This is a genomic window from Neoroseomonas terrae, from assembly GCF_018129025.1.
In the GTDB taxonomy this organism is placed as follows: domain Bacteria; phylum Pseudomonadota; class Alphaproteobacteria; order Acetobacterales; family Acetobacteraceae; genus Neoroseomonas; species Neoroseomonas terrae.
Genome location: NZ_JAAEDI010000001.1, coordinates 166268 through 223156 on the forward strand (window position 1 = coordinate 166268; position 56889 = coordinate 223156).

The 56889-nt window shown below is 69.0% G+C and carries 53 protein-coding genes (1 of these 53 running past the window's edge); 30 read left to right on the forward strand and 23 right to left on the reverse strand.

Features of this window, described 5'->3' with window-relative positions; translation table 11 throughout:
* Positions 1-4: 4 nt before the first annotated feature.
* The 5 genes from GXW78_RS00820 to corA all read left to right on the forward strand — a co-directional run bounded on the left by GXW78_RS00820 (position 5) and on the right by corA (position 3493).
* On the forward strand, positions 5-271 hold the full coding sequence (locus tag GXW78_RS00820) for a twin-arginine translocase TatA/TatE family subunit (RefSeq protein WP_211865178.1): 267 nt from the start codon (positions 5-7) through the stop codon (positions 269-271).
* Positions 272-405: 134 nt separating this feature from the next.
* Positions 406-1017: a methylthioribulose 1-phosphate dehydratase gene (locus GXW78_RS00825; protein ID WP_211865180.1), complete on the forward strand. Its 612-nt coding sequence runs from the start codon at positions 406-408 to the stop codon at positions 1015-1017.
* Positions 1014-1553, forward strand: coding sequence for a 1,2-dihydroxy-3-keto-5-methylthiopentene dioxygenase (locus tag GXW78_RS00830; RefSeq protein WP_211865182.1), 540 nt, complete (start codon positions 1014-1016; stop codon positions 1551-1553). Before GXW78_RS00825 ends, GXW78_RS00830 begins: the two co-directional genes overlap by 4 nt.
* A gap of 6 nt (positions 1554-1559) precedes the next feature.
* Positions 1560-2252 carry an acireductone synthase gene (mtnC, locus tag GXW78_RS00835; RefSeq protein ID WP_211865185.1) on the forward strand — a complete coding sequence of 231 codons (693 nt, stop codon included), beginning with the start codon at positions 1560-1562 and terminating at the stop codon, positions 2250-2252.
* 194 nt (positions 2253-2446) lie between these two features.
* On the forward strand, positions 2447-3493 hold the full coding sequence (gene corA / locus GXW78_RS00840) for a magnesium/cobalt transporter CorA (RefSeq protein WP_211865187.1): 1047 nt from the start codon (positions 2447-2449) through the stop codon (positions 3491-3493).
* Between the two features lie 148 nt (positions 3494-3641).
* On the opposite strand, the gene GXW78_RS00845 is transcribed toward corA, so the two are convergent.
* Both GXW78_RS00845 and GXW78_RS00850 read right to left on the reverse strand, forming a co-directional pair.
* Positions 3642-4700 carry an LLM class flavin-dependent oxidoreductase gene (locus GXW78_RS00845; protein ID WP_211865189.1) on the reverse strand — a complete coding sequence of 353 codons (1059 nt, stop codon included), beginning with the start codon at positions 4698-4700 and terminating at the stop codon, positions 3642-3644.
* Positions 4701-4726: 26 nt separating this feature from the next.
* The gene (locus GXW78_RS00850; RefSeq protein ID WP_211865191.1) at positions 4727-5524 is read right to left on the reverse strand and encodes an enoyl-CoA hydratase/isomerase family protein; all 798 of its coding nucleotides are present in this window, start codon (positions 5522-5524) and stop codon (positions 4727-4729) included.
* 140 nt (positions 5525-5664) lie between these two features.
* Here GXW78_RS00850 and GXW78_RS00855 point away from each other — a divergent pair, with 140 nt between their 5' ends.
* The 7 genes from GXW78_RS00855 to GXW78_RS00885 all read left to right on the forward strand — a co-directional run bounded on the left by GXW78_RS00855 (position 5665) and on the right by GXW78_RS00885 (position 12085).
* The gene (locus GXW78_RS00855; RefSeq protein ID WP_211865193.1) at positions 5665-6147 is read left to right on the forward strand and encodes a MarR family transcriptional regulator; all 483 of its coding nucleotides are present in this window, start codon (positions 5665-5667) and stop codon (positions 6145-6147) included.
* The gene (locus GXW78_RS00860) at positions 6128-7276 is read left to right on the forward strand and encodes an HlyD family secretion protein (protein WP_211865195.1); all 1149 of its coding nucleotides are present in this window, start codon (positions 6128-6130) and stop codon (positions 7274-7276) included. The genes GXW78_RS00855 and GXW78_RS00860 overlap by 20 nt, the downstream gene beginning before the upstream one ends.
* Complete coding sequence (locus tag GXW78_RS00865) at positions 7269-8858, forward strand: DHA2 family efflux MFS transporter permease subunit (RefSeq protein ID WP_338147646.1); 1590 nt, start codon at positions 7269-7271, stop codon at positions 8856-8858. The genes GXW78_RS00860 and GXW78_RS00865 overlap by 8 nt, the downstream gene beginning before the upstream one ends.
* A 31-nt stretch (positions 8859-8889) precedes the next feature.
* Complete coding sequence (locus GXW78_RS00870) at positions 8890-9390, forward strand: GAF domain-containing protein (RefSeq protein WP_211865197.1); 501 nt, start codon at positions 8890-8892, stop codon at positions 9388-9390.
* A gap of 11 nt (positions 9391-9401) precedes the next feature.
* The gene (locus GXW78_RS00875) at positions 9402-10373 is read left to right on the forward strand and encodes a Bug family tripartite tricarboxylate transporter substrate binding protein (protein WP_246521731.1); all 972 of its coding nucleotides are present in this window, start codon (positions 9402-9404) and stop codon (positions 10371-10373) included.
* Positions 10374-10437: 64 nt separating this feature from the next.
* Positions 10438-11238: a crotonase/enoyl-CoA hydratase family protein gene (locus GXW78_RS00880; protein ID WP_211865202.1), complete on the forward strand. Its 801-nt coding sequence runs from the start codon at positions 10438-10440 to the stop codon at positions 11236-11238.
* Between the two features lies 1 nt (position 11239).
* Positions 11240-12085, forward strand: coding sequence for an SDR family oxidoreductase (locus tag GXW78_RS00885; protein WP_211865204.1), 846 nt, complete (start codon positions 11240-11242; stop codon positions 12083-12085).
* A gap of 1 nt (position 12086) precedes the next feature.
* Here the strand turns inward: GXW78_RS00885 and GXW78_RS00890 are convergent, their stop codons facing one another.
* The 8 genes from GXW78_RS00890 to GXW78_RS00925 all read right to left on the reverse strand — a co-directional run bounded on the left by GXW78_RS00890 (position 12087) and on the right by GXW78_RS00925 (position 22366).
* Entirely contained in the window at positions 12087-13310 is a 1224-nt protein-coding gene (locus tag GXW78_RS00890; RefSeq protein WP_211865206.1) for a CaiB/BaiF CoA transferase family protein, read from the reverse strand.
* Between the two features lie 4 nt (positions 13311-13314).
* The gene (locus GXW78_RS00895; protein ID WP_211865208.1) at positions 13315-14490 is read right to left on the reverse strand and encodes an acyl-CoA dehydrogenase family protein; all 1176 of its coding nucleotides are present in this window, start codon (positions 14488-14490) and stop codon (positions 13315-13317) included.
* 67 nt (positions 14491-14557) lie between these two features.
* Entirely contained in the window at positions 14558-15442 is an 885-nt protein-coding gene (locus GXW78_RS00900) for an MBL fold metallo-hydrolase (protein ID WP_211865210.1), read from the reverse strand.
* Positions 15443-15467: 25 nt separating this feature from the next.
* Positions 15468-16469, reverse strand: coding sequence for a Bug family tripartite tricarboxylate transporter substrate binding protein (locus tag GXW78_RS00905; protein ID WP_211865212.1), 1002 nt, complete (start codon positions 16467-16469; stop codon positions 15468-15470).
* A gap of 75 nt (positions 16470-16544) precedes the next feature.
* Positions 16545-17432, reverse strand: coding sequence for a DMT family transporter (locus tag GXW78_RS00910; RefSeq protein WP_338147647.1), 888 nt, complete (start codon positions 17430-17432; stop codon positions 16545-16547).
* Positions 17429-18307 carry an alpha/beta fold hydrolase gene (locus GXW78_RS00915; protein ID WP_211865214.1) on the reverse strand — a complete coding sequence of 293 codons (879 nt, stop codon included), beginning with the start codon at positions 18305-18307 and terminating at the stop codon, positions 17429-17431. The genes GXW78_RS00910 and GXW78_RS00915 overlap by 4 nt, the downstream gene beginning before the upstream one ends.
* Before the next feature lie 69 nt (positions 18308-18376).
* Positions 18377-21286: an ATP-binding protein gene (locus GXW78_RS00920; RefSeq protein ID WP_211865216.1), complete on the reverse strand. Its 2910-nt coding sequence runs from the start codon at positions 21284-21286 to the stop codon at positions 18377-18379.
* 3 nt (positions 21287-21289) lie between these two features.
* Entirely contained in the window at positions 21290-22366 is a 1077-nt protein-coding gene (locus GXW78_RS00925) for a TRAP transporter substrate-binding protein (protein WP_246521732.1), read from the reverse strand.
* Positions 22367-22502: 136 nt separating this feature from the next.
* Here GXW78_RS00925 and GXW78_RS00930 point away from each other — a divergent pair, with 136 nt between their 5' ends.
* The 11 genes from GXW78_RS00930 (at position 22503) to GXW78_RS00980 (ending at position 36562) form a co-directional block, all read left to right on the forward strand.
* Positions 22503-23243: a glycerophosphodiester phosphodiesterase family protein gene (locus GXW78_RS00930; protein ID WP_211865218.1), complete on the forward strand. Its 741-nt coding sequence runs from the start codon at positions 22503-22505 to the stop codon at positions 23241-23243.
* Between the two features lie 86 nt (positions 23244-23329).
* A complete protein-coding gene (locus GXW78_RS00935; protein ID WP_211865220.1) occupies positions 23330-24145 on the forward strand; it encodes an ABC transporter ATP-binding protein in 816 nt (271 codons plus the stop codon).
* Positions 24142-26043, forward strand: a complete 1902-nt coding sequence (locus GXW78_RS00940) for an AMP-binding protein (RefSeq protein WP_211865222.1) — start codon at positions 24142-24144, stop codon at positions 26041-26043. Before GXW78_RS00935 ends, GXW78_RS00940 begins: the two co-directional genes overlap by 4 nt.
* A complete protein-coding gene (locus GXW78_RS00945) occupies positions 26044-26937 on the forward strand; it encodes a branched-chain amino acid ABC transporter permease (RefSeq protein WP_211865224.1) in 894 nt (297 codons plus the stop codon).
* A 7-nt stretch (positions 26938-26944) separates the two neighbouring features.
* Entirely contained in the window at positions 26945-28009 is a 1065-nt protein-coding gene (locus GXW78_RS00950) for a branched-chain amino acid ABC transporter permease (RefSeq protein WP_211865226.1), read from the forward strand.
* Between the two features lie 41 nt (positions 28010-28050).
* The gene (locus GXW78_RS00955; RefSeq protein WP_211865228.1) at positions 28051-29337 is read left to right on the forward strand and encodes an ABC transporter substrate-binding protein; all 1287 of its coding nucleotides are present in this window, start codon (positions 28051-28053) and stop codon (positions 29335-29337) included.
* Complete coding sequence (locus tag GXW78_RS00960) at positions 29337-30134, forward strand: ABC transporter ATP-binding protein (RefSeq protein WP_211865230.1); 798 nt, start codon at positions 29337-29339, stop codon at positions 30132-30134. Before GXW78_RS00955 ends, GXW78_RS00960 begins: the two co-directional genes overlap by 1 nt.
* Positions 30131-31783 (forward strand): acyl-CoA synthetase, encoded by a 1653-nt coding sequence (locus GXW78_RS00965; RefSeq protein WP_338147650.1) that lies wholly within the window; start codon positions 30131-30133, stop codon positions 31781-31783. Before GXW78_RS00960 ends, GXW78_RS00965 begins: the two co-directional genes overlap by 4 nt.
* A 14-nt stretch (positions 31784-31797) precedes the next feature.
* Positions 31798-32970, forward strand: a complete 1173-nt coding sequence (locus tag GXW78_RS00970; protein ID WP_211865232.1) for an isovaleryl-CoA dehydrogenase — start codon at positions 31798-31800, stop codon at positions 32968-32970.
* 62 nt (positions 32971-33032) lie between these two features.
* Positions 33033-34577 carry a carboxyl transferase domain-containing protein gene (locus GXW78_RS00975; protein WP_211865389.1) on the forward strand — a complete coding sequence of 515 codons (1545 nt, stop codon included), beginning with the start codon at positions 33033-33035 and terminating at the stop codon, positions 34575-34577.
* Positions 34577-36562, forward strand: a complete 1986-nt coding sequence (locus tag GXW78_RS00980; protein ID WP_211865234.1) for an acetyl/propionyl/methylcrotonyl-CoA carboxylase subunit alpha — start codon at positions 34577-34579, stop codon at positions 36560-36562. The genes GXW78_RS00975 and GXW78_RS00980 overlap by 1 nt, the downstream gene beginning before the upstream one ends.
* Here GXW78_RS00980 and GXW78_RS00985 read toward each other — a convergent pair.
* The 4 genes from GXW78_RS00985 to GXW78_RS00995 all read right to left on the reverse strand — a co-directional run bounded on the left by GXW78_RS00985 (position 36522) and on the right by GXW78_RS00995 (position 42653).
* A complete protein-coding gene (locus tag GXW78_RS00985; protein WP_211865236.1) occupies positions 36522-36986 on the reverse strand; it encodes a hypothetical protein in 465 nt (154 codons plus the stop codon). The two genes, GXW78_RS00980 and GXW78_RS00985, sit on opposite strands and share 41 nt — an antisense overlap.
* Before the next feature lie 107 nt (positions 36987-37093).
* Entirely contained in the window at positions 37094-40330 is a 3237-nt protein-coding gene (locus GXW78_RS00990) for an error-prone DNA polymerase (protein ID WP_338147652.1), read from the reverse strand.
* Entirely contained in the window at positions 40327-41916 is a 1590-nt protein-coding gene (locus GXW78_RS27710) for a Y-family DNA polymerase (RefSeq protein ID WP_246521733.1), read from the reverse strand. The genes GXW78_RS00990 and GXW78_RS27710 overlap by 4 nt, the downstream gene beginning before the upstream one ends.
* Positions 41913-42653, reverse strand: coding sequence for an ImuA family protein (locus GXW78_RS00995; RefSeq protein WP_211865240.1), 741 nt, complete (start codon positions 42651-42653; stop codon positions 41913-41915). Before GXW78_RS00995 ends, GXW78_RS27710 begins: the two co-directional genes overlap by 4 nt.
* A gap of 208 nt (positions 42654-42861) precedes the next feature.
* Here GXW78_RS00995 and GXW78_RS01000 point away from each other — a divergent pair, with 208 nt between their 5' ends.
* The 3 genes from GXW78_RS01000 (at position 42862) to GXW78_RS01010 (ending at position 45431) form a co-directional block, all read left to right on the forward strand.
* On the forward strand, positions 42862-43884 hold the full coding sequence (locus GXW78_RS01000; RefSeq protein WP_211865242.1) for a cysteine synthase A: 1023 nt from the start codon (positions 42862-42864) through the stop codon (positions 43882-43884).
* Between the two features lie 23 nt (positions 43885-43907).
* Entirely contained in the window at positions 43908-44561 is a 654-nt protein-coding gene (cysE, locus tag GXW78_RS01005) for a serine O-acetyltransferase (RefSeq protein ID WP_211865244.1), read from the forward strand.
* A gap of 147 nt (positions 44562-44708) precedes the next feature.
* Positions 44709-45431: a DUF1194 domain-containing protein gene (locus tag GXW78_RS01010; RefSeq protein WP_211865246.1), complete on the forward strand. Its 723-nt coding sequence runs from the start codon at positions 44709-44711 to the stop codon at positions 45429-45431.
* On the opposite strand, the gene GXW78_RS01015 is transcribed toward GXW78_RS01010, so the two are convergent.
* The 7 genes from GXW78_RS01015 to GXW78_RS01045 form a co-directional block, all read right to left on the reverse strand.
* Positions 45418-45840 (reverse strand): hypothetical protein, encoded by a 423-nt coding sequence (locus tag GXW78_RS01015; RefSeq protein ID WP_211865248.1) that lies wholly within the window; start codon positions 45838-45840, stop codon positions 45418-45420. The two genes, GXW78_RS01010 and GXW78_RS01015, sit on opposite strands and share 14 nt — an antisense overlap.
* 103 nt (positions 45841-45943) lie before the next feature.
* Positions 45944-46354, reverse strand: a complete 411-nt coding sequence (locus GXW78_RS01020) for a DUF3775 domain-containing protein (protein ID WP_211865250.1) — start codon at positions 46352-46354, stop codon at positions 45944-45946.
* A 100-nt stretch (positions 46355-46454) separates the two neighbouring features.
* Positions 46455-47279, reverse strand: coding sequence for an aldo/keto reductase (locus GXW78_RS01025; protein WP_211865251.1), 825 nt, complete (start codon positions 47277-47279; stop codon positions 46455-46457).
* Positions 47280-47290: 11 nt separating this feature from the next.
* On the reverse strand, positions 47291-48298 hold the full coding sequence (locus GXW78_RS01030; RefSeq protein ID WP_211865254.1) for a WD40 repeat domain-containing protein: 1008 nt from the start codon (positions 48296-48298) through the stop codon (positions 47291-47293).
* A 289-nt stretch (positions 48299-48587) separates the two neighbouring features.
* A complete protein-coding gene (locus tag GXW78_RS01035; protein ID WP_338147654.1) occupies positions 48588-49616 on the reverse strand; it encodes a CobW family GTP-binding protein in 1029 nt (342 codons plus the stop codon).
* Positions 49613-50422, reverse strand: coding sequence for a response regulator (locus GXW78_RS01040; RefSeq protein ID WP_211865258.1), 810 nt, complete (start codon positions 50420-50422; stop codon positions 49613-49615). The genes GXW78_RS01035 and GXW78_RS01040 overlap by 4 nt, the downstream gene beginning before the upstream one ends.
* Positions 50423-50431: 9 nt before the next feature.
* Positions 50432-51766, reverse strand: a complete 1335-nt coding sequence (locus tag GXW78_RS01045) for an aspartate aminotransferase family protein (RefSeq protein ID WP_211865260.1) — start codon at positions 51764-51766, stop codon at positions 50432-50434.
* 130 nt (positions 51767-51896) lie between these two features.
* On the opposite strand from GXW78_RS01045, the gene GXW78_RS01050 reads away from it, so the two are divergent.
* From GXW78_RS01050 to GXW78_RS01065, 4 genes are read left to right on the forward strand one after another with little or no spacing between them, the layout of a single operon-like run.
* A complete protein-coding gene (locus tag GXW78_RS01050) occupies positions 51897-53060 on the forward strand; it encodes a cation:proton antiporter (RefSeq protein ID WP_211865262.1) in 1164 nt (387 codons plus the stop codon).
* Positions 53061-53092: 32 nt separating this feature from the next.
* Complete coding sequence (locus tag GXW78_RS01055; protein WP_211865264.1) at positions 53093-53746, forward strand: glutathione S-transferase family protein; 654 nt, start codon at positions 53093-53095, stop codon at positions 53744-53746.
* Positions 53743-54630 (forward strand): VOC family protein, encoded by an 888-nt coding sequence (locus GXW78_RS01060; protein ID WP_211865266.1) that lies wholly within the window; start codon positions 53743-53745, stop codon positions 54628-54630. The genes GXW78_RS01055 and GXW78_RS01060 overlap by 4 nt, the downstream gene beginning before the upstream one ends.
* A gap of 46 nt (positions 54631-54676) precedes the next feature.
* A complete protein-coding gene (locus GXW78_RS01065) occupies positions 54677-55516 on the forward strand; it encodes an FkbM family methyltransferase (protein ID WP_211865270.1) in 840 nt (279 codons plus the stop codon).
* A gap of 1 nt (position 55517) precedes the next feature.
* Here GXW78_RS01065 and GXW78_RS01070 read toward each other — a convergent pair whose 3' ends face one another.
* Both GXW78_RS01070 and GXW78_RS01075 read right to left on the reverse strand, forming a co-directional pair.
* Entirely contained in the window at positions 55518-56156 is a 639-nt protein-coding gene (locus tag GXW78_RS01070) for a TetR/AcrR family transcriptional regulator (protein WP_211865273.1), read from the reverse strand.
* Positions 56157-56889, reverse strand: the 3' portion of a protein-coding gene (locus GXW78_RS01075) for an NAD-dependent epimerase/dehydratase family protein (RefSeq protein ID WP_338147655.1). Its footprint extends 287 nt past the window's final position; 733 of the gene's 1020 nt are visible here — the last part of the coding sequence; its start codon lies off the right edge, out of view — the gene reads right to left on this strand; its stop codon occupies positions 56157-56159.

The window sequence follows — 56889 nt, forward strand, 5'->3', positions numbered from 1 at the left end:
CACAATGGGTTCCTTCAGCATCTGGCATTGGCTGGTCGTGCTGCTCGTCGTGCTGCTGCTGTTCGGCAGCGGCAAGATCAGCGGCCTGATGGGCGACCTGGCCAAGGGCATCAAATCGTTCAAGCAGAACATCAAGGAAGACGAGAAGGACGCCTCGATGGAGGCGCAGGCCCCGGCACAGCCGCCGGCGGGCAACATTCCCGGCCCGCAGCAGGGCACGGCTTCCGCAACCCAGGCGCAGCCGCAGCCGGGCAACCGCCCGGCCGCCTGACCGGGCAGGCTACACCTCCGACAAAACCGGCCTGCCGTCCCTGCCCCAGCTGCCCTTACCGGCGCGGGCGGGGAGGTGGGCCGGCCTCGTCTCGGGATCACGCTGAGCGGGCGGGCCTGCGGGAAGTTGTCGCGATGACCTTCGATGACGCCGCCCTGACCATTGCGGCTTCCGGGCGCCACATGGACGCGAAGGGCTGGGTGCCGGCCACGGCGGGCAACATTTCCATCCGGCTCGGGCCGGAGGACATCGCCATTACCCGGTCGGGCCGGCACAAGGGCCAGATGGTGCCGGCCGACGTGATGCTGGTGGACGGGGACGGTGCGTCACGGGAAGCAGGCGCGCGGCCGTCCTATGAGACGCTGTTGCATTGCGGCATCTACCGCCGCTTCGTCGAGGCCGGTGCGGTGCTGCATGGCCATTCCATCGCCAACACGGTGCTATCCCGCCGGGCGGGTGCCAGCATCCGCCTCGCCGGCTATGAATTGCTCAAGGCGTTCCCGGGCGGGCCGACGCACGACACGGTGGTCGACCTGCCGGTGCTGGACAACGACCAGGACATTCCGCGCCTGCAGCGTGCCGTGGATGCGCTGTGGGATGATGCGCCGGATGCCCCGCCGGGCTATGTGATCCGCGGCCACGGCGTCTATGTGTGGGGCGCCGACATGCATGCCGCCATGACACGGCTGGAGGCGCTGGAATTCATGCTCCTCTGCCACCTGGAAGAAGGGAGGCATTCCCGATGAGCCTGTTGACCATCCGCGACGCCGCCACCGGCGCCGAGACGCTGAAGACCGATGACCCCAAGCTGATGGCCGAGGCGCTCGGCGCCATCGGCGTGCGCTTCGAACGCTGGCCCGTCGCCGCGCTGCCCGAGGGTGCGGATGCCGATGCCGTGCTCGCCGCCTATCGGCCGCAGCTCGACGCCTTCCTGCGGGAGAGCGCCGCCGGCACGGCCGACGTCATCCGGCTGACCGCCGACCATCCGCAGAAGGACGCGATCCGCGCGAAGTTCCTGTCCGAGCACATCCACACCGAGGATGAGGTCCGCTTCTTTCACGAGGGCGCGGGCAATTTCGTCATGCATGTGGACGGCAAGATCTACGACGCCCATTGCACGGTTGGCGACCTGATCTCGGTGCCTGCCAACACCAAGCACTGGTTCGATGCCGGCGCGGTTCCGCATGTGACGGCGCTGCGCGTCTTCACCGACACGACCGGCTGGACGCCGCATTACACCGGCAGTGACATCGCCGGGCGTATTCCGGTCTCGGTGGGCTAAAGGTTCATGGCGCTGTCCTGCGTCCTGACCGACATCGAGGGCACGACCAGCGCCATCGCCTTCGTGAAGGAGACGCTGTTTCCCTTCGCCGAGGCCGAGCTCGACGCCTTCCTCGACGCGCATGAGGAAGAACCCGAGGTCGCCGCCGTGATGGCCGAGGTCCGCGAGATCGCGAGCCAGCAGGAGCCGCGTTCGACGCTGCGGATGTGGATGGCGGAGGACGCCAAGGTCACGCCCCTCAAGACGCTTCAGGGCCTGATCTGGCGCGCGGGCTATCTCGACGGGCGGCTTACGAGCCATCTCTATCCCGATGTGCCACCCTGCCTGCGCGCCTGGTCCAAGGCCGGGCTGCGGCTCGCGGTTTATTCCTCGGGCTCGGTCGCGGCGCAGAAGCTTCTGTTCGGCCACACCGGAGCGGGCGACCTGACGCCGCTGTTCGCGGGTTTCTTCGACACCAAGGTCGGCGGGAAGCGGGAGGCCGCGTCCTATGCCACCATCGCCGCGGGCCTGTACCTGCCGGCCACCACCATCCTGTTCCTGTCGGATATCGCGGAGGAACTGGATGCAGCGGCGGCAGTCGGGCTCCAGACCTGCCAGTTGGTGCGCGAGGCGGACGGCACGCAAGCCACCGACCGTCACGCCTGGGAACCGGATTTTCCTGGTGTCGCACGACGGTTCGGACTGCCGGTTCCCGGCTGAGGAACGCTCGCCCATCGACGCCGTCCTGCCGCATGCCCATATGGCAAGGGCGTAGCCAGGGGCCATTGCCGCAGCCGCGCGGATGTGGCGACCGGAGGGTGCGCCTTATCTTGACCTGTAATGCCCTTCGGCTTGGCGCCTACCGCGATCAGCGTCTAGAAGCCGGTTGAGGCCCACAGCGGAGGTTTACCGTCATGCTCACGACCTGGACGGTCGAGGACGGCCGTTGTCGTGTCCGCGAGGGCGCCGTTTCAGACGTCACCGCCGCGCTGCCTGCGCCCGAGCTTCGGGCCGCGGCCTCGGCCGTTGCCGAGCCCGAAAGCCTGCGCCACGCCGTTTGGATCGACCTGCTCAATCCGACGCCGCAGGAAGAACATGCGGTCCAGGACGCGCTGGGCATCGAGATCCCGACGCGGGAGGAGATGCAGGAGATCGAGAGCTCTTCGCGCCTCTATCGCGAAGAGGATGCGCTGTTCCTGACCGCGAGCTTCCTCTACGGCGTCGAGGTCGGCGAGTACGCCTCGACCCCCATCACCTTCGTACTGACCAATACGGCGCTGATCACGGTGCGGTACGCGACGCCCAAGGCGTTCAGCACCTTCGGTCTGCGGGCGCAGCGCCAGCCGGGGGCGGTGCTGACCTCGCCCGACGGGGTGATGCTGCACCTGTTCGAGCAGATCGTGGACCGGCTGGCCGATGTGCTCGAGCGGATCGGTGGGGACATGGACCGCTCCAGCCAGCGTTCCTTCCACGCCGCCCGCGCCAATATCAAGGCGAACCGGCGGGACGAGCAGCTCAAGTCGACGATCATCGTGCTCGGCCAGGTCGGCGAGGTCACGAGCCGCATCATCGAGACGCTGATCGGCCTGACGCGCATCCTGACCTTCGTCGGTGCCGAAAAGGGCGCGGCGGTGCGCAAGGAGAACCAGGTCATCCTGAAGACGCTGGTGCGCGACGTGCGGTCGCTGGTCGATCATGCGAACTCGCTCAACGGCAAGGCGCAGTTCCTGCTGGATGCGGTGCTCGGCCTGATCAACATCGAGCAGACCGGCATCATCAAGACCTTTACCGTGGCCTCGGTGGCGCTGATGCCGCCGACCCTGATCGCGTCGATCTACGGCATGAATTTCGAGACGATGCCGGAACTGAAATGGGCGGAGGGGTATCCGATCGCGCTGCTGATGATGATCGTCAGCGCGATCCTGCCGGTCCTGTACTTCCGCCGTAAGGGCTGGCTCTAGTCCGCTTCGCGCACAAGGGCGGGTTTCGGCACGCTTCCCGCCCGTACTGCCCCGCCACCAAGTTGAGGTTTGCAAAGGCCCTTCGGCCTTTGCTGGGGTGGCTTGGAGGGGCAAAGCCCCTCCAATTCCGTCAGCGAAGTATCCGCGGTCAGCCGCTGCCGAGGCGCGACCGCACGCGGGGCATGACCTCGGCGGCGAAGCGGCGCATCTCAGCCTCGAAGGGCTGGAACTGCAGCATGAAGGTCTCGATGCCGGTCTGGTGGAAGGCGGCGATGCGCTCGGCCACCTGGTCGTAGGTGCCGACGAGGCCGGCGGCGGTGCCGCCATTCGTGCCGAGGCGCGGCGACTTCGCCATGGTCCGGTGCATCACCGTCGCGGGGTCGATGTGGATGGCCTGGCGGGCCAGCACCGGCTTGTCGAGCTCGGCGAGGGTCGCGAGCCGTTCATAGGCGGCCAGCGCCTCGTCTTCCGTGGCGCGGGCGATGACGAAGGCGGACAGGCCGTAGCGAAGCGGCGCGCCGCTGCGCGGCCGGCGCGCGACGTCGGCGATGAGTGCTGCGACATCCTCGATCGGCTGACCGTTGATGAACCAGACATCGCCGCGCGCCGCGGCAAGCGCGCGGGCCGGTTCGGATTCGCCGCCGATGTAGATGCGGGGCCGCGCGCGTGTTGATGCGCGCGGCACGATGACCGCCTCCTGCACCTGGAAGTGCGGGCCGCGGTGGTCGACGCGCTCGCCGCGCAGCAGGGGCTCGACGACCGACAGCCATTCATCACCGAGCGTGTAGCGGTCGTCATGCTCGGGGAAGGGCAGGCCGGACTTGTCCATCTCGGCCCGGTTCCAGGCGTTCACCAGGTTGATGGCGAAGCGCCCGCCGCTGATCTCCTCGATCTGCAGCGCCATCTTGGCGAGCACGACCGGGTTGTAGAGCAGCGGCTTGATCGCCGTGATGATCTCGATGCGGCTGGTGATCCCGGCGAGGGCGGCCGAAGCCGTCCACGCTTCGAGCTGGCCCTTGGTGGGATCATAGGGATTGAAGGTGTGTTGCGCGACCAGCGTGCTGTCGAAGCCGAGCGCTTCGGCTTCGAGGATCAGGGCGCGGTTGCGCGACCAGGAGGCATCGAAGGGCTCCTCAGGGTCCTGCCGCGCGGCCCGGCTGCCATGGACCAGGGCCCAGATTCCGAAGCGCGGCGGGGCATCCGTCATGTTCGGTTCCTTCGATGCCGCGCCGCTCAGTCTTCTCCCAACTGGGGCATGCGATAGCGATCCTGCGGGTCGTTCCAGCCCTTGAAGTTCGGTGCGCGCTTCTCGGCGAAGGCGGCGCGGCTCTCGAGCAAGTCGTTCTTGTCGCCATGCTCGTGCAGGGCGGCCGCGAGGTCGCGCTGGGCCTTGGTCGGCTGCGGCCGCATCCGGCGCATCATGTGCACGGTGTTGACGCGCGACGCCGGCGGCAGGGTGAGCAGGTGGTTCGCCATCTCGATCGCCGTCGGCACGACCTGGTCGGGTTCCACCAGGCGGTTGACGAAGCCAAGCTGGTGGAAGCGTTCGGCGGTGAAGCGGAAGCCGAGCGCCATTTCCATCGCGACCGGATAGGACAGGTTGGCGAGGTGGCCGTGATTGTAGCCGCCGAGCAGCCAGCGCTTCGCTTCCGACACTTCGAAGATCGCGGTGTTCGCGGCCACGCGCAGATCGGTGCGTTCCACCAGCATGAAGCCGCCGCCCATGGCGAAGCCGTTGACCGCGGCGATGACCGGCTTCTCCAGAGCGCCGGTGGCGAAGGGATCCTCGATGTCGAGCTTCTTGCCGCCCGGCGTCTTGTTCGCCAGCGTCTCCTTCATGTCCTCACCGGCGCAGAAGGCGCGGCCGGTGCCGGTCAGGATCGCGACCTCGAGCGTGTCGTCCCGGCGGAAGTCGATCCACGTCTCCGCAAGGGCGACGCGCAGTTCCTGGTTCAGGGCATTCAGCCGTTCGGGGCGGTTCATCCGCACCACGAGCACCTGGCCGTGGCGTTCGGTCTCAACAACGGGCATCGGTCGTCTTCTCCTCCGGCGGCCCCGTCGGGGGCATTGCGGCCAGCATGAAGGCTTTACGCGGCTTGTCGAGCGCTGGCCGGTCATTTCCTTAGCAATCTATCTATTCGCCGCCTATCGGACGGGTCTAGCATGGCCCGATGCCCGACGGGTCGAGCCTCGCCCAGGTGCGATGGGAACTCGGCGTCGCGATCGCCCAGATCGCGCGACGGTGGCGGGCGACGCTCGATCAGCGCATCGCGCCGTTTGGGCTGACCGAGGCACGCTGGCTGGTGCTGTTGAGCCTTGCGCGGCGCGGCGACGGCATTCCGCAGAAGACGCTTGCCGCAAGGCTGCGGATCGAGGCGCCGACGCTGGTCCGCACGCTCGATTGGCTGGAGCAGGAAGGCTTCGTGGAGCGGCGCGCGATCGCCGAGGACCGCCGCGCCAAGACGATCCACCTGACCGGCACCGCGCGCCCGGTGGTGCGGCGCATCGAGGCGGAGGCGGCGACCGTGCGCGGCGAGATACTGGCGGGAATCCCGGAAGAGGAACTCGCCCTGTGCCTGGCGGTGCTGAAGCGCGTCGCTGCCGGACTGGAAACGGCCGAGGAGGGTCCGAAGGATGGACGTCGGGCCGGGTAGTACGCAGTCGCCGACGGCCTTGTCGGTTCCCGCAGCGCGCGGCGCGGCGCGGCGGCGGCTGCGGATGGCGGCGGCGGCCGTGGTGCTTCTGGCCGTGCTCGGTGGCGCTGGGGTGTGGATCCATCGGCAGGTCACGACGGTCTTCGTGGATGACGCGCGCATTGCCGCGGACATGGTCACGCTCGCGAGCCGCCTGCCGGGATGGGTGACGGAGATTCGCGTCATCGCCGGCGATACCGGCCGCGTCGGCGAAGTGCTGCTCCGCATCGACAGCCGTGAGGCGGAGCTGGCCCTGGCCGAGGTCGATGCGCGCCTGGCCGGGCTGGTGGCGCGGCACGCGGAACTCGAAGCCCGGCTGGCCATGGTCGATCGCCAGACCGGCACGCAGGAGGATGCGCAGCGCGCCCGGCTGGAAGCGGCGCGTTCGCAATTGCCGGCCGCCGAGGCGGAGCGCGTCTTCGCCGAGGGCGAGTTTGCCCGGGCGGTGCAGCTGATGGGAACAGGTAGCGGGACGCGGCAGCGCCACGAACAGACGCGCGCCTTGCTGGAGACCGCGACGCATCGTGTCGCGGCCGTCGCGGCCGAGATCCGCAACGTGGAAGCGCAACTCGCCAATGCCGGCGCGGCGCGGGAGGAGCTGACGGTACTCCGCCGCCAGCTCGACGCCATCGAGCCGCTGCAGCGCGAGCTCGCGGCGCAGCATGAGCGCATCCGGCTGGAGATTCGCGACCGCACCATCGCGATGCCGTTCGACGGCGTGGTGGATCGCGTCTTCGTCGATGCGGGTGAATATGTGACGCCGGGGCAGCGCCTGCTGATGGTGCACGACCCTGCGCGGGTGCGCGTCGAGGCGAATGTGAAGGAAACAGAGATCCGCTACTTCCGCCCGGGTGCGCCGGTGCGGCTGCGCGTGGATGCCTATCCCGGCCGCCGCTTCGACGGCGTGGTCGAGCGTGTCGGCGGAGCGGCGACGAGCGAGTTTGCGCTGCTGCCGAGCCCGAACCCATCCGGCAACTTCACCAAGATCACACAGCGCCTTCCGTTGCGGATCGCGCTGGCTCCCGGTGTCGCGGACGGCCTGCTGCGCCCCGGCATGATGGTGGAGGTCGAGGCGCCGGCGCGTGAGTGACGCCGTCCTCGGGCCGTCGCGCGGCAATCGTTGGGCCGGACCCGGCATCGCTGAGCTGCAGGCGCGCTGGGGGCCGTCCTATCGGCTGCTCGTCACTTTCGCCGCGATGATCGGGACCATCGCGACCATCCTGTCCGCCACCATCGTCAATGTCGCCCTGCCGCAGGTGATGGGCGCCTTCGGCATCGGGCAGGACCATGCGCAGCTGATCTCGACCGCCTTCCTGGCGGCCGTGACGGCGACGATGCTGCTGAATGGCTGGCTGGTGGACAGTTTCGGCTGCCGGCTGACCTATGCGGTCGCCATCGCGATGTTCGTGCTGGGGTCCGTCGTCTCGGGTTCCGCGCCGAACGAGGGTGTGCTGATCGTCGGACGCGTGATGCAGGGTGCGGCGGCCGGCATGGTGCAGCCGCTCGGCATGCAGATCATCTTCCAGGTCTTCCCGGCGGAACGGCGTGGCTCGGCGATGGGACTCTATGCCGTGGGGGTCGTGTTGGCGCCGGCCCTGGGGCCGACGCTGGGCGGCGTCATCGTCGACGGTTTCGGCTGGCGGGCGATGTTCTTCATGGGCGTGCCCTTCGCGCTGTTCGGGCTGCTGCTCGGCCTGGTGTTCCTGCCCGGGCCGACGCCGGGCGCCGGGCCTCGGCGGCGCTTCGATGGGCCGGGCTTCGCGTTACTGGTGACGGCGCTGCTGGCGCTGCTGACGGGTCTCGCGAGCGGCCAGCGGGAGGGATGGGGCTCGAACCGCGTGATGCTGGAACTCGGCATCGCGGGGGCGGCGGCCATCGGCTTCGTGCTGTGGGAACTGCGCACCGATGCGCCGATGCTCAATCCACGGCTGTTCGCGGTGCGTGGCTTCGCGTGCTCGGCCGCAGTCGGGCTGGTCTATGGCGCGGCGCTGTTCGGATCGACCTATCTGGTGCCGCTGTTTGTCCAGACCATCCAGGGCTACACGGCGACGCGGGCGGGCTTGCTGCTGATGCCGGCAGGGCTTGCGATGGTGCTCGTCTTCCCGATCGCCGGGCGGCTGGCGGATCGGTTGCCGCCCTATGCGCCGATCGGCGTCGGGCTGCTGCTGTTCGGTTCCTCCATGCTGCTGATGACCGGCGTGGGCACCGACACGCCGTTCTGGACCTTCGCCTTGTGGATCCTGGTGGGGCGCATCGGCTTCGGCCTTGCCATGCCGAGCATGAATGCCGGTGCGCTGCGCGCGCTGCCGCAGCGCTGGGTGGGGCAGGGATCGGGGGCGGTGAACTTCGCGCGGCAGTTCGGCGGGGCGCTGGGCGTGAACCTCTTGTCGATCAGCCTGGAGCGGCAGACGCAGTACTACGCACAGGCGCTGACAGCGACGCAGGATGGCGGGCCGGCGACGCGCGAATTGCTGCGCCAGGTCGAGCTGCTGCTCGCCCAGGACGGCGTCGCGGAGGTGACGCGGGGGGCAGCGGCGCAGGACTACCTAGCGCAGATGCTCCTGTCCCAGGCAAGCATGCTTGCATTCCGCGACACGTTTCTGCTGATTGCGATCGCGTGCCTGCTCGCGCTGCTGCCCGTCGTGGTCATGCGCCGGCGATCCGCCGGGTGATGTTCCGGTGCCGGTGAAGTATGTGTTGGCCATGACCCGCCCCGACCCTTTGCCGTCCCTCCGCCGCGCGGCCGACGCGCTCGCCGCGGCAGGCCAGGCGGATTCCTTCTTCGTTGCCTTGCAGCAGGCAATGGGGGAGGCGATCGGCCACCGCCTGTTCACCATCATGCGCCATGACCCGGCGGCCGGTCGCAACAGACGCGCCTTCTCCAGCGATCCGGCGGCCTATCCCGTCTCCGGCTACAAGGCGGTGAACTGGGACCATCCCTGGACGCAGCGCGTGCTGGTCGAGGGTCAGGCGTGGATAGGGCGCGACGCAGCCGACATCGCCTGGGCCTATCCCGATCATCAGACGATCGCCGGCATGGGGCTTGCCAGTGCGATGAACCTGCCCGTGCGCTGGGATGGCCGCACGCTCGGGGCGGTGAATCTCCTGCATGGTCCGGGGCACTTCACCGATGCCGATGCCGCCATCGGCACGCTGTTCGCTGCTCTGGCCGTGCCGGCGCTGCTGGCGGTCCGGATCGATTGATGGAGCAACCGATGACGACGCTGCGCCGCCGCAACCTGCTTCTCGCCGCACCCGCCATTCCGCTGACGGCCCCGGCCCTCGCACAGGTGCCGTTCACGCGGCCGATCCGCCTGATCATCCCCTGGGCACCGGGCGGCACGACCGACATCCTCGGCCGGATCGTCGCCGAGCCGCTCGGCCAGGCGCTGGGCCAGCCGGTGCTCGTCGAGAATCGCACTGGGGCGAGCGGCAACATCGGTTCCGATGTCGTCGCCAAGGCTGCGCCGGATGGGCACACGCTGCTGTTCGGGTCGATGTCCACACACGCGATGAACCATGCGTTGATGCGGAGCATGCCGTTCGACGGCGTGGCGGATTTCACGCCGCTCGCGATGCTGGGCTTCGCGGTGAATACCATGGTGATCCATCCGACGGTGCCGGCGCAGAACCTGCCGGACTTCATTGCCTACGCGCGCGCGAATCCGGAACGGATCGCCTATGCCTCCGCCGGGCCCGGCTCCACGAACCATCTATCCGCCGCGCTGCTGGAGAACATGACCGGCATCCGGATGGTCCATGTCCCCTATCGCGGCGGTCAGCCGGCCGTGACCGATACCGTGGCCGGCCAGACCCAACTGCTGTTCAGCGCCGCCACGCAGACTATGCCGCATGTCGAAGCCGGGCGGCTGCGGCTGATCGCGGTAACGGAGGCGACACGCTGGTCCCGTCAGCCCGAGGTGCCCACGGTCGCCGAGGTCGTGCCGGGCTACGAGATGGCGGTCTGGTACGGAGCCTTCGGGCCGAGGGGCATGGACATCACCTTGCAGCAGCAGATCAACGCCGCCCTCAATCGAATCATGGCGCAGCCCGCCATCAAGGAAAGGCTGGGTGGCATGGGTGTGGAATGGGCGCCGGAATCGACGGATGCCTTCGCCCAGCGCCTGCGTGCGGATGCTGACAAGTGGGGCGCGCTGATCCGCCGTCTCGGTATCGAGGCGTCCTGACCGCGGCTTGCCGATGCCAAAAGCGCGCCGCATCCTGCGCCCCGACAAGAATGGGAAACCGCCGATGGATGCGCCGCTGAAGGTCGAGATCGAGGAGGGCATTGCCCTTCTCACCATGAACCGCCCGGAGTCGCGCAATCCGCTCGATCCGGAGATGCAGGACGCGCTGCTCGACACACTGTCCTCGCTGGATGCGGGGCAGGAGGTACGCGTCGCGATCCTAACCGGCGCCGGAACGGCATTCTGCGCTGGCGGTAATGTGCGGCGCATGGGTGAAGCGGCGAGTGGGCCCCAGGAGCGCACGGCTGCACAGGCGCGCGGCTATTATCGCTGGGGCATTCAGCGCATTCCCAGACTGCTGGAGATGTTGGAACTGCCGGTGATCGCCGCGGTGAATGGTCCGGCGATGGGGGCGGGATGCGACCTCGCCTGCATGTGCGACCTTCGCATCGCATCCGAGAGCGCGCGCTTCGCCGAGAGCTTCGTGAAGCTAGGCATCATCCCGGGCGATGGCGGCGCCTGGCTGCTGCCCCGGGTGGTCGGCTTCGCCAAGGCGTCTGAGATGGCGCTGACAGGCGATCCGCTCTCGGCGCAGGAAGCGCTGGCCGCCGGCCTCGTCTCGAAGGTGGTGCCGGATGCCGAGTTGATCCCCGCGGCGCGGGCACTCGCCGCCCGCGTCGCGGCGAACCCGCCCCAGGCGGTGCGCATGGCGCGACGCCTGCTGCGCGAGGCGTGGAACAACCGGTTGGACACGGTGCTGGAGATGTCTTCGGCGATGCAGGCGGTCGCGCACACCACGACGGACCACAAGGAAGCGCTGGCCGCGATGCGCGAGAAGCGCAAGCCCAGCTACACGGGCAGCTGACATGGCCTTCGCCCCCGGCTTGCTGCAGGGACGACGGGCGCTGGTCACGGGCGGTGGCACCGGGCTCGGGCGCAGCATCGCGCGACGCTTCGTGGAACTCGGCGCGTCGCTCGCCATCTGCGGCCGGCGCGGCGTGGTGCTGGAGGCTACGGCGGAGGCTTTCCGTGCCGAGATTCCGGGCGCCGACGTCACCACGCATGTCTGCGACATTCGTGACCCGGCGGCGGTCGAGGCGATGCTCGACGACGTTTGGCGCGCGGCGCCACCCGACATTCTAGTCAACAACGCCGCCGCGAATTTCCTGGCGCAGACGCACAAGCTGTCGGGACGTGCGGTGGACGCGGTGCTCGGCACCACGCTGCACGGCGCGGCTTATTGCACCATCGGCTGCGGGCGGCGCTGGATCGAGGCCCGGCAGCCTGGCGTCGTGCTGTCGATCCTCACGCTTTCGGCGTTGCAGGGTGGGGCCTTCACGGCGCCGTCGGCGATGGCGAAGGCGGGGCTGCTCGCGATGACGCAGAGCCTTGCGGTGGAGTGGGGCCCACATGGCATCCGGCTGGTCGCCATAGCACCAGGGACCTTCCCGACCGAGGCCGCCGTCGCACGGCTGCGCCCGGGCGGCGTCGACCATAGCGGTGTGCCTCTGCGCCGCGCCGGGAAGCATGACGAACTGACGGATCTCGCCGCCTTCCTCGTCTCCGACCACGCCGGCTACATCACCGGCGAATGGGTGGTCGCGGATGGCGGGCGCCGGCTGCTCAGCGGAGCGCGGGCCGGCGCGCAGGAGATGCTCGACTGGACCGACGAGCAATGGGCGCAGCAACGCGCCCGCACGCCGGCCCGGTAGCTCAGCGCGGCGCGAAGCGCGGGCCGAGAGCGCCGGCCTCGCGCAGCGCTTCGCGTTCCTCATCCGCAAGTCCCAGAATGCCGGTCAGCACGTCGCCTTCATGCTGGTTCAGGAAGGGGCTCGGCACGAAATCGGGCGGCGGCGCGCCTTCAATGCGCAGTGGCGTGGCGGGGAGGACGACGCGGCCGACCTCGGGGTGATCCACCCAGCGGAGCATGCCGCGCTCATGCATGCCGGGGTCTTCGAGGACTTCCTCAAGCGTCCGCACCGGCGCGGCGGGCACGCCCTTCTGCCGGGTCAGTGATTCCAGCTCCGCACGCGTGTGCCTGGAGGTCCACGCCGTGACCAGAGCATCGACCGCCGCCATGTGCTTTACGCGGTCGGGATTGCTGCGGAAGCGCGCGTCGCCGATCAGGGCATCCTGCCCCATGGCGCGCAACAGCCGGTCCCAATGTTCCTCAGTGACGACGATGATGGCGATCCAGCCGTCGGAGGCGGGATAGACATTGTACGGCGCCATGGCGAGGCCGGCGTGGCTGTTGCCGGTCCGTGGGGGCAGGCCGTCGGTCTTGCCACCGAAATGCATCCCGATGGCGGATGCCAGCGTGGCGTAGGCGGCATCCTGCATGGCGACCTCGACATAACCGCCCTTGCCTGTGCGTTCGCGGGCAAAGAGCGCCGTCATCACCGCGCCATAGAGGTGGGTGCCGCCGAGGAAGTCGCAGACGGTGGGGCCGGCCTTGGTTGGTGGTCCGTCGGGAAAGCCGGTGGTGTGCATGATGCCGGCTGCGGCCTGCACGGTCAGGTCCATCGCCAGGCGATTGCGGTCGGGCCCCGTCTGCCCGTAGCCGGAAGCGCAGGCATAGATCAGGCGCGGGTTGCGTTCGCGCAGCACCCGATGTCCGAGGCCGAGACGCTCCATCGCGCCGGGAGAGAAGTTCTCGATCAGCACATCGGCACGATCGACCAGGCGCAGGAACACTTCCTGCCCCTTCGGGTTCTTGAGGTCCAGCGACAGGCCAAGCTTGTTCGAGTTCAGCATCGCCTGCGGCACCGATCCGCCGGCGACCGCCGAGCGTCGGCGCAGCGGTTCGCCGTTCGGGGGTTCGATCTTGATGACGGTCGCACCCGCCATGGCCATCAGGAAGGCACAGTAGGGCGCCTGATAGATGTGCCCCAGGTCGAGAATCAGCAGCCCTTCCAGCGGGCGTTGCAGCGCGTCCATCGGCTCAGACCTTGGAACCGAGCGTGCGCCGGCCGATGGCGCTGCGATGCACCTCGGATGGTCCTTCATAGACGCGCATCACGCGCACCTGCTGGTGCATGAGCTGCAGCGGCAGTTCCTTCGTCATGCCCATGGCGCCGAAGGTCTGCATCGCGTTGTCGAGCACCGACTGCGCCATCTCCGTCGCGCGCACCTTGAGGATCGACGCCTCCATGCGCACATCGGCGCCGGCATCGAGCTTGGCCGCCAGGTCGTTCACCATCAGCCGACAGGCGTGCATCTCCATCACCGCCTCGGCGGCGAACCACTGGATGGCCTGACGGTCGGCGAGGCGCACGCCCCAGGTGACGCGGTTCTGCGCCTGCTCCGTCATCATCTCCAGCGCGCGGCGCGCCATGCCGATGCAGCGCGCGCCCATCTGCATGCGCCGCACGTTCAGGCGAAGCTGCATCGGCGCATAGCCGCGGCCCGGTTCGCCGAGCACATTCTCGTGCGGGACACGGCAATCCTCGAAGACCAGCTCGTAGGTCGTGCGGCCGCCGATCATCGGAATAGCGCGTTCGATGATGAAGCCGGGCGTTCCCTTCTCGACGATGAAGGCGGTGACGCCCTCCTGCCGCTTCCCGTCGCCGGTGCGCGCCATCAGGATGATGAAGTCGGACTTCGGGACGTTGGACACCCAGATCTTGCGGCCGTTGATAACCCAGTCGTCGCCGTCCCGCACAGCGCGCGTCGTCATGCCGGCCGGATCGCCGCCGGCGCCGGGCTCGCTGATCGCCATCGCCGACCGCTGCTCGCCCCGCGCGTAGGGGTCAAGATACTTCGCCCGCTGCATAGGGCTCGCGACCGACAGCATCATGTGCAGGTTCGGGCTGTCCGGCGGGATGATGAAGGGCACGCAGGCGCGGGCCATTTCTTCCTCGGCCGCCGCAAGGGAGACGAGCGGCAAGTTGGCCCCGCCGAAGGCCTCGGGTACGTCGAGGCCCCACAGGCCGAGTTCCTTGCAGCGGGCGAGAAGGCCGGCTTCCTCCTCGGTTGAGAGCTTGTAGCCGCCGCCCTCGGCCTCGCGCTTCAGCACGGCGGGCTCGAGCGGCAATAGGTCGCGCTCCACGAACTTCGCGACCAGGTCCCGCAGCATCCGGGTCTCTTCACTGGCGGCGTAGGGTTGGCTGTGGTCCATGGGTTCGCGTCCTCCGTTGGCCCGGAGCGGACCACCGGGCGGCGAGCTTCGTCAAGCCGGGGAGCGCTCAGCGCAGGTATCGCCAGCGGAAGCGATCGCCGCGGGTTTCGATTCGGCCGACCGTCGGGTCGGGGAAGTGAATTGGCAGGATCCTCGCATCCGTATCGGCGACCTGCCCGAAGAACAGGCGACGACTTGCTTCGGCCTCGGCGGGATCCCAGCAGAATACGGTCGACCAGTCGGGTTGGTGGACCTGCAGGGCGTGGTGCATCAGGTCGCCGGTCACAACGGCGTGCTGGCCGCCGCTGCGGATGTGGACGCAGCAATGGCAGGGTGAATGCCCGGGGGTCGGCTGGATCGTGATGCGGTTGTCGAGCTGGAAATCGTCGTCGACGAGCAGTGCCTGGCCCGCAGCGACGATCGGCTCGCAGTTGAAGCGGTGGACGTTGCCACCGCCCCCCGGGCGTTCTTCCGCCGCCCTGGTGCTGGCATCCCACGCTTCGTATTCGCGCCGGTGAAAGACGTATTTCGCATTGGGAAAGGTCGGGACCCAGCGGCCATCGCGCAGCACCGTGTTCCAGCCCGAATGATCAATGTGGAGATGGGTGCAGAAGACGTAGTCGATGTCCTCGAAGGCTAGGCCCTCCGCCTTCAGCCCGTCGAGCCAAGGCTGCTTCGGGAAGTCCATGGGCGGCGGGTAGCCCTTATCCTCGCCGGTGCAGGTATCGACCAGAATCGTGTGATGCGGTGTGCGCACGACATAGGTCTGGTAGGTGATGACCATCTTGCCGGAGGCGGGGTCGTAGGTCTCCGGCTCGACCTCCCGCAGCCGCTCGGCGAGCAGTTCCGGTGCGGCAGCGGCCTTGGGGAACATCGCTTCGGGCGCGCGCCAGGGGCCGTCGCGCTCGATGATGCTGGTGATGGTGACGTCGCCGATGGTCAGCTTGCGCATGTCGCGTTCCGATCCGTTCAGGTCGTCACTCGGCGCGAATGCCGGCTTCGGCAGCGACCCGGCGCCAGGTCGGCACGTCCTCGGCGAGGCGGGCGGCCAGGACGTCGGGCGTGCTCATCAGCGGTTCGGCGCCCAGCGTCGCGAAGCGGGCGCGGAAGTCCGCGTCGCCGCGGAGGGCGATGAGTTCCGCCGACATGCGGGCGAGGATCGGTTCGGGCAGCCCCTTGGGGGCGGCAATGGCAAACCAGTTCGGAGCGATGTAGCCGGTCACGATCTCCACCGCGGCCGGAACCTCCGGCACGAAGGGAATGCGCGATGCCGTGGTGACGGCGAGGATGCGTGCGCGTCCCTCTCGCACCTGACCGAGCGTTTCCACGGTGCTCGCGAACACCACGTCGATATCGCCGGCATAGAGCGCGTTGGTCGCCTGTGCCGCGCCGCGATACGGCACATGGGTCAGGTCGATCCGCGCGACCGAGGCCAGCATTGCCCCCGACAGGTGGTTCGAGGAGCCGATGCCTGAAGTGCCGTAGGTGATGATGCCGGGCTTCGCGCGCGCCTCCGCCACCAGATCCTGAAGCGTTGCAAAGCGGTGGTCGGCGCGGACGACGATGGTCGTCGCGATCTCCGCCACCAGGCTGACCGGTGTGAGGTCCGTCCGCGGGTCGAAGCCCAGATTCGCGTAGATCGCCGGCAAGATGGCGAGTGAGGAGGACGTCAACACGAAGTGGTAACCGTCGGGCGGCGATTGCACGACCGAGCGGAGCCCGATCGAGCCGCCCGCGCCGGCGCGGTTGTCGATGATGAAGGGTTGTCCGAGCTTCTCGCGCAGCCGCTCGCCGATCAGCCGGCCGACCGTGTCGATCGGCCCGCCGGGGGCGAATGGGATGACCAGACGGATGGGGCGGGCGGGCCAGGTCTCCTGTGCCAGCGCCGGTGCGGCGATCGCGGCGAACCCCAGGGCGGGCAGGGAGCGCCGCCGCAGCGTCGGCGCCTGCGCAATGCGCTCCTTGTCTACATGCTTCATCGTTTCCTCCTGTCGCCGTCGCCGCAGCGTGTTCGGGTTACGATCCGACGGAGGCCGCGTGGACGCAAGCCGTGCTCAGCGGTGCAATGCTTCCCGCCGCGCGATCCACGTCGTGGCCGCAAAGATCACCGCGGCGCCGGCGAAGGTCGTGGAGGCTGGAATCTCGGCAAAGACGAGCCAGCCCAGGGTCGACGCCCAGATCATGTCGACGAACCTGATCGGCTGCGTGGCCGACATGTCCGCCACGCGGAATGCTTCGGTCAGGCACCAATGGCCCGCACTGCCGAGCAGGCCCGTCAGCAGGAACCAGCCCCATTGCTCCGTCGTTGGCCATGACCAGCCGGGCAGGGCGAAGGGCAGGCTGAACGCCGCGACCGTAATCGCCTGCCATGCGACGATGACCTCCGGCCGGTCGCGCCGCGTCAGCGCCTTGGTGATCAGGAAGGATGCGGCGAAGAGCGGCGCCGAGGACAGCATGACGAGCGACCAGAAGGCATCCCCGCCGCCGGTGAACTGCGGCGCGACGATGATCAGCACGCCGAGGAAGCCGATGCCGGCCGAAATCCAGCGCGCCGGCACCATCGCCTCGCCCAGGAACAGCACTGCGCCGGCCATGATGAAGATCGGGCCGGTGAAGCCGATCGCGGTCATGTCGGCCATCGGCACATGAGGCAGCGCCCAGAACCACAGCAGCAGGCCGGCGGTATGCAGCACGCCGCGCCATGCCTGGCCCGGCAGATCATGGGGCCGCCATGCCGCAAGACCCGTCCGCACCATGAAGGGAATGAGGACGATGAGGCCGAACAGATATCGAAGAAACTGCGTCTGAAACGGGTCGAGTTCCCGCGACAGTACCCGAAGGATCGTGTTGAGGAGGCAGAACAGGAAGCCGGCGGCGACCATCCAGGCCATCCCGCGCAATGTGGCGATGCGCCCCGGCTGCGCGGGGGCTGCCGTGGTCACGCCGCGGCGGCCTCCCGCGCCAGGACGCGGCGCAAGGCGGCGTTGAAGGGTTCCGCCGCCTCATAGGCCACCCAGTGGCCGGCGCCGGGAATGCCTTCCGCCGTCGCGCCGGCACGCATGCTGCGGATCAACTCCAGCCTCAGTTCGACATGGGGGCGGGCGATGGCGTCCTGCTCGCCATAGATGGCGGCCAGCGGCGCCCGGCCGCGGGCGATGGCCTGCTTCAGAGAATCGGTGTTGGCCCAGCCGCGGCTCTTGAAGCGGGCGCGGCGCGTATGGAGGTCCTGCATGGCCAGCGCGACGTCGTCGATACGCGAGGCGTCGGCGAACATCAGGGCGGCGAGGTTGTGACGGTTGGCCTCCTCACGGTCGACTCCCTCCAGCTGGCGGACTTTCACCAGCGTGGTCGGGCTTCGCTCGAAGCCAAGCGCGCCGGCGCCGACGACGGTCAGGGAAAGGCAGCGATCCTGATCCACGGCGGCGAGATGGCCCGAGCAAAGCGCGCCGAAGGAGAAGCCGGCCAGATCGTAGCCGGGGCCGCCCGGCAGGATCATCCTCAGGCCCTCGGCCAGTATGGGCGCGATGGTTTCCGGCGCGGCGGGCATAGGCGGCATGTCGCTGTCACCGAGGCCTGGGAGGTCGGCGCAGATCACCAGGCGATCGGAGGAAAGGTCCGGAATGTTGCGCAGCCAGTGCCGCCAGGACCCGGAGCCGCCATGCAGCAGCACCAGTGGCCGGCCCTGCCCCCAGGCACGCCAGACCATCCTGCCGTCGCCGCAGGGCGTCTCCGCCCGGCGCGCCGCAGCCGCCACCGCGCGCAGCTCCGCATGCGGCTCGTCCCGCGCGTCGTTCGCCGTCCAATCTCCGAAACCCATGGTCGCCAGTATCCCTCCGCGCCTTGCCTACATCCTAGGCCAGGCGGCGGATCGGTCCAGCCGGGGCGGTCATGACACTGGCATGCCCTGAGCGGGGATACCGCCGAGGACGCCATCGACACCAAGGCGCTTTTCAAGCTCGGGGAGTGTCGCCCGGGCGATGGTGATCACCGATGCCTGGAGGTCCGGCGAGGGGTCACCGCCGCGGGCCGCGCGTTGCAACGCCTCGGCCTCGCCGGCGAGACGCGTCGCGCCGAGCGTGCGCGCCGCGCCGACGAGCCGGTGCGCGGCGTGCTGGACGTGTCCGGCATCGGCCTTCTCGGTGGTGCCGGCATTGGTCAGCAGCGAGAGGGCGCGACGCACTTCCCCGACGAACTCGGCGAGGATGCCATGCGCTGCATGGCCAAGCTCGCGCTCAAGCAGGTCGAGCGTGGTGCCGTCGATGTACGGCGCCGGCGCCGTGGCGGCCTCGGCCGGCTTGGCGGCCGGGGCGGCGTCGCGGATACGCAGCGCCGCCAGGATCTGCAGCAGTGCCTGGCGGTCGATGGGCTTCGCGAGATGCGCATCCATACCGGCGCGCCGCGTGGCTTCGATCTGGTCGGGCAGGGCGGAGGCGGTGAGCGCGATGACCGGCACCGCGCAGGCGGGCGGCGGCAAGGCACGGATGCGCCGCGTCGCCTCGAAACCGTCGATGCCCGGCATCTGGAGGTCCATCAGCACGGCGTCGAACGGCGCGTTCGAGAGGGCGAGCAGGGCGCTCACCGCATCCGCGGCAACGTCCACGCTGTGCCCGGCGCCGCGCAGCATGGCCTGCGCGATCTGCCGGTTGGCGGCCACGTCGTCCACGACGAGGATCCGTAGGGGAGTCTCGCCCTCGAAGGCAAGCGAAGGATCGCCGGATGGCGCATCTTCTGTCACCGGCAGACCGGCGCCATGCAGCGGGATCTCGATCCAGAAGAGTGCGCCGCCACCGGGCGGCTCGCTGCAGCCGATCTCGCCCTCCATCAGGGCGACCAGCCGGGCGGAGATCGCGAGACCGAGACCCGTGCCCTGGCCATCCGCCGCGCCGTGCGGGGCCAGCTGCACGAAATCCTCGAACAACAGATGCCGCTTCTCGGCCGGAACGCCGGGCCCGGTGTCCTGGACCTCGATCCGCAGCCGGTCCTCACCCAGGCGGCGCATGCGCAGATCCACGCGCCCGCCATTCGGGGTGAATTTCACCGCGTTGGACAGCAGGTTCAGCAGCAATTGCCGCAGCCGCGTGGGGTCCAGCTCCGCCGTCACGGGCAGAGCCGGGTCCAGGTCGAGGTGGAAGGAAAGGCTCTTGCGCGCGATCTCGGGCGCCAGCAGCGTGGCGCAGCCGTCCAGCAGCGGGCGCAGCGCGATCACGCGCGGGGCCAGGTCGAGCCGGCCAGCTTCGATCTTCGACAGGTCGAGCAGCCCGTTCACCAGGTCGAGCAGATGACGGCCGGCCTCGTGCAACGTCTTCACCTGTTCGCGCTGCTCGGGCTCGAGCCGCGGGTCCTGCAGCAGGACCTGCGCGAAGCCGAGGACGCCGTTCAGCGGCGTACGAAGCTCGTGCGAGACGCGCGCCAGGAAGCGACTTTTCGCCTCGCCTGCGGCAGCCGCGGCGTCGCGCGCCGCGGCGAGCTCCTGGATCGCCCGCTTGAGCGCGGTGATGTCGGTGCGGATACCCACCGTGCCGCCATCCGGCGTGCGCCGTTCGGTGATGAGCACCCAGCGTCCGTCCGGCAGCAGCCGTTCCATCGTCGGCTGGTCGCCGAGGTGATACACCTTGCTTTCGGTGACGAAGGCCTCGATGTCGTCGCCGGCCTGCGGATACTGGCCGCGCTTCGCGCCCTCGCGCATGATCTCGTCGAAGGTGGCGCCTGGCTGGATGAACGGCGCGCTGATCCGGTAGAAATCCTTGTAGCGGCTGTTGCAGGCAGTCAGCCGGTCGTCTGCGTCGAACATCACGAAGCCGTCCGACATGGCCTCCAGCGCATTCTCAAGCGTGAGGCGGGCGCGTGCGCGTTCGGCTTCCGCCTTGTCGCGCTGGCGCAGCATGATCATCAGTGCGAGCGTGACGAGAACGATCACCAGCCCCAGCATGCTGGAGACGATGAAGGCGCGGATACGGTCGCGGTACCAGCCGGCCAGTGCCGCGTCGACTTCGATCGTCGTGGTGATGTACAGCGTGGAGTAGAGCGTCGGCCGTACCGATGCGAAGACGGGGGCGCCGGAGAAACGGCTTGTTGTCAGGACCGCCTGGGCGCCGACCCCCGTGGCACGCGCGTTGGGCTCCAAGCGCTGGCCGATCCGCGTCTCGTCGTGCGGAACGGACGCCAGCAGCACGCCGTCGTCACGTTCGAGGGTCGTGCGGAGCCCGGGACTTTCGCCGGCAGCCGTCAGCAGGAACCGCACGGACGGCACTGGAACCTCGGCAACCGCCAGCACCGGGCCGAGGCCGACGACGGTGACATTCCTGGCAAAGAACAGCGTCCATTCGCCGGTCGAGGGGCTCTGGACCGGACCACCTATCGAGACGCCGCCGCCGCGCTCGACAAGGTCGGAGAAGCCGGTCTCGACGGGCAGCGGAAGCCGTCGGCGGCGGGAGACCGGCAGCGCGGTCGCGACAGGCAAGCCGTTGGGGCCCAGAAGAAGGATGTCGCGATACGTGAAGTTCTGATTGTTGAGCTGGCGCAGCACACGGTTCAGCACGCCCATGTCGAGCTGATCGTTCGGGGCGAAATGGGCGAGGATCGCGGGCAACCCCGCAAGCATCGCATCCACCTGCACGAAGGCACGGTTGATCGATGTCTCGGTGGCCAGGCTGATCCGTTCGACCGACTCCTCGGCGGCGCGGATCTGCGCCTCCCGCGCGCGGTCGATGATCGCCAGCGTCGCCGTCGTCTGCGCGAGCAGCAGGATGATGGCACCGAGGAAGATCGCCCGTCGTAGGAACAGCGTATTCTGCATCACTCAGTCGGGGCGCGCCGTCACGCCTAGCGCCGGGGCGAGGTACCGGTTCCAGGCCTCGACGCAGGGTTCGCCGCAACGGCGGACCCAGCCGGGCAGGATGGTTTCGGTCAGCAGCCGGAGCCGCCGCTGCTGGTCGGCGGTTGAGCCGGCTACGATCGTGGCCTGTCCGCGGCGTCCGCCGGCGCAACTCGGCAGGCCGGCATTGCAGGCGAAGCCATCGACCGTCTCGACCTCCGTCGCGTCCCAGATCTGCCGCTCGAGGATGGCGAGCTCGCGTCGGATCAGGGTGCGCGCCCATTCCGGCAGCGCGGCCCAGGCCGCACGATTGGCCCCGAACATCGACAGGCCCCAGGTGATTGCCATGCTGTGCATGTAGGTCGTCGCCTCATGCAACCCGATTGCGTTGGCCGAGAGCGTTCCGGTCACGGCGCATTCAACGACGCCCGAGCGCACCGCTGCCAGAGTCTCGGCAAACGGGATGACGACGGGCGTGGCACCCAGCGCGGCGAACATGTCGGACTGGCCGACGGAAGATGTCCGGATGCGCCGCCCCGCCAGGTCCGACAGACCGCTGAAGCGGTCGCGGCAGAAGATCACCTGGGCGGGGTACGTATATACCGCGAGGAGCTCGACATCGTAGCGCTCGGCAAGGAGCTGTTCGAGATGCGGGCGGTAGAGCGCGACGGTCCGGCGCAGCGCCGCCATGTCCGGATTGACCACCGGCAGATCGACCGCGTTGAATTCCGGCTCCTCGTTGCTGACCACGGCGAGCAGCGCCGTGCCGAAGGGGACGACGCCGAGGCGCATCAGGGCGAGCATCTCCTGGGCCCGGATGCCGCTGCGGTCGAACGGGGCGATCTCGGCAACGATGCGCCCCCCTGACACCTCCCTGATGTGGTCGCGCCAGAACGGCTCCTCATACCGCACGAACTGGCTGACGTCGGCGAGGCCGCCAACGATCTTGATGCGGATCGGCTCGGACGCGGTGGTCTGCGCGACCGACCCGGCGGCGAGGAAGGCGAGGAGGGCGGGCAGCAGTGCCAGCGCCGAGCAGTAGCGAAACACCGATCGTAACAAGGCTGCCTCCAGGACGTGCGGAGCCCGCAGGGATTTGCGCCTTCTAGGCGAAGGATGTCACAGTCACCATTAAAGAAACAGGCAACTCGGCCATGGCGGGCCACCCCCGGCGAGCTGGCCGGAACCGGACAATCCCATGAAACCACATCGCAGCGCCATTGCCAGCCACCGCGGGGGTGCATTCCTGTGGCCGGAGAATGGGCTGACCGCGTTCCGGGCCACGGCGCAGCTCGCGCTCGAACAGGCGGAATGCGACGTTCATGCCTCCGCCGACGGCGCGGCGATGGTGATCCATGACGCGACCCTCGACCGGACGACGGACGGGGCCGGGCCCGTCGCCGCGCAGACGGCGGCGGCGCTGGGGCGCCTTCGGCTGCGCGGGGGCGGCGGCGATACGGTGCTCCGGCTCGCCGAGATGCTGGACATCTTCCGGGCCTCGGCCGTCGCGCCGCGGATCGAGATCAAGGAGGGGGTCGATGGACGCCCCTATCCCGGGCTGGTCGGCCGGGTGGTGGGCGAATTGGATCGGGCAGGGCTGCGGCGGCGCAGCTGGATCATCGGCTTCGACGCGCCGACCATGGCCGAGGCACAGGCCGCGGGGGGGCTTGCCGGGGTTGCCTGGCTCCTGGAGCGCGGAACATGGCGGTCCCTCGGCCTTCGCGGCACGATCGCGGTCGCGCAGGCCCATGGTTTCCCCGAGATCGGGGTGCATGAATCGCTGCTCGATGCGGAAGGCCTGGCCATGCTGCATGGCGCCGGGGTCGGCGTGTCGGTCTGGGGCGCGAATCACGAGGCCTCGATCCGGCGGATGCTCGGCCTCGGCGTCGATCTTCTCGCGACCGATGATCCGCCGCTCGCCATCGCCTTACGCGGCTAGCGTTCCCGGCGGCTCGTCGTTGTTGCAACCCCGGCATCGGCACACCTAACCTGCGCCGCAGAAGAATTGCGGGAGGGCGCGTCAAGGTGGCTGGGATTCCGGCTGTCCTCGAAGCGGGGGGCGTGAGCCTGCGCTTCGGTGGCGTCAGGGCGCTGACCGACGTTTCCTTCGCCGTGCGGCGCGGCGAGATATTCTCGATCATCGGCCCGAACGGCGCGGGCAAGACCTCCATGGTCAACTGCGTCTCCGGACGCTACCGCCCCACCGAGGGCCGCATCCTGTTCGAGGGGCAGGACGTCACGCGGCTGCGACCGAACCGGCGGGCCGCGCTCGGCATCGGCCGCACCTTCCAGAACTTGGCGCTGTTCGGGCACATGAGCGTGCTCGACAACATCATGGTCGGCCGCCACCACCTGCTCGGCGCCGGCTTCCTGCGCGGCATGGCCTATTGGGTGGGCGGTGCGCAGCGGGAGGAACTCGCGCATCGGCGCGAGGTCGAGGAGATCATCGACTTTCTCGAGATCCAGCATGTCCGCAAGGCCACCGCGGGCACCCTGTCCTATGGGCTGCGCAAGCGGGTGGAGTTGGCGCGCGCGGTGGCGCTGAAGCCCCGGCTGATCCTGCTCGACGAACCCATGGCCGGCATGAATCTCGAGGAGAAGGAGGACATGGCCCGCTTCATCGTCGACCTGAACGAGGAGTGGGGCATGACCGTGCTGATGATCGAGCACGACATGGGCGTGGTGATGGACATCAGCCATCGCGTCATGGTGCTCGATTTCGGGCGGCGGATCGCCGAGGGCACGCCGGAGGCGGTGCTCGCCGACGAGCATGTCCGGCGCGCCTATCTCGGCGAGGCGGATGAGGTGGTGTCCGGCGCGGGCGAGCCCGCGGCGGCATGACGGGGGCCGAGGACACGCTGCCGCGTCTGCTCCGGCGCAATGCCGCCGCGCATGGTGACGAGATCGCGATGCGCGAGAAGGAGTTCGGCATCTGGCGGGCGCTGCGCTGGTCCGAGGTGGCGGCGCGTACGCGCGACATGGCGCTCGGCCTCCGGGCGGTCGGCGTCGCGCCGGGCGATACCGTCGGGCTGATCGGCGACAACCGGCCCGACTGGGTGATGGGGGAGATCGCGACCCACGCGGTCCGCGGCCGGTCGCTCGGCATCTATCGCGACGCGCTGGATGAGGAGGTGGCGTATCTGCTCGCCTTCAGCAGCGCCGTCGCGGTGATCGCGGAGGATGAGGAGCAGGTCGACAAGCTGCTCAACGTCTCGGCGCAGGTGCCGACGCTGCGGCACATCGTCTATTGCGATCCGCGCGGCATGCGCAAGCACGACGATCCGCGGCTGCTGCCGATGGAGGACCTGCTGCGGCACGGAACGGCCGCTGCCGAAGCCGACCCGCTGGCCTGGGATGCGCTGGTCGACGCGACGCGGGGCGAGGAGGTGGCGATCCTCTGCACCACCTCGGGCACGACGGCGCGGCCGAAGCTCGCGCAGCTCACCGGCCGGGCGCTGATCCGTCATTGCGAAGCCTATCTCGCGGCCGATCCGAAGGGGGCGGAGGACGAGTATGTCTCGGTCCTGCCGTTGCCCTGGATCATGGAGCAGATCTACGTCCTCGGCTGGGGGCTGATCAGCCGAATGAAGGTCAACTTCGTCGAGGAACCCGAGACGATGATGGCCGATTTCCGGGAGATCGCGCCGACCTTCGTGCTGTTCGCCCCGCGCGTCTGGGAAGGCATCGCAGCCGATGTGCGCGCCCGGGTCATGGATGCGTCTCCGCTCAAGCAGCGCGCCTTCGAGGCGGGCATGCACATGGGGCTCGGCGCGCTGGAAGCCGGCGGGCGATCGGTGCTGGCCGATGCGCTGCTGTTCCGCGCGCTTCGCGACCGGCTGGGCTTCACGCGGCTGCGATCGGCGGCGACCGGCGGCGCTGCCCTCGGCCCTGAGACCTTCCGCTTTTTCCAGGCGATGGGCGTGCCGCTGCGGCAGCTCTACGGTCAGACGGAACTGCTCGGGGCCTACACGCTGCACCGGCCCGACGCGGTCGATTTCGACACGGTCGGCGTGCCCTTCGGGCCCGATGTCGAACTGCGGATCCATGAGGCCGATGCGAACGGCGTGGGCGAGATCGTCACGCGGCATCCGAACATGTTCTCCGGGTATCTCGGGATGGAGGACGTGCCGGACATGCGCGACGGCTGGCTGCACACCGGCGACGCCGGCTACTTCAACGCGCAGGGCCAGCTCGTCGTCATCGACCGCATCAAGGATATCGCGACGACGAGCAGCGGCGACCGCTTCTCGCCCCAGTTCATCGAGAACAAGCTGAAGTTCAGCCCCTTCGTCGCGGAGGCGGTGATCCTGGGCGATCGGCGCGCGCATCTGGCGGCCATGATCTGCATCCGCTTCCCGATCGTCAGCAAATGGGCGGAGCGCAACCGGATCGGCTTCACCACCTATTCCGACCTGTCCGCGCGGCCGGAAGTGCTGGCGAAGATCCGCGATGAGGTGGCGAAGGTGAACGCTTCCCTGCCGCCGGCGCAGCGCATCCGGGACTTCATCCTGCTCTATAAGGAACTGGACGCGGATGACGAGGAGCTGACGCGCACCCGGAAGGTCCGCCGGGGTGTGATCAACGAAAAGTACGGCGGGATCATCGACGCGATCTATGCCGGCGACGACGCGATACCGGTGGATACGACGATCGCGTTCCAGGACGGCACGAAGCAGCGGATCAGGACGGTCCTGCAGGTGGCGCGCATGGCGCCGGCGGACCAGGCGGAGGTGGTGTGAATGGACACGACGCTACTGTTCCAGCTGGTGCTGAACGGGCTGATCGTCGGCGCGCTGTACGGCGTCGTCGCCATGTCCTTCGTGCTGATCTACAAGGCATCCCAGGTGGTGAACTTCGCCCAGGGCGAGTTCCTGCTGGTCGGCGCCTGGGTGTGCTGGTGGATGCTGACGCACTGGCAATTGCCGATCTGGGCCGGCTTCCTGTTCACCCTGGCCTTCATGACACTGTTCGGCATCGTGCTGCAGGTGATCGTGCTGCGGCCGCTGGTCGGCGAGCCGGTGATCAGCGTCATCATGGCGACGGTCGGCCTGTCGATCTTCTTCCAGGCGCTGATGAAGTGGATATTCGGCGTCTTCGCGCAGCCCTTCCCGCCGATCTTCACGGTCGAGCGGGTGCATGTGCTGGGGCTGGAGGTGCAGTCGGTCTACCTGGCGAGCCTCGGCGTCTCCGCGCTGATCATGCTCGGCTTCTGGTGGTTCTTCACCTATTCGAAGCATGGGTTGGCGATGCGTGCCACGGCCTATGACCAGCAGGTCGCGCAGTCGCTCGGCGTGTCCGTGCCGAAGGTCTTCGCCATGTCCTGGGCGATCTCGGCGGTCGTCTCGGCCGTTGCGGGCGTTGTCGTCGGCGTGGTGAACGGCGTGTCCTCGGCGCTGTCCTTCTACGGCATCAAGGTGTTCCCGGCAGTCATCCTCGGGGGGCTCGATTCCATCGTCGGCGCCGTGCTGGGCGGGCTGATCATCGGCGTGCTGGAGAATGTCGCGCAGTATGTCGATGCCGAGTGGCTGAACTGGGGGAACATGTATCAGATCGCCCCCTTCTACGCGCTGATCCTGATCCTGCTGATCAAGCCTTACGGCCTGTTCGGCACGCGAAATATCGAGCGGGTCTGACGGCACCATGACCTCGATGGCCCCGGCCGGGGATTTCCGCACCGCCTACCGCGCCGACACGACGATCTTTCCGACGCGCAATGCCCGGCTGGCCCTGCTCGTCGGGCTGCTGGTGCTTTGCGCCGCGCCGCTGGCGCTCGGGCGGTATGAGCTCGGGCTGCTCATCGCCATCGGCTACAGCGCCATCGCGGCGCTGGGGCTGAACATCCTGGTGGGGTTCACGGGCCAGATCTCGATCGGCCACGCGGCCTTCTTCGGCTTCGGCGCCTTCGCTTCGGCACTGCTGGCGGAACATCACGTGCCGGTGCCGCTCGCCATCTGGGGCGCGGGGCTGATGACGGCCGTGGTCGGACTGGTCTTCGGGGCGCCGGCGGCGCGGCTGAAGGGGCTGTATCTCGCGATCGCCACCCTGGCGGCCCAGTTCATCCTGGAAGATTTCTTCGCCCGCGCTCGCTGGTTCTCCGGCGGCGTGGCCGGGCGCGTCACCGAACCCTACACGCTGTTCGGCCTGCGCTTCGACCGGGAGGAGACGTATTTCTACATCGTCCTCGCCCATGTCGTCGTGATGTTCGTCGCCGCCGCCAACCTCATGCGCACGCGGGACGGGCGGGCGCTGGTGGCCGTGCGGGACCATTACCTCTCCGCCGAGATGATGGGCATCAACCTCGCCTACTACCGCACGCTCTCCTTCGGCATCGCCTCCTTCTATGCGGGCGTCGCCGGCGCGCTGTATGCGCACTACCTGCTGTTCGTCAGCGTCGAGGCCTTCAACATCCTCTACTCGATCCAGTTCCTGGCCATGGTCATCATCGGCGGGCTGGGATCGATCATGGGCAGCCTGATGGGCGCGGCCTTCATGGTGCTGCTGCCGGAGATCGTGCAGTCGGCGGCGGATCTGCTGGCCGGCGGCATGATCGACCGGGTGTTGCGGCTTGGCGCCTCCATTTCCTTCCTGCGGGAGATGGCCATCGGCGCCGCCATCATCCTGTTCCTGATCTTCGAACCCGACGGTCTTGCGCATCGCTGGCGGATGATCCGGGCATACTGGAAGCTGTACCCGTTTTCGCATTGAGGCCGGCCAACGGCCCGTACGACACAAGGAGGAATGACCAGATGAGGTTTTCGCTTCCCCTGCTGGCCGGTGCGCTGTTCGCGGCGGTGCCGGCACTCGCCCAGGCGCCGATCCCGGTCGGCCACCTGATGGACAATTCGGGCGCAACCTCGGATGTCGGCGTGCCCTACGGCCAGGGGGTGGCCGACACGCTCAACTGGGTGAACCAGACGCGCAACGGCGTCGCCGGGCGTCGCCTGGCCGTCTCGGGCTTCGACTATGGCTACCAGGCGCCGCGTGCGGTCAGCCAGTATCAGTCCTGGGCGCAGCGCGAGCGCGTCGTCGCCATTCAGGGCTGGGGCACCGCGGATACCGAGGCGCTGGTCCGCTTCGTCACGCGCGACCGCATTCCCTACATCTCCGGCTCCTACTCCGCCGCGCTGACGGATGCAGGTGGCACGTCTCGCCGGCAGGGCGTGGAGCCTGCCCCATTCAACTTCTTCTTCGGCCCGTCCTACTCGGATGCGCTGCGCGGCATGCTGCAATGGGCGGCGGATGACTGGCGCGCGCGCGGCCAGCAGGGGCGCCCACGCTACGTGCACATGGGCGCGAACCATCCCTATCCGAACAGCCCGAAGGAGGCCGGCGAGGCGCTGGCGCGCGAACTGGGCTTCGAGGTGCTGCCGGCGATCCAGTTCGCGCTGACGCCGGGCGACTACACGGCCCAATGCCTTACGCTGAAGAACCAGGGGGCGAACTACGCCTATCTGGGCAACACGGCGGGGTCCAACATCTCGGTGCTGCGCGCCTGCCAGACGGTCGGGGTGCAGGTGCAGTTCCTCGGCAATGTCTGGGGCATGGATGAGAACGCCATGAAGGCCGCCGGCACCGCGGCGAATGGCGTGGTCTTCCCGGTCCGCACCGAAGCCGTCTGGGGCGGCACCGGCCCGGGGATGGACACGATCCGCGCCATCAGCCGGACCTCGGACCCGAGCGGCAACGCCTACCGCCCCGTGCACTACCTGGCCGGCGCCTGCGCCGCCATGCTGATGGTCGAGGCCATGGAGACCGCCGCGGCCAATGGCGGCCAGGTCACCGGCGAGCGCATCCGCGATGGCTTCTACGCCCGCCAGAACTGGGTGCCGAACGGCTTCCAGGGCGTCTGCACGCCGTCGACCTTCACCGCGGCGGATCACCGCGGGACCATGCGGGTTGCGCTGTACCGCGCGCAGGTGACGGGCAACACAGCGCAGGGATCGGTGCAGGAGCTGATGGCAGCCGGCACCATGTCCCTGCAGCCGGTCGCCACCATCGACCTGCCGCGCCGGGCGGATTGGCTCGGCTGGTGATGACGGCGCCGCCCCTCCTCGAGGTCAAGAACATCGAGGTGGTCTACAACGAGGTGATCCTCGTGCTGCGCGGCCTGTCGCTCGCCGTGCCGAAGGGGCAGATCGTGGCACTTCTCGGCGCCAATGGCGCCGGGAAGTCGACGACCCTGAAGGCCATCTCCGGCCTGCTGCGCAGCGAGGAAGGCGAGGTCACGCGCGGCGACATCCTGTTCGAGGGCGAGCGCATCAACGGTACCGAACCCGATCGCATCGTCCGCCGCGGCATCTTCCAGGTGATGGAAGGGCGGCGGATCATCGCCGACATGACCTGCGTCGAGAATCTGCGCCTCGGCGCCTTCACCCGGCGCGATGCGGGGGTGAACCGCGACATCGACATGGTGTTCGACTACTTCCCGCGGCTGCGGGAGCGGAGCGGCCTCGCCGGCTACCTTTCCGGGGGGGAACAGCAGATGCTGGCGATCGGCCGCGCGCTGATGGCGCGGCCGCGGCTGATCCTGATGGACGAGCCTTCCATGGGTCTGTCGCCGCTGCTGGTGAAGGAGGTCTTCGGCATCATCCGCCAGCTCAACAGCGACCTCGGCATCACCATCCTGCTGGTCGAGCAGAACGCGCGGATGGCGCTGTCCGTCGCGACCTATGGCTACATCATGGAGCAGGGCAAGGTCGTCCTGGATGGCGATGCGGCGGCCCTGGCGGAGAACGAGGACGTCAAGGAGTTCTACCTCGGTGGCCACGGCGCCGACCGGAAATCCTTCCGAAACCTCAAATCCTACAAGCGGCGGAAGCGCTGGCTGTGACCGGCACGGCGCTGCTGCCCGCCGCGGAGTCCTACGAGGAACTGGTCGCCCGGTTCCGCTGGCGCATTCCGCCCGCCTTCAACATCGCCGAGGCATGCTGCGACCGCTGGGCCGACGGCAGCGGCCGCGTGGCGGTGGTCCATGTCCGGCCGAACGGGCCGCCGGAGCGGATCACTTTCGACGCGCTGCGCAGCAGTTCCGCCCGGGTCGCCCATGTGCTGAAGGCGCAGGGGGTGGGGCGCGGCGATCGCGTCGCCGTGCTGCTGGCCCAGGGCCCGGAGGCGGCGATCGCGCATCTCGCCATCTACCGGATCGGCGCCATCGCGGTGCCGCTGTTCCAGTTGTTCGGGCCGGATGCCCTGGAGTTCCGGCTGCGCGATTGCGGTGCCTGCGCCGTTGTCACGGATGATGTCGGCCTGGCGAAACTCGACGGTGTGCGGGATCGGCTCGGCGATCTGCGCGTCATCCTGAATGCGGACGGAGCCCGGCCTGGCGTGCTGTCCCTGTGGGAGGAAGCCGGGCGGGCGCGGGACGATGTGCCGCCCCTGGCGACGGCGGCGGATGACCCGGCACTGATCATCTACACCTCCGGCACCACGGGATCTCCCAAGGGGGCGTTGCTGGCGCACCGGGTGCTGCTGGGCCACCTGCCCGGCGTCGAGATGCCGCAGGAACTGTTTCCGCACCCTGGCGACCTGTTCTGGACGCCGGCGGATTGGGCGTGGATCGGCGGCCTGCTCGATGTGCTGCTGCCGTCGCTGTATCATGGCGTGCCGGTACTGGCGCACCGCATGGCGAAGTTCGACCCCGAATACGCCTTCCGCCTGCTGGCGGCGCACGGCGTCCGCAATGCGTTCCTGCCGCCGACGGCCCTGCGGATGATGCGGCAGGTCGCCGAGCCCGGGCGCTTCGGCCACCACCTGCGCAGCATCGGCAGCGGCGGGGAGACGCTGGGGGCCGAGGCGCTGGAATGGGGCCGCAGCGCCTTCGGCCTGACCATCAACGAGTTCTACGGCCAGACCGAATGCAACCTGATCATCGCCAACTGCGCCGGGCTGATGCCGGTCAGGCCGGGGTCGATGGGGCGCGCGGTGCCGGGGCATCATGTCGCGATCCTTGATGCGGCCGGCCGGCCGCCGGCGGCCGGGGAGCCCGGTGTCATCGCAGTCCGCCGCCCCGATCCCGTGATGTTCCTCGGGTATTGGAACAATCCCGAGGCGACGGCAGCGAAGTTCAGCGGAGACTGGCTGCTGACGGGCGATACCGGCGTACAGGAGGAGGATGGCAGCTTCCGCTTCATCGGCCGTGCCGACGATGTCATCACCTCTGGCGGCTATCGCATCGGCCCGGGCGAGGTGGAGGATTGCCTGATGCGCCACCCATCCGTGGCGATGGCCGCGGTGATCGGCCTGCCGGACGCGCTGCGCACCGAGGCCGTGACGGCCGTGATCGTGCCGGCGCCCGGGGCAGCGCCGACGCCTGCTTTGGCAGAGGAAATCCGCGGCTTCGTGCGGCAGCGCCTCGCCGCGCATCTCTATCCGCGCCGTGTTGTCTTCGCCGAGACCCTGCCCATGACCGCCACCGGGAAGGTGATGCGCGGTACCCTGCGACAGACGCTTGGCAGCGGCGCCGGACCGGCCGATCCTTGATGGCGAGGTGACCGATGCCGACGAACCAGATCCCGACCCTCGATCTCGACCTCGGCGACGAGATCGACATGCTGCGCGACAGCGTCCGGTCCTTCGCCGATGAGCGGATCGCGCCGATCGCCGCGGAGATCGACCGGACGGACGAGTTTCCGCGCCACCTCTGGCCCGAGATGGGCGCCCTCGGCCTGCATGGCATCACGGTCGAGGACGAGTATGGCGGTTCGAACATGGGCTACGTCGCGCATTGCGTGGCGATGGAGGAGGTCAGTCGCGCCTCCGCCTCGGTCGGGCTGTCCTATGGCGCGCATTCCAACCTGTGCGTGAACCAGATCCGCCGCTGCGGCACCGACGAACAGAAGCGGCGCTATTTGCCGAAACTTGTGTCCGGGGAGCATCTCGGCGCCCTGGCGATGAGCGAGCCGGGCGCGGGTTCGGATGTGGTCAGCATGAAGCTGCGGGCGGAGAAGCGGGGCGACCGGTACGTGCTGAACGGCACGAAGATGTGGATCACCAACGCGCATTACGCGGAGACGATGGTGGTCTATGCCAAGACCGACCCGGCGGCAGGTCCGAAGGGGATCACGGCCTTCATCGTCGAGCGCGGCTTCAAGGGATTCCGGCCGGCGCAGAAGCTCGACAAGCTCGGCATGCGCGGGTCGCCCACCAGCGAGCTGGTGTTCGAGGATTGCGAAGTGCCGGCGGAGAACGTGCTGGGAGAGGTCGGCGGCGGCGTTCGCGTGCTGATGTCGGGGCTGGACTATGAACGCGCCGTGCTGGCGGCGGGACCGCTCGGGATCATGCAGGCGTGCCTCGACCTGGTCGTGCCCTATGTCCATGAACGCAAGCAGTTCGGCCAGCCGATCGGCGAGTTCCAGCTGATCCAGGCGAAGCTCGCCGACATGTACACGCAGCTCAGCGCATGCCGCGCCTATGTCTATGCCGTGGCGCGCGCCTGCGACCATGGACGCACCAGCCGCAAGGACGCTGCCGGCGCCATCCTGTTCGCGGCGGAGGCCGCGACGAAGGCGTCGCTGGATGCGATCCAGATTCTGGGCGGCAACGGCTACATCAACGACAACGCAACGGGGCGGCTGCTGCGCGATGCCAAGCTGTATGAGATCGGGGCCGGCACGAGCGAGATCCGGCGCATGCTGATCGGCCGGGAATTGTTCAAGGAGACGGCGTGAGCCACGTCCTTTCCTCCTCCGTCGATACGCGCAGCGAGGCCTTCCGTGCCAATGCCGCGACGATGCGCGGTCTGCTGGACACGCTGTCGGCGCGAAGTGCCGAGGCCGGCGCGGGTGGCCCCGCAGCGGCGCGCGAGAAGCATGTCGCGCGCGGCAAGCTGCTACCGCGGCAGCGCGTGGAGAGATTGCTCGATCGCGGTTCGCCGTTCCTCGAGCTGTCGCCGCTCGCCGCGTATGGCATGTATGGCCGGGAGGTGCCCGGCGCCGGGATGATCACGGGGATCGGGCGCGTTGCGGGCCGCGAATGCGTCATCGTCGCCAATGATGCGACGGTGAAGGGCGGGACCTACTACCCGATTACCGTGAAGAAGCATCTGCGCGCGCAGGAGATCGCGGCGCAGAACCGGCTGCCCTGCATCTACCTGGTCGATTCCGGCGGCGCGAACCTGCCGAACCAGGACGAGATCTTCCCAGACCGCGAGCATTTCGGCCGCATCTTCTTCAACCAGGCTCGGTTGTCCGCTGCCGGCATTCCGCAGATCGCCGCCGTCATGGGGTCGTGCACCGCGGGTGGCGCCTATGTCCCGGCGATGTGCGACGAGGCGGTGATCGTGCGGGAGCAGGGGACGATCTTCCTGGCCGGCCCGCCGCTGGTGAAGGCCGCGACGGGGGAAGTGGTCAGCGCCGAGGATCTCGGCGGCGCCGATGTGCATACGCGGCTGTCCGGCGTTGCCGACCATTTCGCCGTGGACGACATGCATGCGCTGGGGCTGGTGCGGCGCATCGTGGACAATCTCGGCGCCACGCAGCGAGCGGCGCTGCCTGCGCGGACGCCAGTGCCGCCGCGCTACGATCCGGCGGAACTGCACGGCATCGTGCCGCCCGACCTCCGCACGCCCGTCGAGGCGCGGGAGATCATCGCGCGCATCGTCGATGGATCGGAACTGGACGAGTTCAAGCATCGGTACGGTGCGACGCTCGTCTGCGGCTTCGCGCGCATTTGGGGCATGCCGGTCGGCATCCTGGCGAATAACGGCATCCTGTTTTCGGAATCCGCACAGAAGGGCGCGCATTTCGTCGAGCTCTGCTGCCAGCGTGGCATCCCGCTGCTGTTCCTGCAGAACATCGCCGGCTTCATGGTGGGCCGGAAATACGAGGCCGGCGGCATCGCGAAGGATGGCGCGAAGCTCGTCACCGCCGTGGCCTGCGCCAATGTGCCGAAGTTCACCGTCATCACCGGCGGTTCCTTCGGCGCCGGCAATTACGGGATGTGCGGGCGCGCCTATTCCCCGCGCTTCCTGTTCACCTGGCCCAACTCCCGCATCTCGGTGATGGGCGGGGAGCAGGCGGCGAGTGTGCTGGCCACTCTCCGCCGCGACAACATCGAGGCGCGCGGCGAGAGCTGGAGCGCGGAGGCGGAAGATGCCTTCAAGGCGCCGATCCGCGAGAAGTATGAGCGCGAGGGCGACCCGTACTACGCCACGGCGCGGTTGTGGGATGACGGCATCATCGACCCGGCCGACACTCGCGACGTGCTGGGCTTGGCGATGGCCGCCGCGCTGAACGCACCGATCGAGGAGACACGCTTCGGCGTGTTCCGCATGTGATGTTCCGCCGCCTGCTCATCGCCAATCGCGGCGAGATCGCCTGCCGCATCATGCGCACGGCGCAGCGGATGGGCATCCATTGCATCGCCGTGTTCAGCGAGGCCGATGCACAGGCGTTGCATGTGGCGCTCGCGGATGAAGCCCACGCCATCGGACCGGCGCCGGCGCGCGATTCCTATCTTCGCGGCGACCGTATCCTGGAGGTGGCGCGCAACGCCGGCGCTGACGCCATCCATCCCGGCTACGGGTTCCTGTCGGAGAACGCGGCGTTCGCGGAAGCCTGCGAGGCCGCCGGTATCGTCTTCGTCGGTCCGCCCGCCGCAGCCATCCGAGCCATGGGCAGCAAGGCGGAATCGAAGGCGCTCATGGTCGCGTCGGGCGTGCCGGTCGTGCCGGGCTATCATGGTGACGACCAGTCCGACGGGTATCTGGCGGCCGAGGCGGCACGAATCGGCTTCCCCATCCTGATCAAGGCCAGCGCCGGCGGCGGCGGCAAGGGCATGCGCCCGGTCTTCGCCGCGCCGGATTTCGCCGCCGAACTCGCCGGGGCGCGGCGGGAGGCGAAGGCGGCCTTCGGCGATGACCGCGTGCTGCTGGAACGCTATCTGCAGAAGCCGCGGCACGTTGAGGTGCAGGTCTTCGCCGATGCCCATGGCCGCATCGTGCACCTGCATACGCGCGATTGTTCGGTGCAGCGGCGCCATCAGAAGGTGCTGGAGGAAGCACCGGCACCGGACCTGTCGGCCGCGCTGCGCGACCGGCTGCACCAGGCGGCGATCGCGGCGGCGCATGCGGTCGGCTACGTCAATGCCGGCACGGTGGAGTTCATCGTCGAAGGCGACGACGCGTTCTTCATGGAGATGAACACGCGGCTGCAGGTGGAACATCCGGTGACGGAGATGGTCACCGGACTCGATCTGGTGGAATGGCAGCTGCGCGTCGCGGCGGGGCAGGCGCTGCCGGACCATTGGCCGCCGGATGCCGAGGGGCACGCCGTGGAGGTGCGCCTGTATGCCGAGGATCCCGATCACGATTTCCGGCCCTCCATCGGCATGCTGCAGCGCTTCTTCGGGCCGCCGCAGAGTGGAAGCATTCGCGTCGACACCGGCGTTCGCGACCGGGATGCCATCACGCCGCACTACGACCCCATGATCGCCAAGATCATCGCGGCGGGTGCCGATCGCGGCGAGGCGCTGGAACGTCTTGCCGCGGCGCTCGCGGATACGCAGCTCCGTGGGCTCACCACGAACCTGCCGTTCCTGCGGCGGCTGGTGTCGCACCCCGCGATGCGCGCGGCGGAACTCGACACCGGCTTCATCGCGCGGCACGCCGCCGAGCTGATCCCACCGCCGAAGGAGGCGCCGGCCGTGGTGCTGGCCGGATTCGCGGTGGTCTATCTGGCGCGGATGCGGTTCGACGCCGCCGGCGCGTCACCCTGGAGCCAGTGTCGCGGATTCCGCCTGTTCGGCGCGGCGGAGGAGTTGCTGCTGCTGCGCGACGCCGTGCGCCTGCGGCGCGTCCTGGTCCGGGACCGGCGCGGCAGGATGGAGGCCGTCATCGATGATGGGCCGCCGCTGCCGATCGATGCCGATCTCTCGCACGGGCTGCGCGCCTGCGTCGATGGCGTATGGCATCCGCTGCCCTTCACGCTGGAGGGCGACGTTATCGACCTGACCTTCGCCGGTGAGGACTACGCGCTGCACCTGGTGGATCCCTATGCGCAGCGCGGTGGGGAAGCGGCCGTGGATGGGCGGCTATCGGCGCCGATTCCGGGCCGGGTCGTCCAGGTGCTGGTGCAGGTGGGGGACCACGTCGCCCGCGGTCAGGTCGTCGCAATCCTCGAGGCGATGAAGACCGAGCTGCGCATTGCCGCGCCAGCGGATGGCGTCGTCGCGCATATCGGCTGCGCGGCGGGCGACAGTATCGAGGAAGGGACGGAGATCGTTACCCTCGCGCCGCCGGACGGGAGCGCATCGCTTCCCTGATCGGGTGGCGCAGCAGCAGCCCAGCGCGGCGGAAGGCGCAGCCGAGATGGATTGCCGCCGGCAGCGCCGCATAGGCGGCCTGCAGCGGCAGCAGGCGGAGCAGGGCGGCCAGCGCTTCGCTGCGTACGCCGCGCTGCGCCAGGGCGCAGGCGAGGAGGAGCGCAGCTTCCTGCGGTGCCACACGCTGGCAGAAGGGGCAGCCTGCGGCGATGGGGGCGGCGCGCAGCAGCGCATCCAGCGGTGGCGCAGCGGGGCCGGCGTCTTCCGTCGCGAGGATCATCCTGGCGGCGAACAGCGGTGGCTGGCCGGCCCGCGCGGCGCCGTACCAGGCGCGGATCGCGTCCAGCAGGAGCTTCTCCTGAGGTGGCAGGTCATCCGCCACGGTGCCGGCCCAGGGCCAGTCCGGGAGTCCGCTGATCGCCATGCAGAATCCTCTCACTGCGAGCGGCAAGACTAGGGTAAGTGAGAATGATTCGCAATAACTCTATCGTTAGCGCAGGATCCGGGGGCGTCGCGGCGGGCGAACCGGGCCTAATGGAAGTCGCGGCTGGGGGGCAGGCGCAGCCGCTGGCTGCCCGGATTGGGCCGAAGGACCTCATCCGCATGGGCCATGGCACTGTTCCAGCGCGCTTCGTCCAGGTGATGCAGCCCATCCAACAGGTCGGATCGGTCGACCAGCCGCCGGACCATGAGGTGGATGATCGGGACGGTTTCGGTCTCGACGCGCTCGACCGTTCCCTCGGCGAGCACCAGCCGGGCGGCGACGACCGCGGCGCGGAACCGTTCCGCGAGGTCCGGATAGACGACCAGGTTGGCGACGCCGTGCTCGTCCTCGACCGTGAAGAAGACGACGCCCTTGGCGCTGCCGGGGCGCTGGCGGACCAGCACCAGACCGGGCAGGCAGAGCCGCTGCCCCTGCCTGGCCTTGCCCAGCCTGCGCGTATCCGCGAGCCCCAGCGCATCCAGTTGCGGGCGCAGCAGCCGCAAGGGATGGGCGCGCAGCGTCAGCCCGGTGCCGGCGTAGTCGAGCACCGTCTGCTCCCCCGCCGTGGCGCGGGGTAGCCGCGGGGCGGCCTCGCGCCCCTCGGCGGCGGCGAGCGGGGGCGCGGGTGCGGACAGTGCCGCGGCATCCCACAGCGCCGCGCGGCGGTTGCGACCGAGGCCACGGAAGGCATCGGCGCGCGCCAGGGCTTCCAGCGCATCGCGTCCCGGCCGCGCGCGCTGTGCGACATCCGCGATGGAGGCGAAGGGTGTCTCGGAACGGGCATCGATGATGCGGTTGACCTCATCCGCGCCCAGGCCGGAGACCTGGCGAAGACCCAGCCGCAGGGCGAAGCCCTCGGCGCTTCCCGGGTCCGGTTCCAACGTGCAGTCCCATACGCTCGCGGTCACGTCGACCGGCCGGACCGCGACGCCATGCGCCTGCGCATCCCGCACGATCTGCGCGGGCGCGTAGAACCCCATGGGCTGGCTGTTCAGCAGTGCGCAGGCGAAGATCGTGGGGTGGTGACACTTCAGCCAGGCGCTCGCATAGACGAGCAGGGCGAAGGATACGGCGTGGCTTTCCGGAAAGCCGTACTTGCCGAAGCCCTCGATCTGACTGAAGCACTTCTCGGCGAAGTCCTGCGGATAGCCGCGGCCGACCATGCGCGAGACGAAGGTCTTCTGGAAGCGGGAGACCTCGCCTTCGTTGCGGAAGGTCGCCATCGCCCGGCGCAGCGCATCGGCTTCGGCCGGCGTGAAATCAGCGGCCGCGATGGCGATCTTCATCGCCTGTTCCTGGAACAGCGGCACGCCGTAGGTGTCCTGGAGGATTTCCTTCAGCTCGTCGGGATTGTCCGGCGGTCCGGGAATGTCGCAGGGTTCCAGACCGTCGCGGCGCCGGAGATAGGGATGCACCATGTCGCCCTGGATCGGGCCCGGGCGGACGATCGCGACCTCCACCACCAGGTCATAGAATTTGCGCGGCTTCAGCCGCGGCAGCATGTTCATCTGCGCGCGGCTTTCCACCTGGAAGACGCCAACGGCATCGGCGTGGCAGAGCATGTCGTAGACGCGCGGATCGCGTGCCGTCATGTCCCGCAGCCCGACCGTCCTGCCGTGGTGCTCCCGGATCAGGTCGAAGCCGCGCCGCAGGCAGGACAGCATGCCGAGGCCGAGCACATCCACCTTCAGCATCTTCAGCGCTTCGATGTCGTCCTTGTCCCATTCGAGAGTCGTGCGGTTCTCCATCGCGGCGTTGGAGACGACGGCGAGTTCGATCAACGGTCCTTCCGTGATGACGAAGCCCCCGACATGGGTGGAGAGATGGCGGGGGAATTCCAGGATCTCATCCGCAAGTTCCAGCGCCAGGGCGAGGCGTCGGTCGCCGGCGATGTCCAGCCCTTCCTCCGTTGCGATATCCGTCATGCCGCGATCGCCATGCGGGCCCCAGACGGATTTCGCGAGGCCGGCGGTGACGTCCTCGGTCAGCCCCAGCGCCTTGCCCACCTCCCGGATCGCGCTGCGTGGCCGGTAGCGTGCGAGGGTCGCGCAGATCGCCGCGCGCTTGCGGCCATAGCGTTCGTAGATGTGCTGGATCACTTCCTCGCGTCGCTCATGCTCGAAATCGACGTCGATGTCGGGCGGCTCGTTGCGTGCGCTGGACAGGAAGCGGGCAAAGAGCAGGTTGTGCTTCTCGACATCCGCCGCGGTGATCTTGAGTACGAAGCAGACCGCGGAGTTCGCGGCCGAACCGCGCCCCTGGTACAGGATGCCCTTGCTCCCCGCGAAGCGGACGATCTCATGCACCGTGAGGAAGTAGGGCGCGTATTCAAGCTCGGCGATCAGCTCGAGTTCGGCGCGGAGCAGTCGGCGCAGCTTCTCGCTCGGCCCGCGCGGCCATCGTTCGCGGTCAGCGATAGCCTCCGTGATGCGCGCCTCCAGCGTCTCCTGCGCGGTGCGGCCGACATCGAGCACTTCCTTGGGATACTGGTAGCGAAGCTGGTCGAGTTTGAAGTGGCAGGCGGCCATCACGCGCTGCGTGCTGGTCACAGCCTCCTCATGTCCCTGGAACAGCCGCAGCATCTCGGCGGGCGATTTCAGGTGCGCCTCCGCATTCGCATCCGCCGCGAAGCCCAGCGCATCGACCGTGGTGCGCAGCCGGATCGCGGTGAGCACATCGGCAAGCCGCCGCCGCTCCGGCGCGTGATAGCGTGCCCCGCCCGCAGCCAGCAGCGGGATGCCCAGCCGCGCCAACGCATCCAGCCGCTGGCGATCATCCCCACGATAGCGATGCGCCACGGCACAGAACAGCGGCAAAGCGAGGTGGCGCCGCAGCGCCTCCGCGTCGGCGCGCAGCCGCCCGGCGAAACCCGGACCGATGTCGTCGGGCGAGATCATCGCCATGACGCTGCCTTGCGCATGCTCGATCAGCGCCGCGCGATCGATGTGGCATTCGCCCTTCGGCGCCGCCATCCGACCTTCCGACAAAAGCCGCGTCAGCCGCCCCCAGGCTGTGAGATCCGTCGGCCAGGCGAGGTACTCGCAGCCATCCGTCAGGCAGAGGCGCACACCTGCCAGGAAGGGGAAGCCCTTGGTCCCGTCTGTCTCTCCATCGGCTTTCGCTGCGACGAAGGCGCGAACGACGCCGGCGAAGGAATTGCGATCCGCCACCCCGATCGCGGCGTGGCCAAGCATTTTCGCCGTCGCGACCAGCTCATGCGGATGCGACGCCCCTTCCAGAAAGGAAAAGTTCGTCAGGGCGCCGAGTTCGGCAAAGACGGTCACGGCAAATGGCCATGCAGGGCCCAGCGTGCTTCCGTCCCCGCTTCCGCGAAGCCGATGCGGCAGACCCAGAGCCGCGACCCGGTGGAAAGCTCGACCCGGTAGTAGTCGCGGAAAAGCCGGTCCGGGCGGTCCCGCCACCATTCCGGTTCGAACCGTTCCGGTCCTTCGGCGCGGGTGACCCGCAGGGAGTCCCGCCCGATCCTCAACAGGGATGGCGGGGCATCCGGCAGCAGCGCGACCGCCCCGACATAGGGCGGTCGGCGCAGCAGCCGCACCGGCCGGGGCCGGCTGTTCCAGCCTTCCAGCGTGTCGATCGCTTCGAAGGCATTGACCCGGCGCATCGCCCGCTCCGGCCAATGGCTCGCCCGTGGCGCCAGGCGCCAGACCGGCAACCGCTGCGACAGGCGGTCGAGCAGCTGCGCCAGCTCCTCCCGCCGTTCAGAACGCCCTGCCGTGCCCAGGTCTTCCTGCAAGCCGATCAGCGGGTCGGTCATCGGCGCTTCCAGCGCCATCCGGTCGAAGCCGCAATCGGGCGCCAGCGTCTCCAGCTTCTCGCGGAACAGCCGCGCGAGATGCCGCCGATCGCGGGAGGCCAGGCCGGTGCCGATCGCGACCTCCTGCACCGCGCCATCCACGCGACAGGCGCGCAGCAGCAGCCGCCGCGCGCCACGCCCCGCTTCCCGCAGCGCACGGCACAACTCGTCGAGCAGGCCGTCGAGCGCCGCCTCGATCCCGTCCCGCGTCACCACCGGATCGACGAAGTTCCGCGCCGCCGCCATCTCCGGCGGTGGGCGGATGGGCACGATCGGGCGCGCGGCCAGGCCGAGCGCCTCGTCCAGCGCACGCATCAGCCCGGCGCCACAGCGGCGCGCCAGCGCCGGCCGGGGCTGGGCGGCCACGGTGCCGACGGATCGCAGGCCGAGCCCCTGCAGAACGCGGATTAGCGCAGGTTCCAGATGCAGCGCGGCCAGCGACAGCGGCGCGACGGTCGCCTGTTCCTGTCCCGGCGGCACGATCCCGCCCCATCCGTCCCGTACCAGTGCCAGCGCCGTGCCGGCCGTGCCGGCCACCGCAACCACGGCGGACAGGCCCTGGCGCGACAGCCGACCCCGCATTTCCGCGTGCAAGGCGGCTTCGCCGCCGAACAGGTGCTCGACGCCGGCGATGTCGAGCACCAGCCCATCCAGGCCGACCACGCCCACCAGCGGCGTGAAGCGCATCGCCCAGAGCGCCAGCCGCTCCAGCGCGGCCGCGTCGCCGGCCGGATCCTCCGGCACCAGCACCACCTCGGGCAGGATCGCCTGTGCGTCGGCAAGCGTCTGGCCGGTCTCCAGCCCGGCCGTCTCGGCCGCCTCGCTGACCGACACCAGAACGCGTCGCGATCCCTGCTGCGCCCAGATGGCAACCGGGCCGGGGCGACGCAGGCGCTCGACCGGGAAGCGAGGCAGACGGATGGCGAGGACACGGCGCGGCAGCGCCGAGGCCCCCCCGGCCGGTGCGGCAGAGGCCTTTTCGGCCTCGGCGGGTTCCGTCCCCAGCAAGGACGGCATCGCCATCCGGGGCGGCCGGCAGAAGCGTCGCCTCATGCGCGCCTCCGGACCGGGGTGCGCCGGGCGGCACTCTCCTCCGTCACCAGGCTGGCCTGGCCTTCATGCCAGGTGGCGCGCCAAGTGCCTCCCCGTCCGCCGCGGCAACGCAGCAGGTCGAGGCTCCAGGCCGGATCGCCGAGTTCGTGGCGGCTGGGGCTCTCCGATGGTGCGGCACCGATCCGCCAGCGGGTCAGGGCTGCGGTCGGGGCGGCGCCATCGGCGTCCGGCCGCAGCAGCAACCCGAGCACGCCACCCGCCTCGGCGGCGAGCTGCAGCCGCCTCGCCGCTGTCAGGTCCAGTTCCCCCGTCACCAGAAGCGCAGCGCCGACCGCCGGGCAACGCAGCGTCTCCTCCATCGCCCAGAGCGCATCCTGTTCGCGCGGTGCCTTCACCAGCACCAGCCGGTCGGGCGTCAGGCCGAACCGGGCGAGACCCGGGGGCCAGGCATCCGGTTCCGGAGCAATCCACAGCACGGTGCCGCCGGCGCGGGCCAGCACCATGGCCGCAAAGCCGCCCGCGGCGCCGGGTTCGGCGGCCAGCACCTCGTGCAGCGCGGCACGGGGCAGGCCGCCCCATGGCAGGCCCGAATCGATGGCGGGAGCCAGGGGGACGGCGTCTTCTCCACGCGCTGCCAGGGCCTCGGCCGCGCCGGCACGCTCCATCCGCGCGATGCGGGCGCGGAGAGCGGAGATCACGGCAGGGCGGTCGAGAGAGTCGGGGGGAGGGGCTGGCATGGCGGAGAAAGGCCGCGTTAATGTTCGTCTTATGTTCTCGTATTGCCACCCCGGAGGTCAAGGACCGCGGAAGCTTTCGCTCCGAAATCGCGTGGCGGGCCAAGGAATTCTGCCGTTAACCCCTTCAGGAGAAATGGCTTCCTGCCCCTTGCCCGACCGGCATCCGCACCCGACCATCATCCCATCGAGTGCAAGGAACCGTCGCGCCATGGATGCAGTCCCGCCCCCCACCATCGGCACCGTGGATGGGTTCGAGGGAGCGGTCGGCAACACCCCGCTGATCCGCCTGCGGCGGGCCAGCGCGGCCACCGGCTGCGACATCCTGGGCAAGGCCGAGTTCATGAATCCCGGCGGGTCGGTGAAGGACCGCGCGGGACTCGGCATCATCCTGGATGCCGAGAAGCGCGGCCTGCTGACGCCCGGCCAGCCCGGTACCATCGTGGAAGGCACGGCCGGCAACACCGGCATCGGCATCACCCTGGTGGCGAATGCCCGTGGCTACCGCAGCGTCATCGTCATCCCCGAGACCCAGTCGCGCGAGAAGATCGACTTCCTGCGCATGATTGGCGCCGATCTGCGCCTGGTGCCGGCCAAGCCTTACTCGGACCCTGGCAACTACGTGCATTTCAGCCGGCGACTCGCGGAGGAACTGGGTGCCGTCCACGCCAACCAGTTCGACAACACGGCCAATCGTGATGCCCATGAGGCGACGACCGGCCCCGAGATCTGGACCCAGACCGACGGGCGGGTCGACGCCTTCACCTGTTCCTGCGGCACCGGCGGGTCGCTCGCCGGCGTGGCGAGAGCCCTGAAGGCGCACAAGCCTGACGTGCGCATCGTCCTCGCCGACCCGATGGGCAGCTCGCTCTATTCCTGGGTGAAGACCGGCGAGCTGAAGCCCGAGGGCAATTCCATCACCGAGGGCATCGGCCAGGCCGCCCGCGTGCCGGGCAACCTCGAACCCGACCGCGCGCTGATCGACGACGCCGTGCAGGTGACGGATGAGGAAGCCCTGGAGCAGGTCTTCGACCTGCAGATTCATGAAGGGATCTCGGTGGGCGGGTCAGCCGGCATCAACGTCGCGGCCGCCATCAAGGTGGCGAAGGCGATGGGACCGGGTCACCGCATCGTGACGCTGCTCTGCGATGGCGGCGCCCGCTATCAGTCCAAGTTGTTCAATCCGGAATTCCTGCGCGGCAAGGGCCTTCCCGTGCCGCCCTGGCTTGCCTGACGCATTCCTCCTCGGGGGCATCCATGGAAGTGATCGAGCTCGCCCGCGCCATCCGCAATCGCGATCCGGCCCGGCCGTCCTGGCCGGAGGCCATTCTCTGCTATGCCGGGCTGCATGCCATGGTCTGGCACCGCATGGCGCATGCGCTCTGGCGGATCGGGCTGCGCGGGCCGGGGCGCTTCATCTCTCATATCGGCCGTTTCCTGACCGGGATCGAGATTCATCCCGGTGCGCAGATCGGCCGCCGCCTGTTCATCGACCACGGCATGGGCGTCGTGATCGGCGAAACGGCGGAGATCGGTGACGACGTGTTGCTTTATCACGGTGTGACTCTGGGCGGCCTGTCGGGCAGCCCGGGCAAGCGGCACCCGACTATCGGCAGCAACGTCGCGATCGGCGCCGGGGCGAAAGTGCTCGGCCCGATCCTGGTCGGCGATGGGGCGCGGATCGGGGCCAATGCGGTGGTGACGAAGGATGTTCCCGGAAATTGCACCGTGGTGGGTATTCCCGCTCGGCCGCCGGCAGGATCGCCCTGCGCCGACCCGACCGTGGGCTACGGCCTGACCGATCCGGAGGATGATCCGGTTGGCGAGCAGCTCGCCGCGATGCGGGCAGAGCTGGCTTCCCTGCGGACGCGCGTCGCCGAGCTGGAGCGCGAGCCCGTCGCGCCGCGCTGATCCGCGATGCTGCGCGCGGGGGGTGGCCCCGCGCGGACAATGGTTCTGCGCCGCGCTCCGTGATCCGCATACCGGCCTGCTGCGTTTCGGAATAGTTGAACTGCATCGCCTCGCGGGCCCACCATGGCGGTCCGTGAGGAGGTACCGATGCGTCGCAGGACCCTTCTCGCCGCGGCAGGCGCCGCGGCCATGACGCCATCCGGCCGGCTGCGGGCCGAGGAGGCGGTCGATGTCGCCCTGGTGCTCGCCGTGGACGTCTCCCGCTCCATCGACGAGGACGAGGCGCGGCTGCAGCGCGAGGGCTACCGCAATGCCGTGGCCGATCCGATCGTGGTCGCCGCCATTCGTGGCGGGCTGATCGGTGCCGTCGGCGTCGCCTATGTCGAATGGGCGGGCATCGAGTACCAGCGCACCGTGATCCCGTGGCGGCGCATCGGCAGCCAGGCGGATGCCGATGCCTGGGCCGGCGAGCTGGCTGAGGCGCCGCGCACTTCGCTGTCCTGGACCTCGATCTCGGGCGGCATCCGCCATTCGCGGAGCCTGCTGGAGGAATGCCCCTTCGAAGCGACGCGGCGGGTCATCGACGTTTCCGGCGACGGGGTGAACAATTCCGGCCCGCCGGCCGATCAGCAGCGTGACGCGGCCATTGCCGAGGGCATCACCATCAACGGCCTGCCGATCATCAACGATCGACCGACCTTCGGGCGCATGCCGCCCGTGCCGCTCGACGACTACTACCGGGAGAACGTGATCGGCGGCGACGGCAGCTTCATGATCGTCGCCGAGGATTTCGAGAGTTTCGGCGTGGCAGTGAAGCGCAAGCTGATCCGCGAAATCGCCGGGCTCGTGGTGGGGCCTATTCCCGTGTGACCTGGCTCTGGTCCACCAGCCGAAGGCAGCCCTGCACGACCGGCGCACAGGCCGCGTTCTGCGACAGCGGCAGCGCCGATTCCGCCGAGTAGCCGATGCGTGTCACCTTCCCGTCCACGAGCTGGAAGGTGACGCGGCAGGTGGAACCCGCCGCGACGCTAAGTGACCCGCCGATCACCGGCACCGGCGCCGAGACGCCCGCCGCCGGTGGCGTGCGGTCGTACGTCCAGAAGTCGCCGCCCGCGGAACTGGCGGTCAGGTTCGGTACGCCGGCGCATAACCGCAGGTCGTCCGCGCGCAGGCCCACCAGCCGTTCGCGCCCATCCTCCGCCATGGCCGAATCGCGAGCGGAACATGTTGGCAGGAACGGCAGCAGAAGCAGCAGTAGAAGGCGTGGCGGCACGGTCATGCCAGCGGCTCCAAAGGTTCGTCAGCGGTCATGGCGGGTATTGCCGCTGACGGGCCGCGGGCGCAACAAACGACGGGTCTACAGGACGGTGTCTGCTAGGTTCTCAGTCCGAATCCTCGAGCGAGAGACCGAGTTCCGATAGCCCTTCTTCCAGCATGTCGCCCAGCATGTCGATGCCGAGCAGGTATTCGGCTGGGTCGCGCACGTTGCGTTCCTTGGCGAGGTTGCGCGCCTCCTCGAATTCCTCGCCGGTGTAGTCGCCACGGCCAATCCAGGCGAGCGCGATCAGGGAGGCCTGCTCATCCTCGTTCAGGTCGGCGATGAAGGCGCGCAGCGCGTCTTCATCCATGTTCTCGTCATCCTCGGCGTCGAGGCCTTCCTCATCCTCTTCCTCGCGCTCGACGGCGCCGCTTTCCTCGGTCTCCTGAACGGCGCGGGCGGCGTCCACGATGGCTGCCACGGATTCGAGGCTGATACCGAGGTCGAAATCTTCGTCGTCGCTGCGCGCGGACATGGGCCTTCTCTCCGGCTGATCGGAACCGGCGCAACAAAGCATGGGCGGGCGGGGGGTTTCCACCCGTCGGGTCAAAGATTTGCGCTCGGTGCCGCGCGTGTCAGGCAGCCCAGTCCGGTGCGAAATCGGGGTTCACCAGCCGGCGGTCCTTGGGTAGGGCGGCGATGGCCGAGAGGTCATCCGCGGTCAGCCGCAGATCGGCGGCGGCAAGGTTTTCCTTCTGGCCCTGTGGGCGCCCGGATTTGGGGATGGCGACGAGATTCGGCTGCGCCATCAGCCAGGCGATCGCGACCTGCACCGGCGTGGCGCCATGGCGCTTGGCGATGGACTGCATCACCGGATCGTCATTCACCTGCGCCTTGGCGATGGGGGAGTAGGCCGTCATCGCCAGGTCATGCGCGCGGCACAGCGCGGCGAGCTTTTCCTGCCAGAGATAGACGTGGCATTCGACCTGGAGGGCCGCGATCGGCGCGATGCGCAGATCGAGCGCGCGCTTCAACAGGCCGGGTGGGAAGTTCGACACGCCGATGGCGCGCGCCAGCCCATCCGTCCGCAGCTTCGCCAGCGCCGTCAGGGAAGCAGCCAGGTCCATGTCAGGCGCCGGCCAGTGGATCAGGATCAGGTCGGCATAGGGTGTCGCGAGCTTCTTCAGCGACGCCTCCGCCGAGGCGCGCAGCGCATCCGGGGCGAGTTCCGTCCACCAGATCTTGGTGGTGAGGAAGATCTCCTCCCGCTTCACGCCGGACCCGGCGATGCCGGCGCCGACGGCTTCCTCGTTGCCATACATCGACGCGGTGTCGATGTGGCGATAGCCCAGGCCGATCGCGCTCTCGACCGCTGCCGTCGCCTCCGCCCCGCGCAACTGCCAGGTGCCGAGCCCGATGCGCGGGATGGTCAGCAGGTTGGTCTCGAGGATCGGCGCCATCGGCATACCCCTTATCGCTTCGCGAGATCGATCAGCCCGGCGAAGCCGCCCTCGGTCCCGAAGGCGAGGTGCGAGCCGGTGCCGTTCCAGGCCAGCGCGGATACCGCCGAGCCGCGCGGCGCGGCCATCGGCACAACGCGGCCCGAGCCGATCTCCGCGATCAGCACCAGCCCGTCATCGAAGCCGGCGGCCACGACCTCCTGCGTCGGGTGGCAGGCGACGGCGGTGCAGAGGATGCCGTCGCCGCCCGCAAGCTCGGTCGGCGCCTTGCCCATCGGCCCGCCGCCGAAGAAGGGCCAGAGCACGACGCAATCGGCCCCGGCCGTCGCAAGCCATCGTCCCTTGCTGGTGAAGGCCAGCGACTTCGTCTTCGACGGATACCCCGCCATGCGCATGTGCTGCCCATCTGACAGCCGCCAGCCGTGCAGCGTGTTCTCCTGCATGGTCGTGACCACATGCGTGCCGTCCGGGCTGATCACCACCCCGGTATGGCTGCCCTTCCATTCCAGCACCCGCGGCGAGCCATCCTTCGACGCTGTGAACCAGAGCGAGGCGCCGTTGTAGTGGGATGCCGCGATGCGCTTGCCTTTGGCGTCGAACGCGATGCCCGTCACGCTGCTGGGATGCGCGAGCGACTTCAGCGCCGCGCCCTTGCCGTCGATCAGATACACCGCCTTGCCGACCGACGCCGCACGCAGGCCGGATTCATGCGCGGCGACGCAGTCGACCCATTTGCTGCCGTACTTCGCGAGCTCCGTCGTCGTGCCATCCGGCGCGATGCGCATCACGCGGCCATCGTCGCCGCCGGTGATGACGCCGTCCTTGGCATCGGCGGCGATGGACAGGCAGGCGCCATCATGCGCGACGACCGACTGCCAGCCCTTGGCGAGTCGGACGGTGCCGTCACCCAAGGCAAACGCACAGGATTCGCCGTCACGACCGAAGGCCAGGCCGATGACCCAGGCGCCAAGGTCCTGGGAGGCGCCGCGGGTTTCCAGGAGGTAGTCGGTATCGCTCATGCGCAGAAAGGTTGGGGGAGAGAACTCCCCCGAACCCCCTCCTTTTTCTGTCTATTGGCGCCGCCCCCCCCTGTCAGAGCCTGTCCGGGAAGGCTGGCGGCTGGGGGCGCGGGCGGAATTTTTCGTGCCGGCGCGGAGGCAGTGCCGGCCGAATGGCCAAGCCGCCGACAAGGCCGGCGCGGAAAAGACCGACCCCCCAGTCGTCCCAGACAGGCTCCCTGTCCCCAACAGATAGAAAAAGGAGGGGGGGCGGGGGGAGTTCTCTCCCCCCGGTTTCCTTCTCCGCCCGTCATGCCGGCGGCGGACTCCAGCGGGCGATCTCGGCCTGGATCTTCGATTCGTCCTCGCCGATCTGGCAGGCCTCGAAGCCGCGCCGCAGCCAGGGGCGGTTCAGGTCGCGGCCGATGAAAACGATCTTCGACTTCCGCGGATCGCCGTCCTTCACCTCGCCGATGAAGTCGCCATCGGCGATCATGTGCACGGCCTGGAAGGCGAAGCGGCGGCTTTCGTTCTCGTAGTAGAGGATGCCCTTGGTCCGCAGCAGGTCCTGGCCCTTCGACGCCAGCACCTGGGTGATCCAGGCGTTGAAGCGTTCCGGGTCGATCGGGTTCGAGACCTCGAAGGAGACGCTGTTGACCTCGGAATCGTGCTCGTGGTCGTCGTCGCCGAACAGGAATTCCGGCTCGCGTTCCAGGATGCGTTCCAGGTTGAAGGCGTCGCGGCCGACCACGGCGTCGATCGGCACGTCGGACTTCGTCGCCCGGCGGATCTCGGCATAGGGGTTGATGGTGCGGATGCGGCGCTCGACCTCGGTGGCCTCCTCGGCGCTGACCAGGTCCATCTTGTTCAGCACGATGATGTCGGCGAAGGCGATCTGCTCCTGCGCCTCGCTGCTGTCGGACAGCCGCGCGGGCAGGTGCTTCGCATCCACGACCGTCACGATGGCATCGAGCTTGGTGGCGCGCTTCACGTCGTCATCGACGAAGAAGGTCTGCGCGACGGGGGCGGGGTCCGCCAGGCCCGTGGTCTCGACGATGATGCCGTCGAACCTGTCGCGCCGCTTCATCAGCCCGCCGAGGATGCGGATCAGGTCGCCCCGCACGGTGCAGCAAATGCAGCCATTGTTCATTTCGAACACTTCCTCGCCGGCATCCACGACGAGGTCGTTGTCCACCCCCAGCTCCCCGAACTCGTTGATCACCACGGCGAACTTCTTGCCGTGGTTCTCGGTCAGGATGCGGTTCAGCAGGGTGGTCTTGCCGGCGCCGAGATAGCCGGTCAGCACCGTGACGGGCACGGGCTCCTTGGTGTCGCTCACGGGGATTCTCCCGATGTGATGGTATCGCTTGCCGCCCATATGGGGTCGGCGGCGGCCGCGGCCACCCGGTCCTTCCGGAGCGCGACACGGGCCGCGACGATGGATGACAGCAGCGGGAACAGGAAACGGCGGCCTTCCTCGGCGTTCTCGGCCATGCGGCGGGCGGCGTTGGCGGCGGCGATGGCGCCGATGCGGTCCATCGCCTCCGCGACCGAAGCGCCGGCGGCGGCATAGGCCGCAGCATCCCCGCCATCCCGGAACAGCGGGACGAGCAGGGAGCCGGGCACCGCCATGGCCTCATCCTCCAGCGCCTCCAGCGCCGACGGGCCGTGGTCCTTGAGCAGGGCCTCGCGGTGGTCGGCGTCGAGCACCGGTGGGGGGGTCCGCAGCCGGCGGGCCTGGGCCAGGGCGGCGGCGAGTTCCTCCGGCGTGAAGGGGCGGACGAGCAGGACGTCGAAGCCCGCCTCCATCGCCTCGTCCTCCTCCCCGCGGCGGAGGCCGTCGGTGGTGCCGACTAGCGGCAGGTCGGCCTGCGGCGGCAGCCGGTCCCGCAGGCGCTGGGCGGCGTCCGGCCCATCGAAACCATCGCCGACGAAGGCCATGACGATGGCCTCGATATCTTCACGCAGCAGGATGTCCTCGGCGGTGTCCCAATCGGAAACGGGGAGCACCTCGTGTCCCGCTTCCTCGAGCACGCCCAGCGTCACCACGCGGGAACTGGCCATCGGATCGACCAGCAGGATGCGGAGCGGCGGAAGGGTCTCGTCCGCTGCCTCCGGCCCCGTGGCGGCCGCCTGTTCGGACACCGGTGCGCCTCAGGCCGCTTCGGCGCGGATCGCGTCGGTCAGCGTGCCGACGATCCGGTCGACATGCGGCTTCTCGACGATCAGCGGCGGGGAGAGCGCGACGATATCGCCGGTCACGCGCACCAGCACGCCCTTGTCGAAGCAGCGGCGGAACACGTCCATGGCGCGGGCACCGGGCTTGCCGGGGCGGGAGGACAGCTCGATGCCGCCGATCAGGCCGAAGTCGCGAATGTCGATGACGTTCGGCGCATCCTTCATGGAATGCATCGCGTCCTGCCAGTACGGCTCGATGGCCTTCGCGCGGCCGGGCAGGTCCTCGGACTGATGGAGCTGCATCGTTGCGATGGCCGCCGCAGCGGCGAGCGGATGGCCGGAATAGGTGTAGCCGTGGAAGAACTCGATGCCGCCGGCGACGCCGTTCACCACCGCGTCATAGACGCCGTTCTTCACCGCGACCGCGCCCATCGGCACGGCGGCGTTGGTCAGGCCCTTGGCCATCGTCATGATGTCCGGCACGACGCCCAGCCGCTCGGCGCCGAAATTGGTGCCGAGGCGGCCGAAGCCGGTGATGACCTCGTCGAAGATCAGCAGGATGCCGTATTTGTCGCAGATGTCGCGCAGGCGCTGCAGGTAACCGACCGGCGGCACCAGCACGCCGGTCGAGCCGGCGACCGGTTCCACCATCACGGCCGCGATGGTCTCGGCGCCATGCAGGGCGACCAGGGCTTCCAGCGTATCGGCCAGTTCGATGCCGTGCTCGGGCAGGCCGCGGCTGAAGGCGTTCTTCGCGGGCAGGTGCGTGGCCGGCAGGTGGTCCACGTAAGGCAGCAGCGCGCCGAACTGCTTGCGGTTGCCGCCGATGCCGCCCACCGACATGCCGCCGAAGCCGACGCCGTGATAGCCGCGCTCACGCCCGATCATCCGCACCCGGCCCGCATCGCCCCGGGCCTTGTGGTAGGCCAGCGCGATCTTCAGCGCCGTGTCCGCGCTTTCCGACCCCGAATTGGTGAAGAACACGCGGTCCATGCCCTCGGGCGTCATCTCGGCGATGCGCGAGGCGGCCTCGAAGGCAATGGGATGGCCCAGCTGGAAGGTCGGCGCGTAGTCGAGGATGGCGGCCTGCTTCTGGATGGCCTCCTTGATCTCGACGCGGCCGTGGCCGGCGTTGCAGCACCAGAGACCGGCGGTGCCGTCCAGGATCTCCTTCCCCTCGGGCGTGTAGTAGGACATGCCCTCGGCCCGGGCGAGCATCCGGGAGGTGTCGCCCTTGAAGTACTTGTTGTCGGAGAAGGGCATCCAATAGGCGTCCAGGGAGTTCGGACGCGGCACGCTGATCTCGTTCATCGGGGCCTCCGGGGCACGGCAGGCCGGCAAACAACACCGTGCAGCGCCCGGGGGCAAGCGGGGCCCTTGCCCGGAGTCCTAAAACACGGCCCGATGCGGCCCGGCGGACTGGCAGGACACGACGGCGCGCATGGTGAGTTTGGATATGGCGAGCGTGGTGGCCGTCTTCGCCGCCATGACCCTGGCTGCCGCGCTGCCGGCCCTGTTTCCCCGGCTCATCATCCCCGGCGTCGTGCTCGAGATCGCCGCGGGGGTCGCCATCGGGCCGCAAGGGCTGAACCTGGTTCATGCCGGCCCGATCATCACGGGGCTGTCCACGCTGGGCCTCTGCGTCCTGTTCCTGCTCGCGGGGTTCGAGGTCGATCCCGACGTGCTGAAGGGCCGGCCCCTGCGACTCGCCTGGCGTGGCTGGGGGCTCTCGGCCCTGCTGGCCGGCGGGGCAACCTTCGCTATGGCCGGGCTCGGGTTGATCGATGCGCCTCTGCTCACCGCGCTGGCACTGACGACCACGGCCGTCGGCGCATTGCTGCCAATCCTGCGCGATGCCGGCCGGCTCGGTCCACCCTATGGGCCGATCGTACTGGCTACCGGTGCGGTCGGTGAAGCGGCACCGCTGATCGCGCTGTCCCTCATCCTTGCGGGCGGGGTGGAGGCCATCGGACAGGCCCTGATCCTGATCGCCTTCGCGATCGGCGCGGGCGCGGCGGTGATGGTCGCTGCGCGCACCACCCATGGGCGCCTGGCCGCCCTCGTCGCGCGGACGATGGGCAGTTCGGGCCAGTTCCCCCTTCGGCTGGTGCTGCTGCTGATGGTGCTGCTCATCACGCTATCCGAGGAGCTGCGCATCGATCTGGTGCTCGGCGCCTTCGTCGCGGGCGCCGTGGTCCGTGCCGCCCTGCCGCATCACCAGCATGAGGCACTGCTGACCCGCCTCGATGGCCTCGGCTACGGATTCCTGATCCCGATCTTCTTCATCGCCTCCGGTGTGCGGCTCGATGTCGTCGCGCTGGTCACGGACATCCGCGCCATGGCGATGGTGCCGGTCTTCGCGCTGCTCATGCTCGCGGTGCGCGGCCTGCCCGTGATGCTGCTGGCGCGGCGGGACCTCGACCTGCCACGCCGGCAGGCCCTCGCGCTTCACGCCGGGACGCAATTGCCGCTGGTCGTCGCCATCGCCGCCATAGCGGTCCAGGCACAAATCATGCCTCCGTGGCAGGCGGCGAGCCTGATCGGCGGGGGCGTGCTGACAATGCTGATCTACCCGACGCTTGGGCTGCTGCGGCTGGGGCGATAGTGTCCCGCCCGCGCCGGGAGGAGGGCGCTGGCATGAAGGACGGTCGCCTCGTTATCGGCAACAAGCGGTATTCGTCCTGGTCGTTGCGCGGCTGGCTGGCCGTGCAGCTCGCCGGGCTGGATGTGGATGTCTCCGTCGTACCGCTGGCCGGCGGATCGACGGCGGAGATCAAGCGCCTGACGCCCTCGGGGACCGTGCCCTACCTCGAACACGGCGATGCGCGAGTATGGGAAAGCCTCGCCATCCTGGAATACTGCGCCGAGTTCGCGCCCGCCCTGTGGCCCGCGGACCGGGCCGCGCGGGCTGCCGCCCGTTCCATCGCCTCCGAGATGCATGCCGGCTTCCGCGAGCTGCGGATGGCCATGCCGATGAACATCCTGCGCGAATTCCCCGGCCAGCGCCGCACTGACGGCGCGCTCGCCGACATCGCCCGCATCGAGGCGATTTGGGCCGGGTCGCTCGCCGCCCATGGCGGCCCCTTTCTGTTCGGCGCGGCGATGACCGGGGCGGATATCATGTTCGCCCCCGTGGTGTGCCGCTTCCTCACCTGGCAGCCCGAACTGAGCGAGACCTCCAAGGCCTATGTCGCCGCCGTCCGCGCCCATCCGCTGATGGAACGCTGGTATGCCGATGCCGCCACCGAGCCTTCGGAATGGCTGCTCGACAAGTACGAGAACCCCGCATGACCAACGTCGCCGTCGCCCTCGACCATGTCGGCGTCGCCGCGCGGGACCTCGGTCCGCTGACCGCCGCCTATGAACGGCTCGGCTTCGCGCTGTCGCCCATCGCCCAGCAATCCGGCCGCCGACGGCCGGACCTGCCGGTGGAGCAGTTCGGCTCCGGCAATCGCTGCGCCTTCCTAAAACACGGCTACATCGAGCTGATCGCGATCCTCGACCCGGCGCTGTACGACAACACGCTGAATCGTTTCCTCGATCGGTATGCCGGGATGCACATCCTGGCTCTGGCTGTCACGGATGCCGAGGCGAACCTCGCGCGGCTGCGCGCCGCCGGCCTCGATATCCCCGGCATCGCCTGGCTGGAGCGCCCGGTCGAGACCGGCGGCCCCATCGCGAAATTCGCGCGCTTACCCTTCCCAGACCCGCCCGAGGGCCGCGTGCAGCTGATCAAGCACCTGACGCCCGAGCTGGTCTGGAACCCCCGCTGGATGGACCACACCAACAAGGCGGAAGCGCTGGAGGAAGTCATCCTAACCGCCGCCGAACCGGCCGAGACCGCCACCCGCCTGTCGCGCCTGACCGGATTGCCGGTGGAACCCGACCCCGCTGGCGGCTTCCTGCTGCGGTTTCCGGGTGCAGCGGGCGCAGCCGGCCCCTTCGCGCCGGTGATGGAAACCCGTGTCCGGATGCTGACGGAAGCGGCACTGCCGAACGTGCTGCCTGGCATGACGCCGGCAGCCTCGCCGTTCATGGCAGGAATGGTGATCCGGACGTCGGACGGCGGGGCGGCGGCGCGGCAGGTGCTGAAAGGCATCCCCACGGTCGATGCTCCGGCGGGCGTCATGGTTGCGCCTGCTTTTGCCGGTGGAGCCGCCGTGGTGTTCGCGTGAAGAGGAAAGGGCCGGAGGGGAACTGCCCCGAATCATTCCCCTCCACATGGCTACGTGCCGCCAAGCACGGCCAGCGCCAAGCAGACAGAAAAAGGAGGGGGTTCGGGGGAGTTCTCTCCCCCGACCTGCGCGCGCCCTGACCGGCTTCGCGAAGATCGTCGGCGCCTCGCTCCGCACCTACTACGCGCCGGGCCGTGCCGAGCTGCTGGATGGCTTCTATCGCCGCTTCCTCGCCCCCGGCGATCTCGCCTTTGACATCGGCACCCATGTCGGCGACCGCACGGCGTCCTTCCGGCGGCTTGGCGCACGGGTGGTCGCGGTGGAGCCGCAACCGCAACTGGCCCGGGCTCTGCGACTGATCTTCCACGGCGATCCGGGCGTGACACTGGTGCCGGCGCTGGTTGGCGCTGAACCCGGCGAGGCCGTCCTACGGCTGAACAGCGCGAACCCCACCGTCGCCACCGCCAGCACCGACTTCATTGCGGCGGCGCATGGCGCGGGGGGTTGGGAGGGGCAACGATGGGATGCCGAGATCGCCCGACCGGTCACGACGCTGGATGCGCTGGCCGCCGAGCATGGCGAACCTACCTTCGTGAAGATCGACGTGGAGGGATTCGAGGCGGCGGTGCTGCGCGGCCTGTCCCGCCCACCGCGCGCATTGTCCTTCGAGTTCACGACGATTCAGCGCCGCGTGGCCGCGGAGTGCCTGCCGCTGCTGGCGGCGCTCGGCTACCGCGCCTTCAATGCCTGTCTTGGCGAAACCATGCGCTTTGGGCATGCGGCGCCGATCGACGCTGACGCCATGCGCCGCTGGATCGAGGCGCTGCCGCATGCGGCGAACAGCGGGGACGTTTATGCTTGCCTGGAAGCCGGACGGCTCGTGTAGTTCACGGGCGGAGATAGCCGAGCACCACCTCGACCACATGCCGCTCGCGCGCTTCCAGCGCGGCCCCGGTGCCGAGGTCCTGGCCGAAGATGGTGGACAGCGTATGCCGGTTCGCCACCCAGAAATGGCCGAGGCCGAGCATCGTCACGTAGAGCTGCATCGGGTCCACGTCTCCCCGGAACTCCCCGCTTTCCGCCCCGCGCGCCATCACGTCCCGCAGGCTGTCCACCAGCGGGGAGTACATCGCCGGCACTTCGGCGCTGCGTTGGAGGTAGGCGGCGCGGTGGATGTTCTCCTGGTTCAGCAGGGCCACGAACTCCGGGTGCGCTGCGGTGTAGCGCAGGTTGAACCGGACAAGGCGGGCCATGGCCTCGGCGGGCGGCAGGTGGTCCACGTCGACCTCCCGCTCCTCCGCGCGCTTGGCGGCGTAGGCGCGCTCCAGCACGGTCAGCCAGAGTTCTTCCTTCGAGCCGAAATGCGCATAGAGCATCCGCTTGTTGGCGCCGGACCGGGCGGCAATCTCGTCCACCCGCGCGCCGGCCAGCCCATTCAACGCGAACTCGGCGAGCGCGGCGTCCAGGATGCGCTGCCGCGTCGCCGCGGCACGCGCCGACAGCGGTCGCGGCAGTTGATCTTCCATTCAGAACTTCCCGTCACGCACTTCGAACTTGGTCGCCTTGCCGAGCGAACGGCCGCCGCTTTGCACCCAATCCGCCACCCAGTCCATCATCGTCGTCAGCGCTACCGTGGGATAGCCGAAGGTGGCGAAGGCCCGACCGGCATTAGACAGCAGCGCGTCGGGCGCTTCCTCGCCTTCCAGCACCGGCGCCTTGCCGAAGCGCGCGCCGAATTGCTGCGCGGCCCAGCGGATCGAGACCGTCTCCGGCCCCGTGACGTTCAGGATGGGGCAGGAGGCATCGGCGCGGGGCAGGGCGCGCAGCGTCCAGGCATTGGCATCGCCCTGCCAGATGACGTTGGCGTGGCCCATGGCAAGCGGCACCGGCGTGCCGGCCAGCACCTTCGTCGCGACGTCGTGCAGCACGCCGTATCGCAGGTCGATCGCATAGTTCAGCCTGATGCCGAAGCAGGCCGTCGCCCGCGTCGCCGCGGCATGCTGGAAGACCCGCTCGCGGCCGAGGCAGGAGGCGGCGTAATCACCGATGGGCGCCGGGGCCATGTCCTCCGTCGCGCCGCCCGAAATGACCGGCACCAGCCGCTGCACGTTGCCGGTCGAGAAGAAGACGATGCGGGAAGCCGCGTAGCGCTCCGCGACCATCGCGGGCAGCAGCACGTTCATTGCCCAGGTCAGGGGTTCGTTGCCGGTCGCACCGAACTTCATCGCCGCCATGAAGACCACGTTCGGCGCGTCCGGC

Coding starts and splice junctions, on each gene's coding strand:
- GXW78_RS00860 (WP_211865195.1), top strand. CDS start 6,128: ATGGACGTCGGGCCGGGTAGTACGCAGTCGCCGACGGCCTTGTCGGTT.
- GXW78_RS00900 (WP_211865210.1), bottom strand. CDS start 15,442: ATGCGCAAGCTGACCATCGGCGACGTCACCATCACCAGCATCATCGAG.
- GXW78_RS00930 (WP_211865218.1), top strand. CDS start 22,503: ATGAAACCACATCGCAGCGCCATTGCCAGCCACCGCGGGGGTGCATTC.
- GXW78_RS00915 (WP_211865214.1), bottom strand. CDS start 18,307: ATGGGTTTCGGAGATTGGACGGCGAACGACGCGCGGGACGAGCCGCAT.
- GXW78_RS00940 (WP_211865222.1), top strand. CDS start 24,142: ATGACGGGGGCCGAGGACACGCTGCCGCGTCTGCTCCGGCGCAATGCC.
- GXW78_RS00985 (WP_211865236.1), bottom strand. CDS start 36,986: ATGGCGATCAGCGGACTCCCGGACTGGCCCTGGGCCGGCACCGTGGCG.
- GXW78_RS01050 (WP_211865262.1), top strand. CDS start 51,897: ATGGTGAGTTTGGATATGGCGAGCGTGGTGGCCGTCTTCGCCGCCATG.
- GXW78_RS01060 (WP_211865266.1), top strand. CDS start 53,743: ATGACCAACGTCGCCGTCGCCCTCGACCATGTCGGCGTCGCCGCGCGG.
- GXW78_RS00945 (WP_211865224.1), top strand. CDS start 26,044: ATGGACACGACGCTACTGTTCCAGCTGGTGCTGAACGGGCTGATCGTC.
- GXW78_RS00875 (WP_246521731.1), top strand. CDS start 9,402: ATGACGACGCTGCGCCGCCGCAACCTGCTTCTCGCCGCACCCGCCATT.
- GXW78_RS00960 (WP_211865230.1), top strand. CDS start 29,337: ATGACGGCGCCGCCCCTCCTCGAGGTCAAGAACATCGAGGTGGTCTAC.
- GXW78_RS01065 (WP_211865270.1), top strand. CDS start 54,677: ATGGCTACGTGCCGCCAAGCACGGCCAGCGCCAAGCAGACAGAAAAAG.
- cysE (WP_211865244.1), top strand. CDS start 43,908: ATGGAAGTGATCGAGCTCGCCCGCGCCATCCGCAATCGCGATCCGGCC.
- GXW78_RS01000 (WP_211865242.1), top strand. CDS start 42,862: ATGGATGCAGTCCCGCCCCCCACCATCGGCACCGTGGATGGGTTCGAG.
- GXW78_RS00955 (WP_211865228.1), top strand. CDS start 28,051: ATGAGGTTTTCGCTTCCCCTGCTGGCCGGTGCGCTGTTCGCGGCGGTG.
- GXW78_RS00885 (WP_211865204.1), top strand. CDS start 11,240: ATGGCCTTCGCCCCCGGCTTGCTGCAGGGACGACGGGCGCTGGTCACG.
- GXW78_RS01045 (WP_211865260.1), bottom strand. CDS start 51,766: ATGAACGAGATCAGCGTGCCGCGTCCGAACTCCCTGGACGCCTATTGG.
- GXW78_RS00845 (WP_211865189.1), bottom strand. CDS start 4,700: ATGACGGATGCCCCGCCGCGCTTCGGAATCTGGGCCCTGGTCCATGGC.
- GXW78_RS00975 (WP_211865389.1), top strand. CDS start 33,033: ATGCGCGGTCTGCTGGACACGCTGTCGGCGCGAAGTGCCGAGGCCGGC.
- GXW78_RS00855 (WP_211865193.1), top strand. CDS start 5,665: ATGCCCGACGGGTCGAGCCTCGCCCAGGTGCGATGGGAACTCGGCGTC.
- GXW78_RS00820 (WP_211865178.1), top strand. CDS start 5: ATGGGTTCCTTCAGCATCTGGCATTGGCTGGTCGTGCTGCTCGTCGTG.
- GXW78_RS01025 (WP_211865251.1), bottom strand. CDS start 47,279: ATGGCGCCGATCCTCGAGACCAACCTGCTGACCATCCCGCGCATCGGG.
- GXW78_RS00880 (WP_211865202.1), top strand. CDS start 10,438: ATGGATGCGCCGCTGAAGGTCGAGATCGAGGAGGGCATTGCCCTTCTC.
- GXW78_RS00890 (WP_211865206.1), bottom strand. CDS start 13,310: ATGGACGCGCTGCAACGCCCGCTGGAAGGGCTGCTGATTCTCGACCTG.
- GXW78_RS01015 (WP_211865248.1), bottom strand. CDS start 45,840: ATGACCGTGCCGCCACGCCTTCTACTGCTGCTTCTGCTGCCGTTCCTG.
- GXW78_RS01020 (WP_211865250.1), bottom strand. CDS start 46,354: ATGTCCGCGCGCAGCGACGACGAAGATTTCGACCTCGGTATCAGCCTC.
- GXW78_RS00980 (WP_211865234.1), top strand. CDS start 34,577: ATGTTCCGCCGCCTGCTCATCGCCAATCGCGGCGAGATCGCCTGCCGC.
- GXW78_RS00870 (WP_211865197.1), top strand. CDS start 8,890: ATGACCCGCCCCGACCCTTTGCCGTCCCTCCGCCGCGCGGCCGACGCG.
- GXW78_RS00905 (WP_211865212.1), bottom strand. CDS start 16,469: ATGAAGCATGTAGACAAGGAGCGCATTGCGCAGGCGCCGACGCTGCGG.
- mtnC (WP_211865185.1), top strand. CDS start 1,560: ATGGCGCTGTCCTGCGTCCTGACCGACATCGAGGGCACGACCAGCGCC.
- corA (WP_211865187.1), top strand. CDS start 2,447: ATGCTCACGACCTGGACGGTCGAGGACGGCCGTTGTCGTGTCCGCGAG.
- GXW78_RS00895 (WP_211865208.1), bottom strand. CDS start 14,490: ATGGACCACAGCCAACCCTACGCCGCCAGTGAAGAGACCCGGATGCTG.
- GXW78_RS00970 (WP_211865232.1), top strand. CDS start 31,798: ATGCCGACGAACCAGATCCCGACCCTCGATCTCGACCTCGGCGACGAG.
- GXW78_RS01055 (WP_211865264.1), top strand. CDS start 53,093: ATGAAGGACGGTCGCCTCGTTATCGGCAACAAGCGGTATTCGTCCTGG.
- GXW78_RS01070 (WP_211865273.1), bottom strand. CDS start 56,156: ATGGAAGATCAACTGCCGCGACCGCTGTCGGCGCGTGCCGCGGCGACG.
- GXW78_RS00850 (WP_211865191.1), bottom strand. CDS start 5,524: ATGCCCGTTGTTGAGACCGAACGCCACGGCCAGGTGCTCGTGGTGCGG.
- GXW78_RS01010 (WP_211865246.1), top strand. CDS start 44,709: ATGCGTCGCAGGACCCTTCTCGCCGCGGCAGGCGCCGCGGCCATGACG.
- GXW78_RS01030 (WP_211865254.1), bottom strand. CDS start 48,298: ATGAGCGATACCGACTACCTCCTGGAAACCCGCGGCGCCTCCCAGGAC.
- GXW78_RS00995 (WP_211865240.1), bottom strand. CDS start 42,653: ATGCCAGCCCCTCCCCCCGACTCTCTCGACCGCCCTGCCGTGATCTCC.
- GXW78_RS00830 (WP_211865182.1), top strand. CDS start 1,014: ATGAGCCTGTTGACCATCCGCGACGCCGCCACCGGCGCCGAGACGCTG.
- GXW78_RS00825 (WP_211865180.1), top strand. CDS start 406: ATGACCTTCGATGACGCCGCCCTGACCATTGCGGCTTCCGGGCGCCAC.
- GXW78_RS00920 (WP_211865216.1), bottom strand. CDS start 21,286: ATGCAGAATACGCTGTTCCTACGACGGGCGATCTTCCTCGGTGCCATC.
- GXW78_RS00950 (WP_211865226.1), top strand. CDS start 26,945: ATGACCTCGATGGCCCCGGCCGGGGATTTCCGCACCGCCTACCGCGCC.
- GXW78_RS27710 (WP_246521733.1), bottom strand. CDS start 41,916: ATGAGGCGACGCTTCTGCCGGCCGCCCCGGATGGCGATGCCGTCCTTG.